This window comes from Xenorhabdus sp. KK7.4, from assembly GCF_963876465.1.
GTDB lineage: Bacteria > Pseudomonadota > Gammaproteobacteria > Enterobacterales > Enterobacteriaceae > Xenorhabdus > Xenorhabdus stockiae.
This window is the reverse complement of record NZ_CAWNQF010000068.1, coordinates 1-57,671: the sequence shown is the minus strand read 5'-3', so window position 1 is coordinate 57,671 and position 57,671 is coordinate 1. Positions and strand designations below refer to the sequence as shown.

The following is a 57,671-nucleotide window of genomic DNA, read 5'->3' as shown; positions in this document are numbered from 1 at the left end:
CCACCGCCCATCTCAGTTTTTTGTTCTAAAGAGCCCCAAATCAGAAACCCGAACAGGATAATGTGCAAAATAACTGAAATAATAATGGCGCGATTTAGCCTGCTGTTTTGCTTGTTTGTCTTTCCCACGCTCGACATCCAGAAACTTTAAGTGTAAGCCGCCATTCAGGCGCCAATAGGCTGAGTCATTAAACCCACTGATTTCACTCCCGCCTGACGAAGCATATTCAGAGCCTTGATGACTTCATCATAAGGAACTTCTTTTGAACCCCCAATCAAGAAAATTGTTTTAGGGTTAGCTTTTATCAGAGTTTGAGCTTCAGCAATAATTTGTTGCTCTGGTAACAATTCCAGACGCTCCTGATTAACAACCATGTTGTACCGCCCTACCCCAGAAACCTCTACTATAACGGGAGGATTATCAGTGCTGGAAACCGTTTTTGAATCCACTGAGTCAGGTAAATCAACTTCTACGCTTTGCGTAATAATTGGTGCGGTTGCCATAAAAATCAGCAGTAAAACCAGTAACACGTCCAGCAAGGGAACGATATTAATTTCGGATTTTAGCTCACGTCTGCGACTGCGAGTGCGCGCCATTCGCTTTTCCCCTTACTCTTTATTACGACTTGTTAGTATTAGAAACAAAAGCCTGACGGTGTAATATCGCCAGAAATTCTTCCATAAAATTGTCGTAAGTTTGTTCCAGTTTATTGACACGCTGATTCAGACGGTTATAAGCCATAACGGCAGGAATGGCTGCAAACAGACCGATTGCTGTTGCAATCAAAGCTTCTGCGATACCGGGCGCAACCATCTGTAACGTTGCCTGTTTCACTGATCCCAGCGCAATGAAAGCATGCATAATTCCCCAGACAGTCCCGAACAGGCCGATATAAGGGCTGATAGAACCGACGGTACCCAGGAATGGAATATGATTTTCCAGTGTTTCCAATTCACGGTTCATGGAAATACGCATAGCACGGGAGGCCCCGGTCAGAATAGCTTCAGGCGCATGGCTGTTTGCCTGATGTAAACGAGAAAATTCTTTAAAGCCAGAATAGAAAATTTGTTCAGTACCGCTTAATGAATCACGATGTGACTGACTCTCTTTATAAAGGCGAGACAATTCAATCCCAGACCAGAATTTATCTTCAAATGCTTCCACTTCCCGAGTAGCGGAATTCAGAATTCTTGTTCTTTGAATAATAATCGCCCAAGAGACGACAGAAAAACCAATCAGAATTAACATGATCAGCTGTACTAAAAAGCCTGCCTTCAGGAATAAATCTAGGATGTTCATGTCAGTCACTGCTTAAACTCCGCGACAATAGACTTTGGAAGCGCAATAGGCTTCATTTGAGATGAATTTACGCAGACAACCAGACATTCTGCGTTACTGATAACTACATCATTGCAATCAATTATCCGTTGAGTAAATGTCAGCGAAGCACCGCGGATACTCGTCACTTCGCACTCCACAACCAGCTGATCATCTAATCTGGCTGGCTTCCGGTAGTCAACGGTCATGCGACTGACAACAAAACCAATTTGTTCATCCAACATATACTTCTGGTGAAAGCCCTTATCACGCAACATTTCTGTGCGGGCTCTTTCATAAAAAGCCAGATATTGAGCGTGATAGACCACACCACTAGCATCTGTGTCTTCGTAATAAACACGGATAGGCCAACGGAACAACATATTACTCACACATAATCCTAATCAGACTAATTGACGCTGCCACTATACTTAAGACAATAGCGCTTTGGAATGGGTTGTTATTAAACTAGTCAAAAAAAATTTATGGACCAGTATCCTATAAAATTACAAATAGTTTACTTAAAGAAATGATATAAGCCAAAAATAAGGATTAAAAGTGCGGGTAATGGATGAAAGAAGAGACGCCAGACAAAATGTTTAGGATTAAATCCAACGCCGAAAATAACCCCGGAACAAATTGCCCAAATCAGTAAAATACCCTGCCATATCATCAACGAACTGGTGTTCGATGCAAATCGGGTCGGATCCCACAAAATACATAAAGCAAGCCCTAAAGCCATAATGAGGATAAGGGCCCTCAACAGGCCCTTATTCATTATTAGCTGATAAAGTCTATCAACCAACATTATTTTTTGTCACTCTCAGTTACTTTTTTTGACTCACTGTGCTCAAGAGCTAAAGCCGCAATAATGGCAAAACTACAAGCTAAGAGCGTTCCGAGAATCCAGGCAAAATACCACATGTGCTATGCTCCTTTAGTACAGTGAATGTTTGTTGTTTTCAATGTAACCCTTATCCAGACGCCCGAAGGTTTTGTAGTAACACCAGATGGTGTATGACAAAACAATAGGAACGAAGATAAGTGCAACAACGAACATAATTTGTAGTGTCCACTGACTGGATGTTGCATCCCACATGGTCAGACTGACATTCGGATCAAGGCTTGATGGCATCACAAACGGGAACATAGATATCCCTGCGGTTAAAATAATGCAGGCAACCGTCAATGATGAGAACAGGAAAGCCCAGGCACCTTTATCCAGTTTGGTGGCTAACATAGTCAACAGAGGGAAAACCACACCCAGTGCAGGTATCGCCCACAATATCGGCTGGTTATTAAAGTTGATCAGCCATGCACCTGCCTGTTGAACCACTTCTTTATGTAATGGGTTAGATACGCCGTTTACATCCAGACCGCCAGTCACAACATAACCATCGATACCGTAAATCAGCCACACACCCGCCAGTAAGAAAGCCACCGCTGTGATTAACGCACAAACCTGTGTCGCAGTACGGGAGCGTAAGTGTAATTCACCTGTAGTACGCATTTGCAGGTAAGTTGCTCCCTGCGTAATGATCATCATCAAGCTGACAACACCGGCGAGAAGACCATAAGGGTTCAGTAGCCCGAAGAAAGATCCTTCATAAGATACGCGTAAATAAGAATCTACCGCCAGTGGCACACCCTGTAACAGGTTGCCGAATGCCACACCAATTACCAACGGTGGCACGAAACTGCCGACAACAATTCCCCAGTCCCACATATTACGCCATTTTCTGTCTTCCAGTTTTGAACGATAGTCAAAACCAACCGGACGGAAGAACAGAGCCGCCAGTACCAGAATCATCGCGACGTAGAAACCGGAGAAAGCAGCAGCATATACCATTGGCCAGGCAGCAAATAATGCTCCCCCAGCGGTGATTAACCACACCTGATTGCCATCCCAGTGAGGGGCTACAGAGTTAATCATGATACGGCGTTCAGTGTCATTTTTGCCAATAACCCGCAACAGGACACCAACACCCATGTCAAAACCATCGGTCACTGCAAACCCGATTAGCAACACACCAATCAGCAGCCACCATATAAATCGTAATACTTCATAATCAAGCATAAGTGGACTCCCGCTTACTCAATACTGTTCACTGAAGAATTCTTCGTTGAAGAAACGGCTTTTTGTTCAAAATGATAGCGCCCTGTTTTGAGGCTGCTTGGGCCAAGACGGGCAAATTTGAACATCAGGAACATTTCAGCAATCAAGAATAAGGTATACAGACCACAAATCAGTGCCATTGAGAAAATCAGATCCCCGACACTGCGTGTCGAAGCGGCAACCGCGGTTGGTAATACTTCACCAATTGCCCACGGCTGACGGCCATACTCTGCAACAAACCAGCCTGCTTCAACAGCAATCCACGGCAATGGAATACTGAACAGTGCTGCGCGTAACAACCATTTCTGCTGACCGATACGGTTACGGATAACACTGAAGAATGCCAGGCCAATAACCAACAGCATGATAAAACCACAGGCAACCATGATACGGAATGCAAAATAGAGTGGAGCTACACGTGGAATAGAGTCTTTCGCAGCTGCTTTGATCTGTTCTTCTGTCGCGTTTGTTACCTCTGGAGTGTAACGTTTGACCAGCATACCGTAGCCAAGATCTTTCTTACTTTCGTTGAATGCGCTACGTACTGCCGGGTCAGTATTGCCTGCACGCAATTCTTCCAGTAACTCATAGGCTTTAAGTCCGTTACGGATACGTTGCTCGTGCTGACTCATCAAGTCACGCAGACCAATCACAGGAGTATCAGTTGAGCGAGTCGCTATAAGACCTAAGACGTAAGGAATATGGATGGAGTATTTATTTTCCATCTTATCCTGATCAGGAATACCTATCAGTGTGAATGCAGCCGGAGGTGCCTGTGTTTCCCATTCTGCTTCAATCGCAGCCAGCTTGGTTTTTTGTACGTCCCCCATTTCGTATCCGGATTCATCACCCAGTACAATGACAGACAATACTGCCGCAATACCAAAACTTGATGCAATTGCAAAAGAACGCTTAGCAAATGGAATATCTCGCCCTTTAAGCAGATAGTAGGAGCTTATTCCCAAGACGAAAACCGCGCCTGTCACATAACCAGCAGCAACAGTATGAACGAATTTCACCTGAGCAACAGGGTTCAGCACAAGCTCGCTAAAGCTCACCATTTCCATACGCATGGTTTCAAAATTGAAATCAGATGCAATCGGGTTTTGCATCCAGCCATTCGCAATCAGAATCCATAAAGCAGAGAAGTTAGAACCTAATGCAACCAGCCATGTTACCGCCAGATGCTGTTTCTTGCTCAGACGATCCCAACCGAAAAAGAATAAGCCAACAAATGTGGATTCGAGGAAGAAAGCCATCAGGCCTTCAATGGCTAATGGTGCACCAAAAATATCACCAACATAATGTGAGAAATATGACCAATTTGTTCCGAACTGGAACTCCATAGTCAAACCTGTTGCAACACCCAGAGCAAAGTTAATACCAAATAACTTACCCCAGAATTTCGTCATATCTTTATAGATTTGCTTGCCAGACAGGACATATACCGTTTCCATTATCGCAAGCAAGAACGCCATGCCGAGCGTCAATGGTACGAATAGGAAATGGTACATAGCAGTTAAGGCAAACTGTAATCGTGACAGTTCGACAATATCAAACATCTTGACTCCTTGCTCCTAGCAGGAAGACACCGACTTGCGGCAACCCGACTTCATTAAATGAAAGTCTCGTAACTACCAGCAATAAATGCCTCAAACACAACAACAAATTATTAAGTAAATCAAATCCAGTATAAATCTCAATAATATTACGCCTATATTCACACACAATAAATAGCTTTTACGTGACTCAGACTAGAATTCTGAATACAGACTAATAGTGCCGTTCATTTATGAGGTAATATCTCTTTATTCTAGATCAATTAAATCAATTTAAGCGAACAGAATTTATAGTAATAAATTGATTTTAGTCATTTTTTTCATTTTCTTGTTAAGTATTTCAGCTATTATTTCATTACAGTTGATTTAGTGTTAATTATTTGTTGCCAATAATGCCTGTTAATATATTTTTTGCTGTGGAAAGCATTATAAAATTAACTTTTCATTTTCATTATTAGAAAAATATATTTTTTTAGAATTTATAATTAAATTAATCGATTAAATAGGGCTTTCTAAAAACAAGTTAAATTTAATTTAAAAATATCACTCTGTATAAAAAGACTAACTTACTGTTTATATTATAAATAAAAATAAAAAGGCTGCTTAAAAGCAGCCTTTTTCTATAAAAATAGCTTATTTTGGGACTATTTTCCTGTCAATAAACCTTTTACTGCATCTCCGATGTCAGCAAGGCTACGAACAGTCGTCACACCAGCGGCTTCCAGCGCTGCGAATTTCTCATCCGCAGTACCTTTACCACCCGCGATAATCGCACCAGCATGCCCCATGCGCTTACCTTTAGGTGCTGTCACACCAGCAATGTAAGCAACGACAGGTTTCGTGACATGCTCTTTGATGTACGCAGCAGCTTCTTCTTCTGCTGTTCCACCAATCTCGCCGATCATGACGATAGCTTCAGTTTGTGGATCCTGCTGGAATAGTTTCAGGATATCGATGAAGTTTGAACCCGGAATTGGGTCACCACCGATACCAACACAGGTAGATTGACCTAATCCTGCATCAGTTGTCTGTTTCACCGCTTCATATGTCAAAGTACCTGAACGGGATACAATACCCACTTTACCTGCTTGATGAATATGACCAGGCATAATGCCGATCTTACATTCACCCGGAGTAATCACACCCGGGCAGTTAGGGCCGATCATGCGAACACCGGCTTCATCCAGTTTTACCTTAACAGTCAGCATATCCAGAGTTGGAATGCCTTCAGTAATGGTAATAATCAGTTTAATGCCAGCTTCAATAGCTTCCAGAATGGAGTCTTTACAAAATGGTGCCGGTACATAAATAACAGAGGCTGTTGCACCTGTTGCTTCAACCGCTTCACGAACGGTATTAAACACAGGCAGGCCAAGGTGTTCAGTGCCACCTTTACCCGGTGTAACACCACCAACCATCTGAGTACCGTAAGCAATCGCCTGTTCTGAGTGGAAAGTACCCTGACTACCAGTAAAACCCTGACAAATCACTTTGGTGTTTTTATCAATTAAAATAGACATTATTTATTCCCCGCTGCTGCGACTGCCTGTTTAGCTGCGTCTGTCAAACTGGTTGCTGCTATAATATTCAAGCCACTGTCAGCCAGTTTTTTCGCACCCAGTTCAGCATTGTTTCCTTCCAGACGAACAACTACCGGTACGTGTACACCAACTTCTTCCACAGCACCAATAATACCGTCGGCAATCAGATCACAACGGACGATCCCACCAAAGATATTTACCAAGACAGCTTTCACATTTTCATCTGACAGGATGATTTTAAATGCCTCAGTAACACGCTCTTTTGTTGCGCCACCACCAACATCAAGGAAGTTAGCAGGTGCACCACCGTGCAATTTGACAATGTCCATCGTTCCCATTGCCAGACCAGCACCATTTACCATACAGCCAATGTTGCCATCCAATGCAACATAATTCAGTTCCCATTGTGCAGCCTGAGCTTCACGTGGATCTTCCTGTGAAGGATCGTGCATTTCACGCAGTTCGGCCTGACGGAACATCGCGTTACCATCTGCACCCAACTTTCCATCCAAACAGATAAGATCACCTTCAGTTGTAATAACCAACGGGTTAATTTCAACCAGAGCCAGATCACGCTCAAGGAAAAGGTTTGCCAATCCCATGAAAATCTTGGTGAATTGACCGACTTGTTTACCAGTCAAACCTAACTTGAACGCCAGTTCACGGCCTTGATAGGGCATAGGGCCAGCCAGTGGGTCGATGATTGCTTTATGAATCAGTTCGGGCGTTTCTTCCGCCACTTTTTCTATTTCGACGCCACCTTCGGTAGAGGCCATGAACACTACACGACGTGTACCACGGTCAACAACAGCCCCGAGATACAGCTCCTTAGCAATATCAGTCGCTCCTTCTACCAGAATCTGGTGAACAGGCTGCCCCTGTACGTCAGTCTGATAGGTTACCAGCCGTTTACCCAGCCATTGTTCAGCAAAAGCACGAATATCTTCCTTGCTATTGACGACTTTCACACCACCAGCCTTACCGCGACCGCCTGCATGAACCTGACATTTAACGACCCAAGGACCTGAACCAATCTTGGATGCTGCTTCTTCTGCTTCGCGCGGCGTTGTGCAGGCATAACCAGCTGGTGCTGGTAAACCATACCGTGCAAAAAGTTGTTTTGCCTGATACTCGTGTAAATTCATGATGTTCTATCCATAATTTAATCTAAGAAAGGTAATTAACCTTCTATACCTGCGCATTACAATCTACAGCTTTATTTACTGCATTTCGAAATTCACAGGGTATATTTTGTTGCTCGGATATGGCCAGCCCGAAAGCTGGCCGCATGGTTTGTTACATCAACACTTTTTACATCAACATCGTTGTACTTCAGACTGGGCGGAATTTAACACCCTCCGCCCTGATGGTGATGCTATACATCCAGCAACAAACGTGTTGGATCTTCCAGCATTTCTTTGATGGTCACCAGGAAGCCTACAGACTCACGTCCATCAATCAGACGATGGTCATAAGACAGTGCCAGATACATCATTGGAAGGATCTCAACCTGACCATTTACTGCCATTGGGCGATCTTTAATGGCATGCATGCCCAGAATCGCACTTTGTGGTGGGTTAATGATCGGAGTGGACATCAGAGAGCCGAAAACACCACCATTAGTAATGGTGAAATTACCGCCGGTGAGTTCATCAACAGTCAATTTACCGTCACGGCCTTTAATAGCCAGCTCTTTGATGGTTTTTTCGAGATCAGCCATGCTCAGGGCATCTGCATCACGTAATACTGGCGTTACCAGACCACGTGGAGTCGATACCGCAATGCTGATATCAAAATAGTTGTGGTAAACCACGTCAGTGCCATCAATTGAAGCGTTAACTTCTGGATAACGTTTCAGTGCTTCAACAACCGCTTTCACATAGAAGGACATGAAGCCCAGACGAACGCCATGACGTTTTTCAAACGCATCGCCGTATTGCTTACGCAGTTCCTGAATTGGTTTCATGTTGACTTCATTGAAAGTCGTCAACATTGCCGTATTGTTCTTCGCTTCAAGCAGACGCTCTGCAACACGCTTACGTAAACGTGTCATTGGTACGCGTTTTTCACTGCGGTGAGGCAGTTCAGACTGCTGAGCAGCTGGTGCAGATGCAGCAGGTTTAGCGCTCTCTTTTTTGTTCGCAGCGATATGTTTTTCTACGTCTTCACGCACAATACGACCACCTACACCACTGCCTTTAATCGCAGCAGGATCTAAATCGTGCTCTGCAATCAGACGGCGAACTGCCGGGCTAAGAGCATCGTTACTCTCATCTTCCAAAGAGGCAGTCTGGCGCTGTGCCGGAGTTGCCTCAGTGGTTTCTTTCACCGCAGCAGGCATGCCAGCACTGTTACTCAGGCTAATACGACCAAGCAATTGCTTAGACAATACAGTGGCGCCTTCTTCTTCCAAAATAGCTTCCAGAACACCTGCTTCACTTGCTGGTACTTCTAAAATCACTTTGTCAGTTTCAATTTCAACCAGGATGTCATCACGCTCTACAGCATCACCCGGTTTTTTGTGCCATGTTGCAACAGTCGCATCCGCAACAGATTCAGGAAGGTCTGGAACCAGAATTTCTACGCTACTCATTTTCTATCCTTAATTTATTCAACGTTCAGTGCGTCATTTACCAGAGCTTGCTGTTGCTTCTGGTGAACGGACGTATAGCCCACAGCCGGGGAAGCAGAAGCCGGACGCCCTGCATAACGTAAAGAAGCCCCAAATGGGATCGCTTCACGGAAATTATGTTGACTGCAATACCAAGCCCCTTGGTTCAGGGGTTCTTCCTGACACCAAACGAAATCATGAACATGAGCATACTGCTCAAACAGATTCTGCAAGTCTTGACGAGGGAATGGATATAGCTGCTCAATACGAACAATAGCAACATCACTCTGTTCATTCTTACGACGCTGCTCCAGCAGATCGTAATAGACTTTACCGGAGCAAAGTACAACGCGTTTCACACCTTTCGGATCTAAAGCGTCAACTTCACCAATCACTGTCTCAAACTTACCGTCAGCCAGTTCATCCAGACTGGATACTGCCAATGGATGGCGCAGCAGTGACTTAGGTGACATAACGATCAGAGGACGACGCATACCACGCAGAGCCTGACGGCGCAGCATGTGATAAACCTGAGCCGGAGTTGATGGCACGCAGACCTGCATGTTCTGTTCTGCACATAATTGCAGATAACGTTCCAGACGTGCTGATGAGTGCTCTGGGCCTTGCCCTTCATATCCATGCGGCAGCAACATAACCAGACCACACATACGGCCCCATTTCTGCTCGCCAGAGCTGATGAACTGGTCAATAACGACCTGTGCTACGTTAGCAAAATCACCAAACTGAGCTTCCCAGATGGTCAGCGTGCGTGGCTCTGTTGTTGCATAACCGTATTCAAACGCCAGTACTGCTTCTTCAGACAGCACGGAATCCCATACGTTAAATTCACCCTGACCATTGTGAACATTTGCCAGAGGCACATAAACAGAGGCATCAGTCTGATTATGGATAACCGCATGACGGTGGAAGAATGTACCACGGCCAGCATCTTCACCGGACAGACGTACCGGAACACCTTCATCAACCAGAGTTGCATACGCCAGAGTTTCTGCCGCGCCCCAGTCAAATAATTTGTTTCCATTAGCCATTTCTGCACGGTCAGCGTAGATTTTTGCAACGCGGGAATGCATTGCGACTTCAGCTGGAATGGAACTGATACGTTTGCCAAGATCTTGCAAGCGCTTCATATCCACCTGATGTGGATACTCTGCATCCCATTCATGGTTCAGGTAAGGTTCCCATGTGAAAGAATGCAGGCCCATTGGACGCCACTCATCCACGACACAATCACCGTGATCTAATGCATCACGATATAAGTTGGCCATTTCAGTGACATCATTAGGTGACAGCAGATTTTCTGCGATAAGTTTATCTGCGTAGATCTTGCGTGGTGTTGGGTGTTTCTTGATTTTCTGATACATCAAAGGCTGAGTTGCGCTTGGCTCATCAGCTTCGTTATGCCCGTGACGACGGTAACAAACCAAATCAATCATCACGTCACGTTTAAACGTATTACGGAAATCCAGAGCAAGACGGGTGACGAAAGTAACGGCTTCCGGATCATCTGCATTAACGTGGAAGATAGGTGCCTGAACCATCTTCGCAATATCAGTACAATATTCTGTTGAACGGGTATCTTTAGGATTAGAGGTTGTGAAACCAATCTGGTTGTTAACCACAATTCGAATTGTACCACCAACTTCATAGCCGCGCGCCTGAGACATGTTCAGTGTTTCCTGAACAATCCCCTGACCTGTTACTGCTGAGTCACCATGGATGGTCACTGGCAGAACCATGTTACTGCGGCCTTCATCGAGGCGGTCACGGCGAGCACGGACAGAACCAATAACAACAGGGCTGACAATTTCAAGGTGAGATGGGTTAAATGCCAGCGCCAGATGCACTGGTCCACCATCAGTTTCGAAATCAGAAGAAAAACCCTGATGGTATTTCACGTCACCCGTGCCAAGATGTTCTTTATGCTTACCAGCAAACTCGTCAAACAGATCCGCTGGTTTTTTACCGAATAAGTTGACCAGAACGTTGAGGCGCCCACGGTGAGCCATTCCCAGTACAACTTCACGAGTATCTTGTTTACCTGCATGACGGATAAGTTCTTTTAGCATTGGAATCAGCGCATCACCGCCTTCAAGGGAGAAACGTTTCGCCCCCGGGAACTTAGCACCTAAATAGCGTTCCAAACCTTCTGCTGCCGTCAGCTCTGCCAGAAAACGACGTTTTTCTTCCGTATTGAACTGTGAACCCACTGCTACAGATTCCAGACGCTGTTGTAGCCAGCGCTTTTCTTCTGTATTGGTGATATGCATATATTCCGCACCAATAGAACCACAATAAATGCGCTTCAGGGCGTCATATAAATCAGCCAGTTTCATCGTCTCTTTGCCGATAGCAAATGAGCCTACGTTAAACGTTTCTTCAAAATCTGCTTTGGTTAAATTATGGAAAGCAGGATCGAGATCTGGTACAGGTTCCTGTTTCCATAATCCCAATGGATCAAGATTCGCATTTTGATGACCGCGGAAGCGGAATGCGTTGATTAGCTGCAAAACCTTAACTTGTTTTGCATCCATTGCTGGATCGCTGACTGAAGTGTGGTAACGAGTGGCATCCTTTGCCAGACGACGGAAGTAATCACGTGTCTGTGAGTGAAGTTGTTCCCCGTGACGTCCCGCATCCGGTAATTGTTGGAATATTTCTCTCCAACCTGCATCAACAGAATTAGGATCGGTTATATAGTCTTCATAGATTTGCTCTATGTAAGACTGGTTTGCACCAGCCAGAAAGCTTGAATCCAGCCAGTCCTTCATTGCACCGTTCTGCATTGTGATCCCTTAAGCTTCAAAAGCTTTAGTTTTCGCCGTGGTTAACAAATTCCGCTTTATTAAGCGGTGTTGATAAAAGGTTCATTTGGACGTGCTTAATGCATGTTCTTTATTTGGGTTATCCTACCCTTCAAGGAACCTTTAAAAACTGACTTCAGTTTTTAAAGGTTCCTTATTTTACTGAAACATGCGCCGTCATTAGCAGCAGGCAATTTATCATCTTTCATTCTTTATGCCCTCCACCAGATTGATATTTATTTCAAAAATGTGGAGGGCAACCTTATATGCATTATTTGCACACAATTTATGTGTTATTTATGCACTATATCTTTTGTCTTTCAAGCCACTTCTTTGTTAACCGCGATGCAACCTGAAATCCATTAGATATATATATCGACCTATCAGTAATATTTAATTAAGCACTGTGTCTTAACAACATAGACTTAATATGACCAATCGCTTTTGTTGGATTCAGACCTTTAGGACATACGCTGACGCAGTTCATAATTCCATGACAACGGAACACACTGAATGCATCATTCAGACCATCAAGTCGGGAGGAAGTTTCAGTATCCCGGCTATCAATCAGGAAACGATATGCCGCTAACAGGCCCGCTGGTCCAATAAATTTATCCGGATTCCACCAGAATGACGGACAAGACGTCGAACAGCAGGCACACAGGATACATTCATAAAGGCCATCCAGTTTTTCACGCTGCTCTGGTGATTGCAGGTGTTCACGCGCAGGAGGGTTTTTACCGTCATTAATTAAATAAGGACGGATTTTCTCATATTGCGCATAAAATTGGCCCATATCAACGACCAAATCACGGACAACCGGCAAACCCGGCAGAGGGCGGATAACAATCTTTTTGTTTCCACGGCGCAAGGCTGAAATGGATGTAATACAGGCCAGCCCATTTTTACCGTTCATGTTCAAACCGTCGGAACCACATACACCCTCACGGCATGAACGGCGGAATGACAAGGTTGGATCCTGCTCCTTCAGCTGGATGAGAGCATCCAGCAGCATCATGTCACGCCCTTCTTCCGCTTCCAGCGTGTAATCCTGCATACGGGGTGCGTTGTCTACATCCGGATTATAACGATAAATTGAGAATTCAAGTTTCATAATCTATTTCTCCGCAACTGGAACATCGGCAACGCAATTAGTAAGAACGCACTTTCGGCGGGAAGGCTTCACGCAGTTTTGGCTGCATGTTAACTTCACGACGGGTCATGCTCTCAGTCTGCGGTAAATACAAGCTATGGCACAGCCAATTTGCATCGTCACGCTCTGGATAATCGAAACGGCTGTGTGCCCCACGACTTTCTGTACGATAGTTCGCAGCAACAGCAGTCGAATAAGCTGTTTCCATCAGGTTATCCAGCTCCAGACATTCGATACGCTGAGTATTGAATTCTGATGATGTATCATCCAGACGAGCATTGTGCAGACGTTCACGGATGACTTTCAGTTCGTCCAGCCCTCTCGCCATTGCATCCCCTTCACGGAATACAGAGAAGTTGTGCTGCATACAGGCTTGTAATGCTTTACGAATCTCAACCGGATCTTCGCCTGAACGGGTATTATTCCAACGGTTCAGACGTTGCAGTGCTACGTCGACATCAGACTCACTGGCATCACGGCTGGTTCCCTGCTCCATCAGACACTCTTTCAGATGCAGACCAGCAGAACGACCAAAGACCACCAAATCAAGCAAGGAGTTACCACCCAGACGGTTTGCACCATGCACGGATACACAAGCAATTTCACCCACGGCAAACAGACCCGGAATGACAACATCTTCGCCTTTCTCATTGATAGTCAGTGCCTGACCGGTAATCTTGGTTGGAATACCACCCATCATATAGTGACAGGTTGGGATCACCGGAATCGGTTCTTTTACAGGATCTACATGAGCAAAGGTGCGGGACAGCTCAAGGATACCCGGCAGGCGGGATTCCAGAACATCTTTACCCAGATGATCCAGTTTCAGCTTCACGTGAGGTCCCCACGGGCCTTCACAACCACGACCTTCACGAATTTCGATCATCATAGATCGAGCAACGACATCACGGCCAGCCAGATCTTTAGCATTTGGTGCGTAACGCTCCATAAAGCGCTCGCCATCTTTGTTCAGCAGATAACCACCTTCACCACGGCAGCCTTCTGTTACCAACACACCCGCGCCTGCAATGCCTGTCGGGTGGAATTGCCACATTTCCATATCCTGCACCGGAACACCAGCACGCAGAGCCATACCAACACCATCACCTGTATTGATATGCGCATTTGTTGTGGATTGGAAAATACGACCAGCACCACCTGTCGCCAGAATAGTTGCCTTAGCTTTGAAATAGACAACTTCACCTGTTTCGATACAGATTGCTGTACAGCCAACAATGGCACCATCCTGATTTTTGACTAAATCCAGAGAATACCACTCAGAGAAAATAGTCGTGTGGTTCTTCAGGTTCTGCTGATACAGGGTATGAAGTAATGCATGGCCGGTACGGTCAGCCGCAGCCGCAGTACGGGCAGCCTGTTCACCACCAAAATTTCTGGATTGACCACCAAACGGGCGCTGATAAATGCGGCCATTATCCAGACGTGAGAATGGTAGCCCCATGTGTTCCAATTCGAGTATTGCTTCAGGACCGGTTTTACACATGTATTCGATGGCATCCTGGTCACCGATATAATCGGAGCCCTTTACCGTGTCATACATATGCCATTCCCAGTTATCTTCATGAGTATTACCCAGAGCAACTGTAATACCACCCTGAGCAGAAACTGTATGGGATCGGGTAGGGAAAACTTTAGAAATCAGGGCGCAGGACAGGCCCATTTGTGAAATTTGCAGTGCGGCACGCATACCTGCGCCACCAGCACCAATAACAACAGCGTCAAACTCTCTTACCGGCAGTTTCATTTATACACCCCACACCACAATTGTTCCGTAAATCAAATAAGTCAACAGTGCAACAATAATGACCAGTTGCAATACCAGACGCAGTGCCAGTGGCTTTACATAATCCGTCAGCACCTGCCACATTCCAATCCACGCGTGGACCAAAATGGAAAGCAGAGCCAGTACGGTGAACACTTTTGTGAGAGAGAAGGAGAAAAAACCGCTCCAGACTTCATAGGTGATGTCTGACGTTGTTGCTACAAAACCAACTAAATAAAGAACATATAAAACAATAACGATTGCAGATGCACGTAACAACAGCCAGTCCTGAATCCCCGTGCGCCCCAATGCGGATGCGTTGCTTACCATACTAATACCCCGGCCAGAATAGACAGAATAACTGCGATCACGATTGCCACTTTAGCAGAAGCTTTGCCAGCGGCGAGACTCTCTTCCAAGAGACCAAAGTCCATCAAAACATGGCGGATCCCACCACAAATGTGGTAACCCAACGCCGTCAGTATCCCCCACAGGATAAATTTGGCGAAAAAGCCAGTCATGATTTCAGAAGCATGCTGGAAGCCCTCTTGCGAAGACAGTGACATACCCAACAACCACAGCAGAATGCCGACTGCTATAAAGGTGATGACGCCTGAGATACGGTGCAAGATCGAAGCTATCGCGGAGACGGGTTGATTTATCGTCCGCAGATCGAGGTTGACAGGTCTTTGTTTTTTCACAATTTTGCCCACACAGCTTTTTTTATTTTCCATCCTCCGGCCCTGGGTGGGAATCAGACAGCGTTAAGAGGACACAAAGACACAACATAATTAAATTAACAATCCTTACTGTTTTCAACAAACGTTGTGATTTGATTACGCTGGGTGCTCCTACATCAGGTAATCCGGAGACCTTGATGCAGTATAAGTACTTCACATTGTTATTACAATTCCCACACAATATGATTATTAACATTTAGCTTGAACAGTGAGTAAGATCACGCTTCAAACATTTATCATAAAAACCATTATCTTGTTTGACAAAGATTAAACATTTATCTTACATATATGACGGTGCATAATATTTACCGTCATTTTCCGATGAAAAAGTAAACTTCACGAAAAATGTGGGCTTTGTAAAAGTATCGTTACGACACAAAATGGTAACATTTTATGTTAGAAATACTTTAGATTGACATCCGGAAACTTTTTAACAACCTGAACACTATTGTCGTCCGTAAAATGAGATTTCAGCATTAAATCGATACCCGACAGAAACAAAGGGTATATACAGCCTGATTTTCAATTCTCTCCGGTAGCACAATGCCGTCGGCGCAGTAAGGATTACGCCTATTTAGGTTGTTAGGGGTTATAAGAAATAAGCGCTAAGGAGATGTAAATGGCTGATAAAAAGGCTACGTTGACCATAAATGGTTCAGCTGCTATCGAACTAGACGTACTAACGCCAACCCTAGGCTCTGAAGTAATTGACGTTCGTACCCTCGGCTCAAAAGGCTTCTATACCTACGATCCCGGTTTCACTTCCACTGCATCCTGCGAGTCGAAAATCACCTATATTGATGGCAATGAAGGCATTTTGTTGCACCGTGGTTTTCCCATCGATCAGCTTGCAATGAAATCAACCTATCTGGAAGTTTGTTATATTCTGCTTAATGGCGAGCCACCAACTCCTGAAGAGTATGAAAAATTCAAAACAACGGTGACTCGTCATACTATGATTCACGAACAGATTACCCGCCTGTTCCATGGTTTCCGTCGTGATTCCCACCCTATGGCTATACTCTGCGGTGTCACAGGCGCTCTCGCTGCCTTCTACCATGATGCGCTGGATGTTAATAATCCCCGCCACCGAGAAATCACCGCATACCGTCTCATGTCTAAAATGCCAACTGTAGCGGCGATGTGTTACAAATATTCTGTTGGTCAGCCTTTTGTTTATCCGCGTAATGATCTCTCTTACGCCGGTAATTTCCTGTACATGATGTTCTCAACTCCCTGTGAGGAATATAAGGTCAATCCGGTACTGGAACGCGCAATGGATCGCATTTTTATCCTTCATGCAGACCATGAGCAGAATGCTTCAACTTCGACAGTCCGTACAGCAGGTTCTTCTGGTGCTAACCCATTTGCCTGTATTGCTGCGGGGATTGCATCATTATGGGGGCCAGCACATGGAGGAGCAAATGAAGCTTGCCTGCGCATGCTGGAAGAGATTCAGACTGTTGATCACATTCCTGAGTTTATCGCCCGGGCCAAAGATAAAAACGACGCTTTCCGCCTGATGGGCTTTGGTCATCGCGTCTATAAAAACTATGACCCACGCGCAACCGTAATGCGTGAAACCTGCCATGAAGTACTGGATGAACTTGGTCTGAATGACAGCCTGCTGGAAGTTGCCATGGAGCTGGAACGCATTGCCCTGAATGACCCGTACTTCATTGAGAAGAAACTGTACCCGAATGTCGATTTCTACTCAGGTATTATTTTGAAAGCGATGGGAATTCCGTCATCCATGTTTACAGTGATCTTCGCTATTGCCCGCACTATCGGCTGGATTGCACACTGGAATGAAATGCATGATGAAGGTATGAGGATCGCTCGTCCTCGCCAACTGTATACTGGTCATGCAGAGCGGGATTTTAACAGTCAGTTAAAAAAATAATCTGACAAGTTCGCTGGCACACTTCACACTGAAGTGTGCATTTTGCTGTACCTTAATGTCGGCTCTGCCATTACGATTGGCCTCCTGTCTGGCGGTTAAGGTACAGTATTCGTTGTGTGGTACCCATTATTTTTCGAATAAAAGGTAGCGCCATGATCCTTCCTAAAAAATTATCCATTGGTGAAACTATCGGTTTTTTCTCCTCTTCATCTCCTGCTACTGCTTTTGCACCGACTCGTTTTGCCAGAAGTGTCCGTTATTTAGAAAGTAAAGGTTATAAAACAAAAGCCGGAATACTCACCGGTAAAAGCGACTTTTATCGTTCAGGAACCATTATGCAACGAGTGGAAGAGTTTAATGCCCTGCTTCGTGACCCAGAAGTAAGGTGTGTTATGTCTACTATGGGAGGTAACAATTCAAACTCAATGCTGCCATATATTGATTATGATGCCATCAGAAAAGATCCTAAAATCATTATTGGTTATTCTGACATAACAGCACTTTTACTTGGAATATATCAGAAAACCAATGTAGTCACTTTTTATGGCCCTGCATTAATTGCTTCATTTGGTGAATTTCCACCTTTAGTTGATGAGACATTCAATAATTTTTCTCAAATAGTCAATAATAATCATTCTCTCCCTTTTATATATAAACAGCCTGAACATTGGGCTGATGAATATATCGAATGGGAAACGCAGATAACCCCTAAAAATACATATCCTAATAAGTGGATTTTTGATGGAAAAGGAAAGTTCCGAGGCAGATTAATTGGTGGAAATTTAAATACTCTTTGTGGGGTTTGGGGAAGTGAATATATGCCTGAAATTAAAATAGGTGATATTTTACTTATTGAAGACTGTTTCAAAGGAATAGAGCTGGTTGAACGCGCTTTCTCCCATCTGCTGTTATGTGGGATCTTTGATAAAGTTTCAGCAATTATTCTTGGAAAACACGAACAATTTGATGATAAAGGAACAGGAAGAAACTCTCTGGATGTGCTGAAAGAAGTTCTGAATGGGAAAGAAGTTCCTGTTCTGGCTGATTTCGATTGTTGCCATACACACCCAATGTTTACCATGCCACTTGGCGTTGACATTGTTGTCGATTTTGATTCAGAGTCCGTTTATTTGCCTGAACCATATTGTGTAAATTAACTATTTTTAAATAATTCAGAGTACAAATTAATTGTTAATCTCTCTCTGCCTTCCTTTCTGAACCCGCCATATACTCCCGTGGCGGTCTTCCCATAATTTTACGGAAAAAAGTCACAAAAGCACTATCACTGATAAATCCCAGTTCCTGAGCAACATAAGATAACGTTTTGCCCTGGGCCAATAATTCTATTGCTTTAACCAATCGCCATTGCTGACGCCATTGTTGATAATTCATTCCCGTTTCACGCTTAAATATACGAGTAATAGTTTTTTCACTGGCTCCAATATAGGTTGAAAGCACCTGTAATGAAGGTGGTAATTGTTCAAAGGATAAACTCGCAAAACGACGATCAGAAGGTAATGGTAATAGCGTTGGCTCCCCCTGTGCTTCACAAATTTCATCAAGAAATACTGCCAGCAAATGTGAGTTTTTTCCCTGCTCCCAGTCAGTATCAAACGGAGATATTGCGATACGCTCCAGAACAGCCTGTAGCAACGGAGTGGCTTCCAGTATTGCACTCTGATCGGGCAAACATTGTACTTCAGAAACATTGAGATAAATTGATCGATATCCGATGGAACCACGCATTTCTGCCCGATGTCGTGTCTTTGGTGGGATCCATGCCACTCGGGTTGGCGGCAAAATAGAGATCTGGCTGGCCAATGTGATTTTGATACAGCCACGCTGAGTAAACAACAATTGCCCCATACCATGTTGATGAAATCCGGAATCATGCTGCCCCATCTCTGCCGCAATACCCGCAACGAGTACATTCAGATTATCCGGATCAAACTGATCACTCTGCCGCAACCATGCCATATCTAGTCCTCAAGTGTGAATGTCTGATTATATAAATATATTGTCTTTATTATCATAAATAGACAACCACTAAAATGTTAGCCTTCTGCTCACAAATCATTCACTGTCAGAAGAAAAATACTATGAAAATCAAACCACCACTTTGGTTAGCCATTGCTCTGATGATGTTTCCTCAGATTGTAGAAACCATCTATAGCCCGGCATTAACCAACATTTCCCGTGGATTTTCCGTCAGCGTGGAGCAAGCTTCTCAAACCTTGTCACTCTACTTTTTCGCTTTTGCAATTGGCATAGTCGTATGGGGCCGCTTATGTGATGTTATTGGCAGACGCCCCACCATTATTACCGGGTTATTATTGTATGGTGGTGCCTGTTTGCTGGCTCTATTAACTACACATTTCTGGTTACTACTTATTGCCAGAATGTTATCTGCTTTTGGTGCGGCAGTGGGGTCAATCGGAACACAGACTATGATGCGCGATAGTTATCGTGGTGAAGAGCTGCCCCGTGTTTTCTCTATTATGGGCATTGCTCTGGCTGCCAGCCCAGCCATCGGTATGATCAGCGGTTCCACGTTGAATCATTTTGGTAATTATCAGGCGGTATTTGCAGGTCTGGCGATTTTAGCCATTATCCTCACAATGTGGTCTATGGCACGTTTACCTGAAACACGCCCTACCACTGTTACCAAAGTCGTTTTATCAGAAACAGCCCGTATGATGCTGAAAGATATTTCAATCTGGCGAAGTGCTTTTCTAATCGCTTTATTTAATATTTGTCTATTTAGCTACTATCAACTGGCACCTTTCCGTTTTGATCAACTCGGAATATCACCAACCCTGTTCGGCTACACCGGCCTGCTTCTTGCCTTGGGTGTCATGTTAGGCTCTGTATTGAATAAGCTGTTATTGAAAAAGAAATGGAAAACCGAAAAACTCACTTTTCTCGCGGCATGTCTTACCCTGTTCAGTGGAATTTTTGTTTATCTACTCGAAAATAGCTGGCTGTTTATTTTTCCCATGCTGGGAATAGTTATCGCCTACGGCGTCGCTATTCCAAACCTTCTCGCATCTGCGTTAACTCACTATACAGACAGACTGGGCACAGCAGGCGCTTTACTGGGGTTATTTTACTACATGCTCTTGGCGGGAGGTTTGACAATTGCCGGTTGGAGTCAGGCTTTGGGCAATACACTGGCTTATTGTGGATTAGCCACTGTTCTTTTATCCCTGCCAGGCCTTATTATACCAAGCAGGGATAGTAAGTTTTGAAGTTAATAGCACCAAGAGAAATATTCCATCAGCGGCTATATATGAAAAATTTTTCCATTACCTGTCGGCAATTCTACAGTTAAGCTCAATTTTCCTCCCATAGCTTCAACGTAGCGTTTCAGGGTGACTAACTTTATATCATTACCCCGTTGTTCTATTTGAGTAATAGCTGGCTGGCTGATACCTAAACTATCAGCCAGCTTTTGTTGAGAAATATTTAACTCTTCTCTTAATAGCTGTAAGCCGGTTTCTAAAATCTGCTCATCAGCCATTTGTTCTATATCTTCACGATCTTCTACTGAAAATTCCTGAATTTTTTCTTTGAGAGTTTTCACTGTTTGTCCTCCAAATTCGCCAAATGTGCTTCATATTCAGCATCAGCAATTGGGATCATTTCTTTGTAAAAACGCTTATCATTTAAAGCCTTATTACCCGCACATAAGACAATTGCCTGTCTTAGCGGATCAAATGCAAAAAGCGCTCTGAATGGCCTTCCTTTACATTGAATCCTTAGTTCTTTCATGTTATTGAATTTTGAACCATATAAAGAATCAACTGCGGGACGGCCCAGTTGAGGACCAAAGACTTCTAACACACTCAGGTCTGCTAATATCTTCTTTTGTATACTGATATCTTGTTCATCAAGCCACTCTTCAAAGCGAGGAGTCAAAATTACAATCCACACGATAACCTCATAAGCTATGACTTATAATAGCATTATATAAGCTATAACTTATATATCAATTGTGTTTCATTGTAATACATCAAGCCGGATTAGGAATATCAACAAAAGTGACATCCAGCCCATGATGATTAGCCAGCCATTCACCTAGTGTTTTAATGCCATAGCGCTCAGTCGCATGGTGCCCTGCTGAGTAAAAATGCATCCCCATTTCACGGGCAACATGGATAGTCTTCTCTGATACTTCACCCGTCACAAAAGCATCAACACCAAATTCAGCAGCCTGCTCAATAAAACTCTGCCCTCCTCCGGTACACCATGCAATAGTACGGATCTCTTCCCGTGCATTATCGCCGCAATGCAGCACTTTACGTTCCAGTCTTTGCTCAAGACGTTCAGTTAATTCTGCCGGGGTAATCGGTTGATCAAATACGCCATGAGGTAATAAAGCGTCAATGTTTCCTATGATCTTCACTCCCATCTGGCGGGCCAGCTGAACATTGTTTCCCAAAGTGGGGTGTGCATCCAGCGGAAGATGGTAGCCATACAAGTTAATATCGTTACAGAGTAAAGTCTGCAAACGGCGACGTTTCATGCCACGGATGACAGGTGATTCATTTTTCCAGAAGTACCCATGATGTACGATGATGGCATCCGCCTCCAGACGCACTGCTTCATCCAGCAAAGCCTGACAGGCTGTCACTCCCGTTATAACACGCTGAATATGGGGGCGTCCTTCTACCTGTAATCCATTAGGGGCATAATCCTGAAACTCCCGAACATTCAATTCCGTATTAATTACATGTTCTAATTCAACATTATTCATTACACACTCCCCATTATTTAGCATTTTCACAATAGAATCCGCACCAATTTACTTGCCTATAGTGATATTGTCTGTTAGTAGTAATAACACATCTGCAGCAATAAGCGATAAAAGTAAAACACCCTGCCAGCTTAAGCAGGCAGGGTGCAAGAATACTATATCCGGAAAACTATATCAGGCAGAAAAACGAAGAACAGGGTTCTGCCATAGTGGGGGAATTTAGGGGTTTAGCGTATCTGAAGCAACTTCTGTGCGTTCCAGCCAGACTGGTTTATCACTGGTTTTTACCCATACTTTATGTAAGTAGCTGTAGAAACGGGCACGCTCACGACTAAACAGCATAAAAGGAAGTGCAATAACGCCTAATGCGACGGCACCAATACGCCGCAAGAGAACCTGATGCCGGGAATATTCACGATACATAGAGACCTCCTCAAATGGGCAATAACTCAATAACTGTAAGACCTGATAAATTTTACTCGATAAAATGAAAATTTACTACTGATCCGACCACTTTTTTACTGCTCAAAATCACTGTTTTTTTATCTTAGCGTAATTTTATTACAAATAAATGATCTAAACAGAAACAAAACCAACATATTAAAAACATAAAATTAACCTGTCAGGTTTTGCTAAACTTACTTTTCACCGAGTCCAATTAATCAGTATTACTTATATTTACTTTGTGCTTTCAGGTTCTCTTTTTATCACTTCTTGATTGGTCATTTTATTCTAAACCGGTTTGTTATTAAGAAGTAACAAGGAGATAAATAGTGAATAACTTACTTATTATTGGTGCTATTCTGGTAGTGTTATTATTTTTCTATCTGATTTATGCATTATTGAATGCGGAGGATTTCTAGATGGAAACCTCTGCTTTTTTACTTGTCGCTACTTTCTTATTATTACTATTTATATTAAGTAAGCCTCTTGGGCATTTAATCGCAAATCTCATTGAGGGCGATTTACCTCATCGGCTCACCAATGCCGAAATGATTTTATGGCGTTGTTGTGGCTTAAAAAAACCGGGTGACAATGTTAAAGAAATGAACTGGTGGCAATATTCATTTGCTATTATTGCCTTTAACATTGCAGGGTTATTATTACTATTTATCCTATTGATAAGCCAAAAATACCTGCCTCTCAATCCCCAGCATTTTGCTGGTATGAAATGGGATTTAGCTCTCAATACAGCAATCAGCTTTGTCACCAACACGAACTGGCAGGCCTACAGTGGCGAAAATACCCTCAGTTACCTGAGCCAGATGGTTGGGTTAACCGTTCAAAATTTCCTGTCTGCTGCAACGGGTATTGCTATCGCTTTTGCACTGATACGGGCATTTTCCCGACAAGGTGTGAAAACACTGGGAAATGCCTGGATTGATATCACCCGCATTACACTCTATCTGCTGCTTCCTCTGGCGATCATTATCGCGTTGATCCTTGCCAGTCAGGGGGTGATCCAAAACTTCTCTCCATATATTTCTGTTCATACCCTTGAAGGCCATCAGCAATTACTTCCGATGGGACCAGTCGCCTCTCAAGAAGCCATCAAAGTATTAGGAACAAATGGAGGTGGTGTATTTGGCGCGAACTCAGCTCATCCTTTTGAAAATCCTAATACGATTAGTAATTTCGTACAGATGATTTCCATCTTTTTGATCCCCAGTGCATTGTGTTTCGCCTTTGGTCTGGTTGTTGGAGACAATCGGCAAGGGTACTCCCTGTTATGGGCAATGGGGATTATCTTTGTGATTTCTGTTGCCATCGTGATGTGCGCTGAAACTATGGGAAATCCCCATTTCATGCCATCAGGCATTAACAGCAATATCAATATGGAAGGAAAGGAATCCCGCTTTGGTATCCTTGCCTCTTCCCTCTATGGCGTAGTCACCACTTCAGCCTCCTGCGGAGCGGTTAATTCAATGCATGATTCCTTTACAGCATTGGGAGGCATGATACCGCTCTGGCTCATGCAAATCGGCGAAGTCGTCTTTGGCGGTGTAGGTGCCGGGATTTATGGCATATTGTTATTTGTCCTGCTGGCTGTCTTTATTGCCGGCCTGATGATTGGCCGTGCTCCCGAATATCTGGGCAAAAAAATTGATGTTCATGAGATGAAAATGGTCGCGTTGGCGATTCTGGTCACTCCTTCCCTTATTCTACTGGGAACCGCGCTGTCAGTTTCATTCGAGGCAGGAAGAAATGCCGTAGCAAACCCAGGGGCACATGGTTTCACCGAAATACTCTATGCTGTTACATCTGCGGCTAATAATAATGGCAGTGCTTTTGCCGGTCTGGCAGCCAACAGCGTATTTTACAATCTGCTTTTAGGCACCATCATGCTCCTCGGTCGATTTGGCATCATTCTGCCTGTGCTGTCTATCGCCGGCTCGATGAGCAGTAAAAAACGGCAGCCTATCAGCAACGGTACCCTGCCCACTCATACCACATTATTCATTGGCTTATTGATTTTAGTCATCTTATTGATTGGAGCACTCACTTTCATACCCGCACTGGCTCTTGGCCCTATTGCAGAGCATTTACAGCTTTGGCAACTATCACAATAAGTGAAGTTGTGAAATAAATTGTGAGATAAGTGATGAGAAATAAAAAGCAGGCATTATTTGAATCCGGATTAGTTCGTCAGGCAATTATCGATTCAGTAAAAAAATGTCATCCTGCCGTCCAATGGCATAATCCGGTTATGTTTGTCGTTTACCTCGGTAGCTGTCTGGCCACTTTATTATGGCTCAGTATCCTGACCGGCCAAACGACTGGTGATGCCCTCTTTACCGGTTCCATTGCTTTATGGTTATGGTTCACTGTGCTGTTTGCCAATTTTGCAGAAGCGCTGGCAGAAGGACGCAGTCAGGCTCAGGCCTCCAGTCTGAAAGGTGTCAAAAAAACAACGTGGGCAATCAGGCTTTCATCCCCCAGCCGCGATGCGACAAAAGAAAAAGTCACTTCCGATTGTTTACGCAAAGGCGATATTGTACTGATAGAAGCGGGTGAAATTATCCCCTGCGATGGCGAAGTCCTTGAAGGTGGTGCATCAGTTAACGAAAGCGCCATTACCGGCGAATCAGCACCAGTGATACGGGAATCCGGCGGTGATTTTTCTTCCGTGACAGGAGGCACTCAAGTACTGTCAGACTGGTTAATCGTGGAGTGTTCCGTCAATCCGGGAGAAACCTTCCTCGACCGGATGATCTCAATGGTTGAAGGCGCCAAGCGACGGAAAACCCCGAATGAAATAGCTCTGACCATTTTACTTACCGCGCTCACCATCATTTTCCTGCTAACCTGTGCCAGCTTACTCCCCTTTTCCCTATTCAGTATTGAAGCCAACCACACTGGTGCACCTATCACAGTTACCGTTCTGATTGCACTTTTAGTGTGTTTAATCCCCACTACTATTGGCGGGCTGCTTTCTGCTATTGGTGTTGCAGGAATGAGCCGCATGCTGGAAGCCAATGTCATTGCCACCAGCGGACGTGCCATTGAAGCCGCAGGTGATGTCGATGTGCTATTACTGGATAAAACCGGGACAATTACTTTGGGAAATCGTCAGGCCTCTCAGTTTTTGCCCGCTCCCGGCGTTACAGAACGGCAGTTAGCTGATGCTGCACAGCTTTCCTCTCTGGCAGATGAAACACCTGAAGGTCGCAGTATCGTCATTCTGGCAAAACAGCGCTTCAATATGCGTGAACGTGATCTGCGTACATTAAATGCTACATTTGTTCCTTTTTCTGCCATGACCCGCATGAGCGGAGTCAACATCAACGATCGCCTGATCCGCAAAGGTGCTGTTGATGCCATCCGACGCCATATTGAAGCCAACCGCAGCCAGTTCCCTGAAGCCATTAATCTGTTGGTGCAACAGGTTGCAAGCAAAGGGGGAACACCGCTGGTTGTCGCTGAAAATCAGCGGGTTTTGGGTGTCGTTGCCCTGAAAGATATTATTAAGGGCGGTATTAAGGAGCGTTTCAGTGAAATGCGCAGAATGGGGATCAAAACGGTGATGATCACCGGTGATAACCACCTGACAGCCGCGGCCATTGCTGCTGAAGCCGGTGTCGATGATTTTCTGGCGGAAGCGACACCGGAAGCAAAACTGACTTTGATCCGCCAGTATCAATCTGAAGGGCGTCTGGTTGCCATGACCGGCGATGGAACAAACGATGCTCCCGCGCTGGCTCAGGCTGATGTGGCCGTTGCCATGAATTCAGGAACTCAGGCTGCAAAAGAGGCTGGTAATATGGTGGATCTGGATTCCAATCCCACGAAATTAATTGAAGTGGTGCGTATTGGTAAACAAATGCTGATGACCAGAGGCTCTTTAACCACATTTAGCATTGCCAATGATATTGCTAAGTATTTCGCCATTATTCCAGCCGCATTCGCTGTCACTTATCCGCAACTTAATGCGCTGAATATCATGCATCTCCATTCACCGCAATCAGCAGTGCTGTCCGCGGTTATTTTCAATGCGCTTATCATTATTTTTTTACTACCACTCGCTCTGAAAGGTATCACCTATCGTCCGATGAATGCTCTGTCGCTTCTGAGACGTAATTTATGGATATATGGCCTGGGTGGTTTGCTGATGCCTTTTGCTGCGATCAAACTGATCGATATGTTACTCACTGTATTAGGCTTTAAATAGACCATCATCCTCTCAGGATTTGACTATCAGGTAAGGTGAAAAAAATGACTTGGTTACGTTCTTCCATTGTTCTGTTGATATTTCTCACCCTGATCACCGGGATCGCATATCCGCTGCTGATCACTGGCCTGTCCACAACCTTGTTTCACCATCAGGCGACAGGTTCACTCATCGAACAGGATGGTGAGTTGCTCGGTTCAGAATTAATCGGTCAGGAATTTACTAAAGCGAACTATTTTCATGGACGCCCTTCAATGACTGCTGAACAGCCTTATAATGCACAGTCATCCGGGGGAAGTAATCTCGCACCAACTAACCCGCTTTTATTCCAGAAAATACAACAACGCATTATTAAAATACGCCTATTTAATCACCCGGAAAATCATCCTATTCCTGTCGATTTAGTCACCGCATCCGGTAGTGGTCTTGATCCCCATATTTCACCTGAAGCTGCTGCATTTCAGGCTCATCGTATTGCTACCGCCCGGCACCTGCCGGTAGATCTAGTTAATAAGCTGATTGAGGAGAACATCGAGTTTCCGCCAATACATTACTTAGGTCAGCCAGTTGTCAACGTACTGAAACTCAATCTGGCGTTAGATAACCAGCGAGCACAAGGCAAGTAACGATGACTGAGACAGAACCACAGCGTCCTGATCCAGACAATTTGCTGACACTGGCAAATGAAAAACCACGGGGCAAACTGAAAATTTTCTTCGGGGCCTGTGCCGGAGTAGGAAAAACCTACGCCATGTTACAGGAAGCTCAACGCTTACTGGCTCAGGGGCTGGATATTATTGTCGGCGTCGTTGAAACACACGGACGGCAGGAAACCGCGGCACTATTAAAAGGTCTGCCACAGTTGCCGCCAAAATATATCTACTCAGCTCAACGCAGAGTCCCGGTATTTGATATTGATGCAGCTATTGCCCGTCATCCTGCCATCATCCTGATGGATGAATTAGCCTACAGTAATCCGAAGGGTTGTCGGCATCCCAAACGCTGGCAGGATGTGGAAGAACTGCTGGAAGCGGGTATTGATGTCCTGACTACCATTAACGTACAGCATCTGGAAAGCCTGAATGATATTGTCGGCGGTATTACCGGTATCCGGGTGAGGGAAACTATTCCCGATCATATCTTTGATAATGCCGACGATGTTGTCTTAGTGGATCTTCCACCCGATGATCTGCGCCAGCGCCTTCACGAAGGTAAAGTTTATATTCCGGCGCAGGCTGAACGGGCTATTGAACATTTTTTCCGTAAAGGAAACCTGATCGCTCTGCGTGAACTGGCCTTGCGCCGTACCGCAGATCGTGTGGATGATCAGATGCGCGCTTTCCGCGATACGCGGGGGAAAGAACCTGTCTGGCATACACGGGATAACCTACTGTTATGCATCGGCGATAATCACGGCAATGAGAAATTGATCCGCAAGGCAGCCCGGCTTGCCGCGAAACTGGACTGTACCTGGCATGCTGTTTATGTTGAAACGCCTAAATTACACCGGTTGCCAGAACTCAAACGTCGAACTATTTTAAAAACATTGATGCTGGCACAGGAACTAGGAGCAGAAACAGCCACACTTTCAGAGCCTCATAAAGAAAAAGCTATTCTTCGCTACGCCAGAGAACACAACCTAGGAAAAATCATTGTCGGGCGTTACCATAGTTTATATTCCACCCTCTTTAGCCATCGATGGCGTTCTGATTTTGTCGGGCGTTTAGGTAAACTTGGCCCCGATCTGGATATCATTATTATTGCCCTTGAAGATAAAAAACAGCACTGGATCAAAGAGCCGGCTGAGCAACGATTATCCAGTGACAAGTGGATAAACCAGCTTCAGGGGTTCCTGATCGCAATTATACTGTGTACCTTTATTACCTTATTTTCCCGCACAGTTTTATTCCCTCTCGATAAAGCCAACCTGATCACCCTTTATCTACTGGGCGTTGTTGTTATTGCGTTATTTTACGGGCGCTGGCCTTCAGTATTTTCTGCTTTTATCAACGTTGCCAGTTTCGATATCTTTTTTGTCAAACCCCACCTGTCACTGGCCGTTAATGATATGCAATATCTGCTTACCTTTACGGTTATGTTGATCGTGGGAGTGGTCGTCGGAAATCTGACCGCAGGAATACGTTATCAAGCCAGAATTGCGCGCTATAGGGAACAGAGAACACGACATTTATATGAAATCACCCGTGAACTCGGCCGGGCACTGAATGAAGAGGACGTTGCCCGTATCAGTTACCATTTTTTATCCAATAGCTTTCAGGCAAAAACAGGGTTATTACTGCCGGATGGCAATAATCATCTTTATCAGGTGAAATCCTATAATGGTGGGCAGATGTTAGTTGATGAAGCCATCGCCAAATGGTGTTTTGATAAAAAACAACCCGCGGGAGCAGGCACAGATACTCTGCCGGGTGTGCCTTATCAGTTAATTCCCATCACCACGCCGTCACAAATTTTTGCTGTCCTTGCGATTGAATCATCGAATCCCCGACAGCTATTGGTGCCTGAGCAACAACGGTTACTACAGATTTTTACCGGAATTATTGCTAACGCACTGGAGCGCTTGCATCTGGCCCGTGGTGCAGAATCCGCCAAGCTGGAAAGTGAATGGGAACAATTACGTAATTCATTTATGATTGCGCTGTCACATGATTTACTGACGCCATTGACCCGTCTGTCTGAACAAACCGAAGTACTCAGACAAAATTTGTCCGTTACAAACTCTCAACATGCTAAACAATTTCAGCATATTCATCAGCAGATCCTTAATATTTCACATCTGGTGAATAACATGCTGGATATCGTGCGTATCCAATCAGGTAGCCTTCAGCCCAATTTTGGCTGTTATTCACTGAAAGAAATCATTGATAGCGCTTTACGCTCACTCGATTATGCCTTAAGCCGCTATAAGATAGATCTTTCCTTGCCTGCTGATTTGTCCCTACAATGCGATGCCTCTTTATTAGAGCGTGTATTTGTCAACCTACTGGAAAATACCATCAAATATACAGATAAAGGTTCGGCAGTGGGCATCAGGGCAACAATTGAAAAAGAAAAGGTCAATATCGAAGTCTGGGATACCGGCTCAGGATTACCGGGTGGAAAGGAAAAATCCATTTTTGATAAATTCTCACATATCCCCCGCAAACATCGCAAACCGACGGCCACTAACTCCGGGTTAGGGCTAACGATTTGTTATCACATTATTGAAATTCACAATGGAAGAATATGGGCGACAAATAATGAGAAAGGTGGAGCCAGTTTCCATTTTTCCCTGCCGATTTGTTCCACCAATGATAATCGAGAAAAATGACATACAGATCTAATTAAATGATAAGGAAATAACCATATGAAGCAGCTAATAACCCTATCGCTATCCACCATTCTGGCATTAATCTCATGGAGTACACATGCAACACCATCAGGATTATCTAATACACCGGAACAATGTCAGGACCGAGCATACACTATATGTAAAAAACATATCGATCATCCTAAAAAATACCAATTTTGTCTTGAAGAAATCTATAACACATGCATACGTCAATAATGTTTGTTTTAACAAAAAGCCGCCGGTTTTCCAGCGGCTTTTTTCATCAGTATTCAGCGCTAATTAACCCGCAGCAAATACTTGATTAACAATCTCCTGAGCTTCCTGCTCGATTTTTTCACGGTGTTCTGCACCAAGGAAACTCTCGCAATAAATTTTATATGCTTCTTCTGTACCAGAAGGGCGCGCTGCAAACCAGCCGTTATCACTCATCACCTTCAGGCCGCCAATGGAAGCACCATTGCCGGAAGCCGTTGTCAGACGAGCCGTAATCGGATCACCTGCCAGCGTATTCGCTTTTACCATTTCCGGTGACAACTTAGATAACTGTGCTTTCTGCTGATGACTTGCCGGAGCCTGAAGACGGCTATAACTCGGTGTACCAAAACGAGCCGCCAATTTGTCATAACGCTGCTGTGGATTTTCACCGGTTACTGCCATCATTTCCGCGGCAAGCAGGCAAAGAATGATGCCGTCTTTATCTGTTGACCACGGAGTACCATCAAAACGCAGGAAAGATGCGCCCGCACTTTCTTCTCCACCGAAGCCCAGTTCACCTTTATATAGCCCGTCAACAAACCATTTAAACCCGACCGGAACTTCCACCAGTTCACGCCCCAGATCAGCCACAACCCGATCAATCATGGCACTGGAAACCAGCGTCTTACCCACAGCCACTTTCTCAGACCATTGCGGACGATGACGGAACAGATAATCCACTGCTGTCGCCAGATAATGGTTAGGGTTCATCAGGCCGGTTGGGGTAATGATGCCATGGCGGTCATAATCAGGATCATTGGCGAATGCCAAATCGAATTTATCCCGCAACTCCAGCAACCCGGCCATCGCCCAGCGGGATGAACAATCCATCCGGATCACACCGTCACGATCCAGTGTCATAAAGCGGAAAGTCTGATCAATGTTATCATTCACCAGCGTCAGATCGAGATTATAGTACTCACCAATACGCTGCCAGTAAGCAATACCTGAGCCACCCAAGGGATCAATCCCGATTTTCAGACCCGCTTTCTGAATCGCGGACATATCGACAACTTCACCCAACGCGGTGACATAAGGATCAACTAAATCCTGAGGGTGCAGATATTCGCTTTTTAATGCCTGTTCGTAAGGCTGACGTTTAACGCCTTTCAGATTACCAGCCAACAATTCATTCGCCCGATTTTCAATAACGGAAGTCAGATCCGTATCGGCCGGACCACCATTAGGCGGATTATATTTAATACCACCGTCTTCCGGTGGATTATGGGAAGGGGTAATCACAATGCCATCCGCCAGATTTTTTCCCTGACGGTTATAAGACAAAATAGCATGCGAAATAGCAGGCGTCGGCGTAAAACCATTATTTTCCTGCACGACCACATCAACACCATTCGCTGTCAGTACTTCCAGCACGGAAATAAAAGCGGCTTCAGAAAGTGCATGTGTATCTTTTCCGATATAACACGGGCCAGTAATATCATATTGCTTACGTACTTCTACAATCGCCTGAGAAATTGCCAGAATATGCGCTTCGTTAAAGCTATTACGCCCGGCACTGCCACGATGGCCGGAAGTGCCAAACTTGACTTTATGGGCCGGATTTTCGGGATTGGGTTGTAAGGTGTAATACTGTGATGTGAGGAGTGCAACATTGATCAAATCATGCTGCTGGGCCAGTTGCCCTGCCCTAGGATGAATCGCCACTTTATTTCTCCTGAAAGGCTGCACCGGACAGTCGCCAGTGCAGTATAAAACAGATATGCTGAACGGTTTAGAGAGTTAATTAATTAACCGCTGACTGCTGATTAAACCTAAACGCCGAACTTAAATCGTGCCACACACTTTTTCAATCAAATTTACCGGTAAACTCATATCCTGCATAACTTGTTCAATCATGCTGCGTTTACGGTCAGTATTGGTGTTGGTGATCACCCAAAAAGGTGTGCCGGGGATATGGCGAGGTTTGGTTTGCTTACCGCTGGCCAGCAGCGTATGTTCATCACCGGCAAAATACGTGCGGGTGCGACCATGCATTGCTTCTGTTGTTCTGGCGAAACTTTCGCTATCCAGACTATACAACGTAGACAACACTAACATGAAACGCTCAACGGATTTTTTCTTTTCAGCATATTCATCGGAAAGCAGTAACTCACGTATAACGCGGACAGTATCTCGGGGACGTACAGCTGGTATTTTGTTGACGGGTACAGGTTCACTGGCAGGCTGTGTAGTTTGTACTGGCTGCCCGGCGTCCAACTTCAGTATGCGCCGTAAAATATCAGATGCACTTTCACCGATATGCAGGGTTTGGCTTGCAATAAAGCGGTAAAGGTCTTCATCAACTTCTATCGTTTTCATTTCTATCCAGTACTGTTCTTAATGAAAAAATTATCCTCAGATTATAAGATATAATGCAACAAAACAAAACAATTAAACTTTCAATAACTTAAAGTGATTCTTTCTTAAATTGAGAATTGAAAAGAAAGAAACTTTTCCCCTAAAATAAATCAATCAGTTACAGCCACTATACCCTCATTTTGTTTGTCTCTGCTGATGTGTCATGATATTAAACTATACAATATTAAACATTGTATGAACGTCATTAAACTCAGGCAAATTATGAAGTCAAACAATCAATTAAATTATCATTTACACAAACCCGAAAATCCGTTGTCTTCCACTCCCATTATCCTTATCCATGGACTTTTTGGTGATTTAAACAACTTAGGAATATTAGGGCGTGATTTACAGCAATATTATCCGGTGATTCAGATTGATGTACGAAATCACGGTATTTCTCCCCGCATGGAAAATATGGATTATCGTGACATGGCACAAGATGTGCTGGCCCTTCTTGACGAACTCGATATAGCAAAAGCCATCATTATAGGTCATTCCATGGGGGGAAAAATCGCCATGAGCATGACAGCAATTGCCCCGGATCGCATTGAGAAAATCGTAGTGATTGATATGGCTCCGGTTGCTTATCAGGCAAGGCGTCATGACAGTATTTTTGCGGCACTGCACAAAGTAACGAAAGCGGGTGTACAAACCCGGCAGGCAGCTACAGACATCATGCTTGAAGATATTAAAGAAGATGGAGTGATCCCATTTCTACTAAAATCATTCCGTCAGGGGGAATGGAGATTTAACCTACCCGTTCTGCAAAAAGAATACGAAAAAATTATCGGCTGGGAAACAATTCCGGCATGGCATAAACCAGCCTTATTTATTCGTGGTGGAAATTCCGATTACATTACGGAAGAATACCGGCAGGATATTATTAATCAATTCCCACAAGCCACCGCCTGGGTTGTCGCGGGAGCCGGTCATTGGGTTCATGCAGAGAAACCTGAAGCAGTACTCCGGGCAATTCATCGGTTTTTAGGTACTGAATAAAAAAATAGGATATCAGCCTAACTTAATATATGGGTTGATATCCTTAATAAACATACCCGATATTATTATAGAACAACAATATACTTAAAATAAAATATCCAATTTATTTATCATGTTCCATTAAAATAACAGACCTAATATAAAAATAATCATATTAAACCGGATATTTATATATTAAGGTAATCCCCAGAAAAAAACATCAAATGTTATATCGCTGACAAATTTAATTCTTATACAACAGCAAAAAATTCCGCTTATTTTTTACCTTAGTTTTGTTTCTCTTATCTTAGTTAAGGACAGAAAGTAATGAATGAAAAAAACGTATATAACGCTATCGCTGATGTTTATGAAAGATTTTCAGATTCTGCTCCGCAGATAGAGGTAGAAATCAGGACGGTTTTTGGGCTGGCAGGTGAGATACAGGGGAAATCAGTATTAGATTTAGCCTGTGGCTATGGCCTGTTTAGCCGGCTTTACAAAAGCCGTGGGGCATCAAAAGTTGTTGGTGCCGATATCTCAACTAACATGATTGAAATTGCAAGAAACAAGTCTCGGCAATATGGTGATGGTATCGAATTTCATGTCAGAGATGTCTGCAACATGGAATCACTGGGTAAATTTGACATCATTAACGCATCCTGGCTATTTTGTAATGCTATCTCACTTGAAGAGCTTGAAATGATGTTCCGCACAGTTGCTAATAATCTGGCACCTTCCGGTAAATTAATTGCTTACACTATTGAGCCTGACTACCGGTTAACAAAAGGCAATTGTTCCAATTATCTCTGCGATATTCTTAGCGAAGAGCACTGTAGAGGCGGTCTTCTCTTTAAAGCCGAATTTACCTTTCCATCACGTAACCCCCCTCTTCCTCCTGCACCTTTTACAATGTATAGCTGGAGCCGTGAACAACACGCAGAGGCAAGTAATAAAGCGGGTTTACAGATTGAATGGCATAAGCCCATGCTGTCACAAAGTGATATTGATAACCAGCCAGCTGGTTTTTGGGATACTTACCAGAATAACTGCCATGAAGCCGCGTTTGTTTGTAAATTCCTATAAGATCAATCGACCAATCTCTTCATTTTTCAACATTGACTAAAATATATATCAACCCAAATATTAAAAGGGTTGATATTTCCCCTAAAAGAGGGAGGAATATCATTAATAGAAAATAAACCCTAATTTAAAACACTTGTTTTATTTTTACATTAACCAAAAAAAAACACAAATAACATATACCCTATGGATTTCGAGTTGCATCGCGGCGGCGAGGGAACACATCCCCGGGAGCATAGAAAACTATGTGACCGGGGTGCGTGAACGTAGCCAACAAAGAGGCAGCTTGAAAGACGACAGGTATAAAAATAATTATATAAAATTTAGTTCTTATACATTAATGTAAATCACATAAAAGAAAACTACCAAATATTATAACAATAATAAATTTTTTTAGAAAACAGCAAAAAAATTCTGTTTATTCCTTTTATCTTAGTTTAGGACTGAAAATAATGAATGATAAAAAATTATATGACCCTATTGCCAGTGTTTACGAAAGTTTTTCAGATGCAGCCCCTCAGATTGAAATAGGGATCAGGACAGTCCTTGAACTGGCAGGTAATATACAAGGAAAATCAGTATTAGATTTAGCCTGTGGTCAAGGTCTTTTTAGCCGACTTTACAAAAGCCATGGGGCATCAAGAGTTATCGGTGTCGATATCTCAGCTAATATGCTTGAGATTGCAAAAAACATCTCTCAACAACACGGTGATGGAATCGAATATCATGTCAGAGATGTCTGCAAAATGGAATCATTGGGTAAATTTGACATCATTAACGCATCCTGGCTATTTTGCCATGCAGTATCACTTGAAGAACTTGAAAGCATGTTCCGGGTAATTGCTGATAACCTGGCACCTTCCGGGAAACTGGTTGCTTATACATTTTCACCTGACTATCGGTTAGCACAAGGTAACTGTACCAATTATCTCTGCGATATTCTTAGCGAAGAACCCCACGGAGAAGGCCTGTTCTATACAGCTAAATTTATGGCTCCCCCACATAATTCCTCTTTTCCTTTTACAATGTATAGCTGGAGCCGTGAGCATTTTGCAAAAGCCAGTAAAAAAGCCGGTTTACAGCTTGAATGGCATAAGCCCATGTTGTTGCAAAGCGACATTGATAATCAACCAGCCGGTTTTTGGGATACTTACCAGAATAACTGTCATGAAATAGCCCTTGTTTGTAAGTTACGATAATATACACTTCGTCTTTCAAGTTGCCCCTTTGTTGGCTGCGCTCGTTCACCCCAGTCACATAGTTATCTATGCTCCTGGGGATTTACTCCCTTGCCGCCGCGATGCATCTTGAAATCCATTGTGTATACCAATTAATTATTTTCTTCATCTTTCAACTTGTCCCAATAAAATGGAAAATTGAAGGATGAAGAATATAAAACTATGACCATACTTCTAATAATGAGATATTTCGATAAACTTTCCCATTTTTGTTAAATAAGAAACCATTTTATCTCAATAAATATCATCCAAAAGCGCTCCCTTGTGCGGAAAAACCAAAGTAAACTCCGTGAGATTATTTCTATCTGATTAATTTCATCATATATCCAATGGGTTTGTCATAATATTTAGCAAAATCATGTGCCCACTTAAACGAATACATGGCCTATACTCAATGGGATTTCAATATGTATCGCGTGGACATCAGAAAAAAATTTCTTCTTTTTGTCATACCATATTATATTTTTGAAATTCAGTTCACAATTTGAGCGCATGACTATGACAAACATCGATCTCAACTCAGACATTGGCGAAGGCTTCGGCCCATGGACTATCGGCGATAATGTGGATGAATCAATTATGGCATTAATCAGCTCAGCCAATATTGCCACCGGTTTTCATGCGGGCGATCCCTGCATTATGCGTAAAACCGTGGAGCTGGCACACCAAAAAGGCGTATCCATTGGTGCCCATCCCGGATTCCGCGATCTTGTCGGATTCGGCCGCCGCCATATCAATACCACCCCACAAGAATTAACCAACGATGTGTTATATCAACTCGGTGCATTACGCGAATTTGCTGCTCTGTATAACCTTCCGCTAAGGCATATAAAACCACATGGTGCCTTATATATGCATCTGGCCCGTGACAACGATGCCGCGCATTATTTCGTCTCCACACTGCATAAACATGCTCCTGAACTGGCCATATTCTGCATGCATGGTTCGGCTATCTGGCGTGAGGCAGCCAAACTCGGTCATCCCGTGGTTTGTGAGTTCTACGCTGACCGCGATTACGATCTCAGTGGCTCTATTGTATTTACCCGTCGGGTTACGCCGCTCGATCCTGAAATAGTCGCTGATAAAGTATTACGAGCCTGTCAGGAGGGTAAAGTTCGTACCGTAGAAGGAGCCGATATTGACGTTGAATTTTCCTCGGTCTGCCTGCACAGCGATACCCCCGGCGCACTCCCACTACTTCAGGCAATAGTCACCCGTTTACAGCTCGCAGGCATCACGATTACACCTCCACAGCCGCATAAATGATTGTATAAAAAGAAGGAGTGCTGATATGTCTGACCCGAATTTACGCTACACCTTCGGCGGCGACGAACATCTTTTTATTGAAATCAGCGAAGCAATGTCTCTGAAGGCATTCTTTCGTAGTATGTCGTTAACAAAAGCGATTAAAAACCTTGCATTACCGGGCATATTCGATATTTGTCTGGCCAATGCATCATGCCAGATACGCTTCAATCCGGATATTCTGCCACCCCTAACATTACTGGAGAAAGTTCAGTCCGTAGCGGAACAAGAAAACACCGGGGAAAAACTCTCTACGCGCATTATCGAAATTCCGGTGCTTTACAATGATCCCTGGACGCATGAAACCCTGATGCGTTTTCGGGAACGCCACCAGGATCCACACTCCACCGATCTGGAATACGCAGCGCGAATCAACGGCCTGGCTGATATTGATGCATTTATCGCCCAGCACAGCGGCGCTCCCTGGTTTGTTTCTATGGTCGGCTTTGTTGCCGGATTACCCTTTATGTACCAGATGGTAGAACAGGAACAACAAATTCAGGTACCTAAATATCTGATCCCCCGTACGGATACCCCACAGCTTTCACTGGGACACGGCGGGTGCTTCGGCTGCATTTACTCTGTACGGGGTGCTGGGGGTTATCAGCTCTTTGGCGTGACTCCAGCCCCTATTTACGATACCCAACAGCGTCTGCCATATCTTAAAGATTCTATGGTCTTTTTCCGCACAGGCGATATCGTTCAGTTCAAGCCTATCAATCGCGATGAGTATGACCAGGCTATTTCACAAGTTGAACGAGAAGAGTTTGCATTGCGTATTCGTCCTGTTGAGTTTGACCTTGCGGCCTTTGAAGCAGATCCACAATCTTGCACTGCAAATTTGCAGGAGGTGCTATATGGCGATTGAGGTGTTATATGTCAATTGAAGTGTTATATGGCATTAAGGTGCTGAAACCGGGGCTGTCAAGCTCAGTACAGGACGCTGGCCGGGAAGGCTACTATCACGTAGGTATTCCGCCTTCCGGTACGCTGGATCGTTTTGGGCTGGCAGTCGCAAATCTACTGGTAGGGAACACGCCGGATACAGCGGGCTTGGAGTGTACTCTGATGGGACCGGAACTGCTCTTTGAGCAGGACACCGTTTTTGCTGTCAGCGGGGCACCAATGGGCATACAACTGGATGGGCAGCCCGTTTCCCTTAATACCTGCCTGCTGGCGCAAAAAGGGCAGCAGCTGAAAATAACCGGCTCATCTTTAGGTGCCCGTAGTTATCTTGCCATCGCAGGTGGTATCGATGTACCTCTGGTACTGGGAAGCCGCTCCACATACAGCCTCGGCTCGCTGGGTGGATATCAGGGCCGCCGGTTACAGGCCGGAGATACGCTTCCTGTAACGGCGCATTGTGGGCAAGGCCCTGTTGGTCATCACCTGCCGGAAGAGTTTAAACCGGAATTTCATAAACATGCCGAACTTCGGGTGGTTCCCGGTATGTATATCCATCGCCTGACGGCAGAATCCGTTGACAGTTTTTTCAGTGATGAATGGAGGATCAGCTCTGAATCTGATCGCATCGGTTACCGCTTTCTGGATGGGCGTCCACTAAATTTTGTGGAGCGCACACCGCCGTTTGGCGCAGGCTCTGATCCCTCCAATATTGTGGATGCCTGCTACCCTATTGGCTCTATCCAAATTCCCTCGGGGCGTACTCCCATTGTCTTACATCGGGATGCTGTCTCCGGAGGTGGCTACATGACACTGGGCACCGTCGTCAGCAGCGATCTGGATATTCTCGGGCAGTTACCTCCCGGTGCCAAAGTAAAATTTACCCAAGTGACATTACAACAAGCGCTGGCTATCCGGCATACGTTTCAGGAAAAACTGCAACGGCTGGTCACCGCACTATCCTAGTAACCCTACAAATTTATGCCATTTTCAGGAGAATAATTGATGAAAAATACAGAGTTGAATCAACGTCGTCTGAATGCTACTCCGCGCGGAGTGGGTGTGCTGAGTGACTACTTCGCGCAAAAGGCGGAAAATGCTACTCTGTGGGATGTAGAAGGTAACGAAATCATCGATTTTGCGGCTGGCATTGCTGTACTGAATACAGGTCATCGTCACCCTGAAATCGTATCCGCAATTGAACAACAACTAAAAGCATTCACCCATACCGCATATCAAATTGTGCCTTATGAAAGCTATGTGACACTGGCAGAACGTATTAATGCACTGGCACCGATCAACGGCCCGACAAAAACCGCGTTCTTCACTACCGGAGCGGAAGCCGTCGAAAATGCCGTGAAAATCGCCCGCGCTTATACCCGTCGGCCGGGAGTGATTACTTTCAGTGGTGGCTTTCATGGTCGTACTTTTATGGCGATGGCGCTCACAGGCAAAGTCGCACCGTATAAAATCGGCTTTGGCCCATTCCCCGGTTCCGTTTACCACGCCCAATATCCGAACGGGCTTCACGGAGTATCAGTCGATAATGCTCTGGCAAGTCTGGAACATATTTTCAAAGCCGATATCGCACCGGATCAGGTAGCCGCCATTATTATTGAGCCAGTACAGGGTGAAGGCGGATTCAACATGGCGCCCACCGAGTTTATGCAGGCGCTACGCACATTGTGCGATGAGCATGGCATTCTGTTAATCGCCGACGAAGTACAAACTGGCTTCGCCCGCACGGGAAAACTGTTTGCGATGGAACACCACAATGTAAAAGCAGACCTGATCACGATGGCGAAAAGTCTCGCGGGAGGGATGCCGCTTTCCGGCGTAGCGGGACGTGCAGAAGTGATGGATGCACCGGCACCCGGAGGGCTTGGCGGCACCTATGCGGGCAATCCACTGGCGGTGGCAGCCGCCCATGCAGTACTTAACATCATCGAAAAAGAGCAGTTGTGCGAACGAGCGAATCAGCTTGGTCAGCATCTGGTGGAAATACTGGCACAAGCGCGCACTCAGTGCCCGGCAATCGCCGAAATTCGCGCTCTGGGTTCCATGGTTGCAGTGGAATTTAACGATCCACAAACTGGTCAACCATCGCCAGAATTTACCCGCGAAATACAAACCCGAGCTAAACGCGAAGGGCTGCTATTATTGAGCTGCGGTACTCACGGTAACGTGATCCGTTTCCTCTATCCGCTGACGATACCGGAGGCTCAATTCGGTAAGGCACTGCAAATTCTGTCACATATTCTGAAAAATTAAACCACATAGCCCCGGATGTAGTACCACATCCGGGATTTTCTATTTAGATTTCATATATTATACACAATGTATTTCAAGATGCGTCGCGGCGGCAAGGGAACTCATCTCCGGGAGCATAGATAACCGTATGTTTATAAAAACGGTGACCGGGGTGAGTGAGCGCAGCCAACAAAGAGGCAACTTGAAAGACGAAGTGTATATTTAATTTTCAGCAGGAGAGTTCATAACCTCTACCACCTGATCAAGCAATGCTGAATTACAGGCCGAAACCAGACTGCCACCAAACATAGCTCTTTTCCGGCTGCCATTCAGTGCACAAAAATCACCACCCGCTTCTTTAATACAGGGCAAAATTGCCGCACTGTCCCACGGTTTCATGATGGTATCAATAGCACAGTGCAACCTGCCGGCTGCAACCATCGTGTGCTGGTAGCAGTCATTAACAAAGACAAAATCACGGGCAGATTTCACTAACCCATCCAGATTATAAGCTACGGTGCCATTTTCCAGATGATAACCGGAACTGTGTATACCGGAAGCTGCAATCACAGCATTGTTAACAAATGTTGGTGAGTTATCCATCACTTTAAGCTGGCGTAACGGCTTGCCTTCCACACTCATCCAGCACCCTTCCCCTTGTGAAGCATAAACAACGGTGGAAATTGCCGGAAAACTGATTACCCCAAGTTTTGGCTCGCCATTTTCGACAAAAGCCAGTAACGTACTAAACAAGGGTACGCCATACAAAAATGCCCTTGTTCCGTCAATGGGATCAATGATCCAGCCTGATTCGAATTTTTCGCTGCCATCCAGCCCAAACTCTTCTCCCAGAATGGGAACACCCGGGCTACGTTTTTCCAGTATGTTACGAATCTCTGTTTCCAACATTAAATCAGTTTGAGTGACAACAGAACGATCCGGTTTGTAGTCAAACTGTCCGGCTCCGTCAAACGCATCCTGAGCCCGTTTTCTGATTGTATTTACTGCTTCAAGGGCAATTTCTAGCATTTTTTGTCGCTCCTCAAGGTATCGTTTAACGTCATTTCAACGTGGCAATTCTATGATGAAAGCCATAATTATGGCTTGTTAAAAACATATTTAACAGAAAAATAAAAACATATTAAGAAAATAAAAAATAGAAAAAAGAAAGTAAAATTTTTTTCAAATCATATTTATTTAAATAATTTATTATTTAATAATCATTAAATTAAATAAAAAACAAATAATCACACTTTCCTTGTTTTTTTTAAAAAAAGAAACAAATAAAATGTAAATATATAATAAATTACAAAACAATTTCTCAGTAACATTGACATATTGGTATAAGTGCTATAATTAAAAACACACACAACCAAGTTGTTTTTTTAAAATCAAGCAAGGAAAATATTATGAGGCCTAATAATATATTTAAAATTATTGTATTTTTATTAATATGCCAAACTGGCTCTGTCTATGCTTATTATTCTTGTCCACCTGGTCATTATGCAATGCAGGGATACGTAGGCAATATTTTATATTTTGATGATTATCAAACTATTCTTTTTACTCTAACCAATCAGCCCGGTTTTTATATAAAATTAAACAGATCAGATGGAAAAATCACTGACGAACAAAAAAAAATAGCGCTTAATCTATTAATAGATGCCAGAGACAATGATCACATAGTTAATGTGACCTGTAAGAATGGAGTCGCCGAATATATATATACATATCAATAAAATAACACACAGTTATTATTTATAAGTTTATTTAAAAAAACCAATAACATTATTAAAATTGATGATTTGATATGGCTATAATAGTAACAAATAATTTACCCTAAACCTTTTAATATCATACCGTATTTCTCTATTCATTATGATATAAAAATGGCCCACCAATGTGAGCCATTTTTATTACTTAAATAAAACTATCAAACCAGTCTGGATTTGCCCGTTGTCGTATCCGACCAGGCCATCATAATGGAAGATTGTGTTTGTCCATCCAGTGCATCAATAAAGCCACTGTCACCGATTGTTGGTGCAAAGCCGCTCATTGCCTGAATCAGTGAATCCACTGCATTGGCAGAAAGCGCGATATATTCACGCTCACCGTGAGTATTTTGATCGCCCATTCGGGTAACAATATCCGCACGGTTGCCATTGAAGTAATCTGTAAAGGTCACAGAGCCGATTGCTTCAAACTGCCCCTGTTCAGAACTGTCTTCCACATGGCGGTTAGTGAGCATCACCAAATCGTAACCGCTGCGCTGGAACCATAGATCCTGCCAGTTGAGTTCATTGAAGACTATCTTGTCACCGCGTTTGAGATCTTCAACCACGTTATCGATCACATCTCCGCTGATAACATAACTATTCACGCCAGCACCGCCTTTAAAGCGGTTCTGGTATCCTCCCAGCACCAGCAAGTCATCACCGTCACCGCCGTCAAACTGGCTGAACTTGGAGATAACATCCGCAATCAGGTGATCATCTCCCGCTCCGCCGTTAATCAGTGCATGGTAACCCATCAGTTTTATGGCATCGTTACCTGCCCCGCCATCGATCCGGTTATAGTTGCCGAAAACCGTGGCAAAATCATGATCATCACCCAAGTCAGCCTGATTATTGTTACCGATAGCAACGACATAATCCTGACCTTCTCCGCCTTCAATACGGTTGAAGTTACCGGAAGCCACAATGTAATCACGCCCTTTACCGGTTTCGATGACTCCGCCTTCACCAAAGGCAAAGACCTGATCATCACCCTCTCCCATGTAAGCGTAGTTTATGCGACCTGCAACTACGGCAACATCATTGCCCTGACCACCAAACATAATGTTTTCGCGCCCCATCAGAACACCGGTGTCGTCACCTTCACCGCCAGTGAAAATATTGGAGGTTCCCAGAGCATAATAAACATCATTACCACGACCGCCCCAGAAGTTGTTGTTATCGCCCAGATAAGCGCCCAGATCTTTGCCGTCTCCGCCCCAGTTAAAGTTATAGTTACCGAGGGAAACATGGATGTCGCCATCCCCTTGCAAATGACCACTATTACGCAAGAAATCAAAGGTTTTTTCCTGCATATGCAGCAGATCATCAGTCAGGTTCTGTTTCAGATTAGAAACCAGATCTTTCATCTCTTCCTGCTTATCCTGCTTCAGCAGGGTTGCAAACAGATTTGGCAAATTGAGGGAATTAAAGCCGAAAATGCGCTCTGATTGTGTATTCTCTTCACTGATATTTTCAGCTGACGCAATCTGTTCTGTCGGGGTTTTTTCTTTGATGCCATGACTTTCAAGGAACGAACTCACTCCTTCTGCACCGGCGGCCAGACTGGTTTTCAGGCCATTAAGCAGTGTTTCCGGATCAACAAATGCCGACAACTGGTTGCCACTGAATTCACTGATTACCTCCAGCATTTCCCGCAAAATGGCAACGCCGTCTACTGACTGATTTGTTCGGGAGATGATAGTCCCATCTGCGGTGTAGTCCACACCAAAGATATCACCCAGTGTGGTATCAGCATTCACGCTGGCAAGGTTTCTCAACAGCTTATTCTTAAGCTGACGAGGCAGATCCGCCGGATTAAAGGTGAATGTGGTTTTTGCTATCCCTGTTGAGGTGTATTGCTGAGTCATCAGGCCAAACAATGAACCGAGGTTAATATCCAGAATCGAATGAATATTGTCGCCGAACATCAGGTTCCAGTTACCGGTTGTTACCTGAATATCCGCACCCTGCCCGCCAACAGCAAAATTGAAGGCCAGTTTTTCATTCATCTGGCGGAGTTTATTGGCTCTGCTGAGGTTACCCATTTCTGGTTTATTCCCTGCACCACTCAGCCATTGGTTATATTTCTTGTTCAGTGTGCTTTCAATATCGCTCTTCAGGCCGCGACCACTGCGTTTATACTGAGAATCGAGATCCATCAGCGATGTGTAATCCACGCTGCTGGTCATATCCAGCCCTGACATATCCTGTAGATATTTTTTCACGCTTTCGGTTGTCCACTGTGCTTCCTGCCCAGACAACCAGTCAGGAGTGGAATATGAGCCAGCTATGTTTTGCAGAATACCCGATACGCGGGAAACATTATCAAACGGGTTAAGCATCGGCGGTGTCGGGATCGATTTATCCATCATCACCAGCAAATCATTACTACGCCCCTGATTAAAGCTGATATTCCGGTTGCCGACAAACAGTTGTGCGCCTTCCAGTGCCTGATAACCGGCAATGTTGACGCTATGTTTGCTGTCACCATCTCCCAGATGAACCATGACATTGTTATCGCCAAACGCCAGAGACTTAAAGCCCCCCGTGCCGACTTTAACACTCACGTTGGTGGTTCCCCAGTTAATGGAGGTAAATTCGCCATCACCCGCCTGTACCTGCACATTACCGGAATAGCTCAAGCGGTTATCGGAAGACGTTCCGACCGGATAATCCTCAGGCTGATGCTGATGTTTTTTCGGCGCATGGAAAGTTTCGGTATTGTCTGCAATCGCGTTCTTCTCAGTTATCACCTCATGCGGGCGATGCTTCCGGCTATTGGTACTGCTACGCAGGCTGCCTACACGGACAAGTGAAACATTGTTTTCAGAAACATGATTACGTATACGTTCGGCATTGCCTTCGACTTCTCCTTTATCGTTCCAGCTCAGAACGATTTTGTTTTCCGTGATCTTATTTTCCGCTCTATTGTGCTCAGATCGCGTATATTTACGGCCTGATTTACCGATCACAACTTCGGTTCGACGGGCAGAGACTGTGGTGCGGATCCCATTTTCATCAAGGGCTGAAATCAGGTGATACGCAAAACCATCGCGCTTGTCATCACTGAGCAGAGAACAGCCGACCAGACTGATATAATCCAGCTTTCCACCATACTGGAAACTATTCTGGAACTGCTTTAATCGCATTGCCAGTTCAGATGCCGTGTAATCACTCATTGTCGTGCTGTTATAGCCATCAATCTCATCGCCGCCGTGACCAACAACCTGCCAGCGTATTGTGCCACTCAACTGATTCGGATCGCCGTATACCACTTTATACTGACCATTGCGATCAAGCTGGACAAGCACACTCTCTTTCGGATGTTTACCAGTCAGATAAGAGACTGAATCAGCCACATGGGGATCATCTTCGAGCTGAATAATAACCTGACCATCAAAACGCATTTTCTTGCGTTCTAATCTCGGTAACACCTCAATCTCTTCCCATTCACTCAGATCGTGGTTATTCAGCGGATGAAGCCTGTTCAGCGCATTTCTCATCGGTGAGCCATCAAAGATTTCCATTGCCAGAATATCTTTCATGGTTGTTCTGTCACCGAAGACCGGGCGATAAGCTGACAGCGCCTCTCCATCCAGAACGATAACACGCCCGAACATTCTTTCCCGCTGGCTGTTTTTAGCCATGTTGTAGTTTTTTGCCATATTCAGGCCGGACTGACCGAAGAAACGCGTGACATAATCGCTGAATTTCTCTGCCGAGGAGAATTCTACAATGCCGACATTAGGATCATAGAAACCGTATGTCCGGTTCTCGCCGCTGCCTTTTGACCACGCTGCCATCGCGTGTCCCAGAGTATTCAGCTCCAGCAGAACCGGTTTTTGCCCTGTATTGGCAGCCGTGATTTTTTCAATCACACCTTGTACACTCAGCGCTTGTTCCCCACTCAGCTTCTCTTTCCATATTTTAGTGGTGCTATCCAGCATCGGATCTCTGGTATAGAGCGCAGAGAGTGTCCCCAGTAACTTACTGGCGTTGGCCTGTTCACCTGCGGAATATAATTCAGGATTGTTGAGCACTGAAGCTGCGGAGTACATTTTATTCAGCAGGTTACGTCCTACGTTTTTCTGACCATCATTTTCCAGCTGTTTTGCCAGCAGAACCAGTTTTGACAGTGGCACACAGCGCCCGCCAAAACCATCATTAGACAAGTTGAGTAACATCAGTTGTGGCGCCAGATGTTCGCTTGCTTTTGCATCTACCATTCCCATAGAAGTGACATCACGGAAAAGGCGGCTATATTTCTCTACTTTTGGTCGCAGAGTCATTTTCAGTGCCCGGTGTTCAATTTCCCACGCCAGTGCACCTTTCTGTTCCGCCGTCCAGTTTCCTTTAACCAGCATATCCACCAGCTGCCTGATATCCATATCCGAATGGAAGCCATCCACAATTTGGTTAGCGTGATTATGCCGATAACCTGACAGGAAGGCTTTTGTCGCACGCAAATCCTGCTCCCGGCCCTGATTATCCACCTGAGGTTTCAGCGCCTGCGTGTAGCGCCCCAAATCATTTTTGATGCCTTTGAGAATAGGGCTTTCCTGCTCGTGCACCTGAGAAGCAGCTTCAGATAGATTGGCAACAATTTGTCCGGCATATTTCACCATGACCTGATAACTAGATGCATGGCTATAATACGTGTGTTCACCAGAGACGTTATAATCAGAGGCCACCAGTCTGGTTCGGAGTTTTTCGCCTTCATTGCCCAGACCTTCATTATCTGTCAGCAACATAATCGGCATTTGCTTCGAGACTCCGCGCAGATTCTGCTCCACGGAGAATTTACCATTAACGGCTTTTGCCAGTATTCCGGTCAGGCCGGACGGATTCGATATTCCATGAGCCGTGATCGCTTTGGTCATACTTGGCATCGGTCTGTCCAGCAGTAAGCCGGAAACCGACATTCCTTTACTGTCCACATAACGGGCCAGATCAGCCGCAACCGGTGCCCCCATCGAATAGCCATGAATAATGATATTTTCCGGGCTGATATCACGTTCATTAACCAGATAATGGAACATGGTACGTACATCCTGATACATTCCCTGTTCATTCGGATACCCATCGCTGGTGCCATAACCCCGCATATTAACCGACAACACATCAATACCCTGCTGTCGGTAATGCGGCTGAATTTTACCCGCCTGCTCTTCAGCCGATGAACCGGAACCGTGGATAAACAAGACGACTTTTTTATCCGAAGTATCCCCCTGCGATACGTTTTGCCCCTTATGGTAATAGCCTGTCAAACGTCCGGCTTCCCCTTTCAGGGTAACTTTTTCGGTCACACCGTGATTGATTGCTAAGTTAATCCTGTTCTGCATCTCCTGACTGATTTGGCGACGCTCTTCTTTTGTGCCATACAGTTCACTGTTCATGAAGCGGGTTACAGGATTCTTTGGCGTTCGTTCATGCAGTGCTGAGCCATCATTAGGAATAGCTAATTTCTCTGCCCTTTCCGGTTGCTCTCCGGTTCCGCCATGATTTAACGCAGTATCAAGACGGTGATGTTTTTGTTTAACCCGCTCACTCTGAGTGACTTCCTGCAATGACTGACCGAAATCAAACAGCTCGCTTGGTGTCCAGACACCAAAGGCTGGCCGCCATGCTTTGCCAAGCACTTTATCCGCCCCACCAGCCTTAAGAATACGGGCAACAACACTTGAACAGTTTTGCGTCATAAGCTGATAGCGGGCATCCGGATCACTGCTGATTTTGCCCCATTCAGCCTGCATTGCCGCTACATCAAGACCTTCCAGATTGATGCGATAGACCCGATCAGGGTCAACGGTGCTGTTTTTGAAATTAGCGATCTCTGCCAGCTCTCTTTCAGCAAACTGGCTCATAACACTGGCAATGGCTTTCTCCATGCGTCTGGAATTCTGTAGTCTCGCTGCCAGACGCAAGGCTTCCGCAAAATTACGGCCGACTTCATGCATATCCATGCCGGGATCAGCCCATTGAGCAAGGTACGGGCGATAAATGTATTGCGGTATTTCAGCGGATTTGAGCAGCTCCGGATTGGCAAGCGCCGCCATCGCAAATCCTTCACTGACATCGCTGAATTTAACATCCACGCCTTTGGCGATTTTCAGTTTTTCAAGGAATTCTTTCAGCTCAGCTGAACCATCCGCCAGACCGAAGCCATCATCTTCCTCAGCCTCAACATCAAATGTCAGGGTGGGTGCCTGAAAAGCAGGCTGACTCAGATCATGCCAGCGAAGTCGCAGATCAGGCTGATCCGGGGTGGCGATATTCAGGAGTTCTCGTATATCCGTCGATTTATTCCCTGCCGGCCACCAGCTCACATAGTTGATTTGATTGAGATGAGTCGCATCTTCTGCATTAACCAGAACACGCCCCTGACCAATCTGCATTGCAACATGGCCCAGCGTACTGTTTTCACTCGGTCGCCAGACATACAGTGTGGCACTGACAGGGGACAAGTGTTGTTCAATCGCCAGATGAACTTTTTTCAGACCAGCAATATCAATACCTTTGCCATCTTTCGCGAGATCATGGGCAGCCAGACCGGCGAAAACAGCATTCGTGACATCCTGACCATACTCTTTGGTTACAGCGGCCATTACCTGTTTCAGCCCGGCATCTGCGGTATTTTTACCAATATGCAAACTGAACTGACCGTGAGTAACAAAATCGCCCTGAGGATCTAAATAAAGATGTTTACTCTCTTTGAGGTTAGCGTTATCAAGCCTATTGTATAGCTCGCTGAAAGTCCCTTTCCCTGAGCTTTTCAAGGTCGGATCTGCCAGAACCAGTGACTCTTTCAGACGGATATCAATCTGGGAAAGCAACCGATTCATTGCAGGTGCCCGCCCTGATTCAGAATGCCCAAGCAAATATCCCGCTACCTGTTGTTGCAGGTGAGTTAATTGTTCAATGGCATCCAGTGAATAATCCGGTTTTTCCCGTAAGAGCTGTTCATAAGCACGCAGTGATTCAATGACATTACGATAGCTTTCACCCAGTGGCTTGCCTTTGATATAAGCCATTTTCTGTAATTCATCACCGGACATCAGTTCGGTATTCGGCGAGTAATACCAGGAGCCACTCACTTTTTCGGCAAGAATGCGGGTATGACCATCTTCAAGGGAAATAATGTGACTTCCCACCAGACGTAATTCATCCGGGATCTGTTCATAATTCTGATAATTGGCAAATATAAACCGCTCGATGGTATTAATCTGCGCCTTATCCTGCGGGTTATCGACTTTAATCACTTTCAGCCCGGAAGAACGAAGCCCCGGCCATGGCATAACTTCAAAGCTATTATTTAAGCCTTCACGTATCAAAATATTGCGATCAGTGCGCAGGCGATAGAATGGGATAGCCTGATTTAACATGCTATCAATAGCACTGACTTTAATATCCAGATCAATCAGTGTATTCGCGTGGTAACCATCAGGATCCTGCTCAAGATATCTCATCTGCTCAGCCGGACTTAGTGAATCAAAGCGCATTTTCACTCGGACTCCCGGATCGGTCAGTCTGTGCCCTATAGATTCCAGCGGTTTTCCCCGGTAATGATAGGCGTGTTTATCCAGCAGGCGAATTTCATTGACCAGACCTTCACGCTGTAATTGGCGCAATACCGGCAGCTCAACATTCCAGAAGAAATTGCCTAAACGTACCCCGCTCGGTGCGATGACATAAACATCATCACGCGCACCCGTCGCATAAACAGAACACCAGAAACCAATATTACTCCGTGTCGCTTCGCTGATGGCGGTGTGCAGTTTCTCCTGTTGGAAATCATCAGGATCAAGGGACGTATTGCACCAGTCCATCAGCTTCTTATTGAGTTCAAGGGCAAGTACGTTTCCTTTCACATCAATATCGTAAACCACTTTTTTATCATCTGGCTGCACGGCATCCAGTACAGAGCGGTAGATGCTGAACTCCTGACCTGACCAGAATGAAACAATACTTTTTTCACCATGATTAGGTTCAAAGCTATAACCAAAACGCTCCAGCTTAGTGATAAACTGAACGCGCTTATCCCAGTCAAAATCAAGGGTTGAATCAACAAACAACTTCGCCAGCGGCGCAATTTGATCTTTAGGAATGGTATGCCGGATGATACTGAAGAAATTCTCAATGAAATCAGTCAGCCTATCCCTGATGTTGTCATTAATCTCAACATTAGGCCGCACACCACCCGGGACAGGAATATAGTTACTTTTTGCATGATCATTTAACTGATCGCGTCCACTATCCAGCCAACGGTATATTTCCGCGACTTTCTCTGCTCTTTCTCCGATGAACGGATAAGTTGAACTGCTCTTTTGCGACAAATTACTCCGCACGGAGCTACCGCGGGAATCAGTACGGGAATCTGACCTTCCCAGAGGTTTCAGTCCACTCAGATCCAGACCAGAAACAGACAGTAATTTTCTGTTCCCCGGCACAGAGATACTTGGCACTGATTCAGGTGAAATAACGCTATGCGGTAATTGCTGCGTGCGCGATGAGCGTGGTATATGAGTAGAATTTGCCTGTGTAGCACGAAGGCCTGCATTGATCTGTAAACGTTCCACAGCCTGTTTAGCATCGGCAAGGGCAGATAAATCACTCTCAGATTCCTGTAGCTTTTTACTGAAAGCCCCGACTTCCTGTATCAACGTCGTGGAATTAATGTGGCTGGTTGTTTCACCAATCCTTTCTGCTTCATAGGCTTTACCTGATCGATTACTGCCAACATTACTAAAACGTGGGGTATAGCCATTATTTTTTGCTACTTCACTGGCTTCAGCCTCAATATCCTGAAGCGTCCTGCTGGCACTAAGTTTGGCCTGCTCCGCCTGATTTTGCTGTGCTTCCGCTTCTTCTTTCCGGTATTCAGCCTTCATCCGGGCATCCGCAACATCTTTCCCGACATTTAGCTGATCTTGTTTAGCTTTGGCAACATTGATTTCTGACTTATCCAGTGAATTTTCGATCTTCTGCTGTTGCTGTAAAGCCGTAGATAATGCGTTATCCAGTTGCTGTCCGGCTGTTGCTTTTGACGTGTCCACCTGTGTCTGAAGCTTATCCAGTAATTCACAGGCAAAGTCATGACGCCAGTGTGCTCCGGATTCTCCCTGATAGTGTGCGTGGGTCTGTTCATCCAAAAGTTCCAGCGCTTTGGCCTTCGCCAGCAGTTCATCCGTCACAGCCTGCTGTTCTTCCCGGATGACATCGCGCTGTGCCAGTCCATTCGCATTCAGGGCATCAAAATCCGTGGATTCCAGCTGATTCTGAGTGCCTGCAATCGCTGCCAGTTGCTGCTCTTTTTCCTGCGCCAGACGTTCATGATCAGCTTCGGCGCTACTTTTATCGGCTAACACGCTTTCAGCCACGACATTTTTTGACGGAAGTTCACCATCATTACTGTTATCTGAGCGATCCGACGTCGCCACGATGTTATCCAGTATATAGCCCCTGCCATCGTCTTTACCGATACCTTTAAACGCCAGTCGGTTACTGCCGGCCTGTGCAACCAGTACCAGCTGTTTATGCTGCCAGACGATCCTATCGTCCGCAGATGAGAAGACAACCTGACCATTCCAGAGCACTTCCATACCATTATCATCGGTACTGGCTGCCCGGCGGGCAAAATCAAAATCAAGGGTAATGGCCTCTCCCGCTTTAAGCTGGCTCAAATCCTGATAAATAGTGGTGTTAACCTGTGCATCCAGTTCAGATACATATCTGCCGTGGCCTGCGTCATCCAGACCATAAGATGCCGCCGGATGCTGGGCTTCAATCCCGTTGGTAGCTTGCCAGCCCAGAGTACCGTTCTCAAAATCCCCGTTGGTAATCAGATTAGGCTTCTGATTTTCTCCGGACTGACCCTCTTCATTCATGATGGTTTCCAGTCTGCCGACATCCGGTGTTTCCAGCTGGCTCACCGAAGCATGCAAATCAGCGGAAAGCGTGGAGCTGACTTCACTGATTTCTTTCAGCTTAAAGCCTTTCAGACCATCCACTTCCGGCAAATTGATGGCACCCCGCCCACGGTTACTACCCGATGTATTGGCTTCATCACCATGCACCAGAAAACTAATTCCCTGACTGCCCATGACACCCAATAACGTCTGTTTGATATTACCGAACAGCGTTGCCAGTTTATGGCTTTCCGTGTTGCTGGAGGCCAGCGCCAGATTGTAAAAATCCCCGTTACCGATCTGAATAGCGACGTTATTGCGGGCGTAGGAAGCGTGAATGTTCAGCCCGTCACCAACATGAACACTGGCATTGCCGGTGCCTTTCATTACCGAGACATTCAGTCCGTCACCCACTTTGGTGCTGACATTGAGCTTACCCCAGGCCACATTGACCGAGATACCATCACCCACTTTGGTATTTACGTTCAAATTACCGTGGGCAGCAACCACGCTCAGGCCATTTCCCACGCTGGTTGTGATATTACTTTTACCCTTTGCTGCGGTAACCTGCATACCATCACCCACTTTGGTGACAACGTTACTCTGGCTCCACAGCGCATTAAAGCTGTCGCCCTGCCCCACGTGCGTGACAATATTCGCATCGCCTTTCGCCAGTGTGACCTGACGGCCATTCCCTACTTTGGTGATCACATTCGCCTTACCCCACGCGCCGGTGTAATCATCACCACGGCCTACATGAGTCAAAATGTTAGCCGAGCCTTGTACAACACTAACCGCACGTCCATCGCCGATCTTGGTCACCAGATTGGCTTTCCCTTTGGCAAAGTTATAGTGATCCCCGGCTCCGACATGGGTCATGATATTGGCATCACCCCAGGCTGCATTGACCGCCAGACCGTCTCCCATTTTGGTCATCAGATTCAGCGTGCCTTTGGCAAAACCCACGGTATTGCCATCCCCGACATGAGTCATAATATTGCCGAACTTGGAAACAAGCAGGCCGACCGTTGTCCCGTTACCGACTTTCGTCAGGATATTCCCCTTACCCAACAAGACGCCGGCGGTAATGCCATGACCAACATGGGTGATCACGTTGGCTTTAGCTGCGGCTAAAACCCCCATAAATTCATGTCCGACTTTCGTCACCACATTAGCTTCACCTAATGCCAGTACGCCGGTCAGCCCGCTGCCAGCATGCGTCATCACATTAGCCTGACCAAACATTGCTGCCAGCGTCGTACCATCGCCGACTTTGGTCATGATATTGGCATTTCCGGCAAACAACCCGAGGCTGGTGCCCTGACCCACATGGGTATAAATGTTAGCCTTGCCAATCATCACGGCCGCTGTCAGGTCATCACCCGCTTTGGTGAAAATATTGGCTTCTCCCACCATCGCGGCAAAGGTATTACCATTGCCAATATGGGTCATTACATTGCCCACACCAATCATGGCGGCGAGACTATCACCATTCCCCACCTTGGTGGCAAGGTTACCTTTCGCCACCATCAGGGCAACACTCAGGCCATCCCCCACATGGGTGAACACATTACCCAGTGCCACCATCAGCGCCAGCGCATTGCCGTTACCCACTTTGGTAAAGACATTGCCACCGCCAGCCATCATTGCGTATGCATTTCCCTGCCCGGTATGGGTAAAAATATTACCAACAGCGAGCATCGCGGCAATGGTTTCGCCGTCTCCCACTTTGGTAAAGACGTTACCGACAGCCCCCATCGCGCCCAGTGTTCTGCCGTTACCCACATGGGTCAGGACATTACCCAGACCAAACATGATGCCGGTGGTTTCTCCGTTACCCACTTTGGTCAGAACATTGGCACCGCCCATCATGACACCTGTGGTTCTGTCATTTCCGCTATGAGTCAGCACATTGGCACCACCCCCCATCACGGCAAAAACCCGGCCATTACCTTTGCGGGTCAGGACATTAGCGCCTCCGAGTGCGATAACTCTGGTATCACCATTGTAAGATCCCACTGATGAATCAAGTGCCGGATGAGTACTGTTGACATGAGTAATGACATTAGCAATACCAGCACCATTAAAAATCAGGTTTCCCTTTCTGTTCTTCTTGAAAATAACATTTGCCGCGCCAGCACCGCTAAATTCGGTATCACCGATTTCCGAGTTATGCAGAATGACATTCGCAACACCCGCTCCCTTAAAATAAACATTGCCACGGGCCACATTGGATTTAATAACATTGCCGCCCCCTGCACCTTCGAACCGGACATTACCATTGCTGTCATCCTGTTTTTGGTCTAACAGCTCCCGCTCACTGAACTCATGCATAGAGCTAATCCGTTCAGACGTCACACGGACAGTATTTACACTGTAATTAACATGACTCAGTGTATAACTGCCCTTACCGATAACTTTATAGCCAGAACGGGTACCGATAGTTTGATCTGCCATGACCGCCGTTTGATCACCGGCTTTGTACCACGGTGTGGCAATATATTTCAGTTCACCCGTTGCAGGATCATTCGCCAGTTGAACGACGACAACTTTGGTAATTCCCCCCACGAATTTGGCGTATAAATAGGTATTCGCCATTTGGTTGGATTTCACGGGTTTTACATCAAAGGTACTGCCATCCATTGAAACAGCGTGCCCCCCCATCTGGGCATCTGACAGCGTAATATTTTCTGCTGCAATCTGAACACCGCCGGCATAAGTCACCCATTCATCTTCAGGTAATTCACTTTCCAGTGCATGTATCGTAAATGACTGATGATGCTCAACTGTCAGATCTGATAATTTATATACCCCGTCAACATTAACCAGCTGGTAACCGCCAGCATCAGAAATATCCTGAGATGCCAGATTATTGAGATGATTACCTGCTTTATGCCAAGAGGTCGTATAATATTTCAGCCGGCCAGTTTTGGGGTCATTATGAATACGAACTTTATTGATTTTGGTGTATTTATCATCAATAGCAGCAAATAAAAAAGTATTTATTTCACGTGTGGATTTAATACCAACAATCTGCTGTGTTTTTTGGATCCAGCTTCCGCCCAGTGTTGCCGTCGTCAATACAATTTCTTCAGCTTTCGCATAGGTAATCCCTTCACCATTAAAGCTGTCATTTAAACCTTTACGGGTGATTTGGTTATAACCTCCGGCACCCATAAAATGGATATTACCGTTGACCACATCTGAATAGAGATGGTTATAACCACCCGCCCCCTTAAAGGTGATATCGCCACTGTACCCGCGACGATATAAATTGTTATAAGCCGCAACACCTGAATAATGTATATTACCGGAACGGCCATCATGCTGAATAACAGCACCACCTGCTGCACCCGCGAAAGAAATAGAGCCTTCTTCTTCTTTATTAATTTCAGCGTACCCTACAGCACCTTTTACGTTTAAGTTACCACTGGTATCATTGATTTTCAGGTATGCTGAACCACCGACTACAGTATCGTTACCTGCTCCGGTATAAATAGAAGCGCCAATCGAACCCAGAGTGATGTAATCATCACCACCATAAGCATGGATTTGCCCACCAAACCCAATAGCCACAATATTATTATCACCATCATCAGCGGAATAATTACCTGTAAAGAAGTATTCAACACTTCTCCAAAATGGTTTTCCCATAAATAAATCCCGGTATAAATTTGAAAATTGAAGATCAAAAAAGCCCAGTTAAAGGAAATAACTGGGCATCAACACATAAATAGATAAAAAATGAGTATCCCATGAATAAATTGAAATTTATGATATTTAATCGAGTCAATTTATTGAATTGAGACATAGAAAAATAAATTCAAGAGTCAGACAGAAATTGTCAATTGAAGAGTATCCTGTTTTTATTTTTAATAATCAATAAAGTAAAATAACAAAGTCTGTTTAACCACTATGTTTAGTCCCAATCCCCTCACTAAAATACAAAGCGATCGGGTCTAATTTATACAGGTTAAAATTCCATCTGAGATTAAGTGAGTAGAGTTAAAATTTAAATTATCTGAATAAGTGATGTTCCGATATTCAGAAACATCACTTATTCAACCATATAAAATTCTTTACTATTTAAATATTTATTAATCTACCAACCTATTAGAATAGAGATTCATTATAAAATATAAACATATCAGCACCATTTAAACTATCAGACCATAATGAAGAATGATTTATCTGTATATTAGCACGTAGTAAGTCATGAGCTGTTCCAGAAAGTTTAGAGTTTCTCCATATTTCTGTTATGTCATAAGCATTTTGTCCAGTAAATCTAGTATAGGCATTTACCTGATTAGGCCATAGATTGACATATGTCCTTATGGTTTCTATATCATAGAGGATCTTATGAATATGCCGCACACCATTTTTACTGCTTTCATTTATGAACGGTAAATATAATTCACGAAATTTCTTTATTGTAATATCGAACTGAGTACTCCGATCCTCGGCGATTAGAATCCTGTTTTCTATTCGGCTGCTTTCCTTTTTTATATCAAATCCCAGTTTATTAAAAAGTCCATAATCCATATCACTAATATTGTGAACTTTGGGTATTGTAAGCTGTAAAGTATGAACCGCTGTAGAACTTTCAACCTCTCGGATCCATCCTGCATTTACCGCTTTGTTGAAAGTCTCTTGTACATTTTTTGTTTCTCTGACAATTGTGGCGTATGCTGCACTGCTGCTTGCTGGATCACCACTCAACCCCTTACCAAAACTGGCTTCTAGTCGTATGCCTATTTTCCACATCCCTTGCGCAAGACCCGCAACGCCCCCGACCACACTCACGATACCTAATCCCATCGATACCCACCCCAAAACAGCAGACATCTGCGGATCACTGTCCGCCATCGCGGCACTGGCAATCCCGGTGGCATCCGCCGCCAGCCCTGCCCCGGCGATCGCCGCCCCGATGGCGGTCAGTGAGGCCCCGCCCGTGGGAATAGCCAGGAGGATCCCCGCCAGTAACCCAATCGAGCCCAAAACCAACCCCACAATACTGCCCGTGCTCATATGTCCGCTGGGGTCCGTGCGGTTAATCGGATCGCCCAGGCAGTACGCATAGGGGTTCACCCCCCCCGCCCCGAACGGGCTGAGGCTGTCCGGCGCCGTAAACCGCATCAGGACCGGGTTATACGTCCGGTAGCCGTTGCCCAGATGGTACCCACCCCCGGCCGGATCCTGTCGCTCCCCGTTATAGCCCGGTAAAGCCGGGTCACTGTCCGCCACCGCCTGCTGCCCGTACGGGGTATAGCGAAAACGCGAGGTCCGGTCATTGTGACGG

General features: G+C 45.0%; 42 protein-coding genes (1 of these 42 running past the window's edge). 16 read left to right on the top strand and 26 right to left on the bottom strand.

What is annotated here, in order from left to right; translation table 11 throughout:
• From tolA to sdhC, 16 genes are all read right to left on the bottom strand, one after another.
• On the bottom strand, positions 1-128 hold the 5' end (the start) of the coding sequence (tolA, locus tag AACS90_RS09750) for a cell envelope integrity protein TolA (protein WP_193757227.1). 949 nt of this gene lie to the left of the window's left edge; 128 of the gene's 1,077 nt are visible here — the first part of the coding sequence; the start codon lies at positions 126-128; its stop codon lies off the left edge, out of view.
• A gap of 36 nt (positions 129-164) precedes the next feature.
• The gene (gene tolR, locus AACS90_RS09745; protein ID WP_086953752.1) at positions 165-596 is read right to left on the bottom strand and encodes a colicin uptake protein TolR; all 432 of its coding nucleotides are present in this window, start codon (positions 594-596) and stop codon (positions 165-167) included.
• Positions 597-618: 22 nt separating this feature from the next.
• Positions 619-1,308 (bottom strand): Tol-Pal system protein TolQ, encoded by a 690-nt coding sequence (tolQ, locus tag AACS90_RS09740; protein ID WP_099109113.1) that lies wholly within the window; start codon positions 1,306-1,308, stop codon positions 619-621.
• Entirely contained in the window at positions 1,305-1,709 is a 405-nt protein-coding gene (gene ybgC / locus AACS90_RS09735) for a tol-pal system-associated acyl-CoA thioesterase (protein ID WP_193757226.1), read from the bottom strand. Before ybgC ends, tolQ begins: the two co-directional genes overlap by 4 nt.
• Positions 1,710-1,834: 125 nt before the next feature.
• Complete coding sequence (ybgE, locus tag AACS90_RS09730; protein WP_099122490.1) at positions 1,835-2,125, bottom strand: cyd operon protein YbgE; 291 nt, start codon at positions 2,123-2,125, stop codon at positions 1,835-1,837.
• Complete coding sequence (cydX, locus tag AACS90_RS09725; protein ID WP_099109110.1) at positions 2,125-2,241, bottom strand: cytochrome bd-I oxidase subunit CydX; 117 nt, start codon at positions 2,239-2,241, stop codon at positions 2,125-2,127. Before cydX ends, ybgE begins: the two co-directional genes overlap by 1 nt.
• Before the next feature lie 13 nt (positions 2,242-2,254).
• The gene (cydB, locus tag AACS90_RS09720) at positions 2,255-3,394 is read right to left on the bottom strand and encodes a cytochrome d ubiquinol oxidase subunit II (RefSeq protein ID WP_099122489.1); all 1,140 of its coding nucleotides are present in this window, start codon (positions 3,392-3,394) and stop codon (positions 2,255-2,257) included.
• Positions 3,395-3,408: 14 nt separating this feature from the next.
• Positions 3,409-4,995: a cytochrome ubiquinol oxidase subunit I gene (cydA, locus tag AACS90_RS09715; RefSeq protein WP_099122488.1), complete on the bottom strand. Its 1,587-nt coding sequence runs from the start codon at positions 4,993-4,995 to the stop codon at positions 3,409-3,411.
• Between the two features lie 641 nt (positions 4,996-5,636).
• Positions 5,637-6,512 carry a succinate--CoA ligase subunit alpha gene (sucD, locus tag AACS90_RS09710; protein WP_099122487.1) on the bottom strand — a complete coding sequence of 292 codons (876 nt, stop codon included), beginning with the start codon at positions 6,510-6,512 and terminating at the stop codon, positions 5,637-5,639.
• Positions 6,512-7,678, bottom strand: coding sequence for an ADP-forming succinate--CoA ligase subunit beta (sucC, locus tag AACS90_RS09705; RefSeq protein WP_099122486.1), 1,167 nt, complete (start codon positions 7,676-7,678; stop codon positions 6,512-6,514). Before sucC ends, sucD begins: the two co-directional genes overlap by 1 nt.
• Positions 7,679-7,908: 230 nt before the next feature.
• Positions 7,909-9,126, bottom strand: a complete 1,218-nt coding sequence (gene odhB, locus AACS90_RS09700) for a 2-oxoglutarate dehydrogenase complex dihydrolipoyllysine-residue succinyltransferase (RefSeq protein WP_099122485.1) — start codon at positions 9,124-9,126, stop codon at positions 7,909-7,911.
• Between the two features lie 14 nt (positions 9,127-9,140).
• Positions 9,141-11,948, bottom strand: coding sequence for a 2-oxoglutarate dehydrogenase E1 component (sucA, locus tag AACS90_RS09695; RefSeq protein ID WP_099122484.1), 2,808 nt, complete (start codon positions 11,946-11,948; stop codon positions 9,141-9,143).
• Between the two features lie 415 nt (positions 11,949-12,363).
• Positions 12,364-13,080, bottom strand: a complete 717-nt coding sequence (locus AACS90_RS09690) for a succinate dehydrogenase iron-sulfur subunit (protein ID WP_099122483.1) — start codon at positions 13,078-13,080, stop codon at positions 12,364-12,366.
• Positions 13,081-13,117: 37 nt separating this feature from the next.
• Positions 13,118-14,884 carry a succinate dehydrogenase flavoprotein subunit gene (gene sdhA, locus AACS90_RS09685; RefSeq protein WP_099122482.1) on the bottom strand — a complete coding sequence of 589 codons (1,767 nt, stop codon included), beginning with the start codon at positions 14,882-14,884 and terminating at the stop codon, positions 13,118-13,120.
• Positions 14,885-15,232: a succinate dehydrogenase membrane anchor subunit gene (sdhD, locus tag AACS90_RS09680; RefSeq protein ID WP_099122481.1), complete on the bottom strand. Its 348-nt coding sequence runs from the start codon at positions 15,230-15,232 to the stop codon at positions 14,885-14,887. It lies immediately after the preceding gene.
• Positions 15,226-15,615 carry a succinate dehydrogenase cytochrome b556 subunit gene (sdhC, locus tag AACS90_RS09675; protein WP_099109188.1) on the bottom strand — a complete coding sequence of 130 codons (390 nt, stop codon included), beginning with the start codon at positions 15,613-15,615 and terminating at the stop codon, positions 15,226-15,228. The genes sdhD and sdhC overlap by 7 nt, the downstream gene beginning before the upstream one ends.
• A 646-nt stretch (positions 15,616-16,261) precedes the next feature.
• Here sdhC and AACS90_RS09670 point away from each other — a divergent pair.
• Both AACS90_RS09670 and AACS90_RS09665 read left to right on the top strand, forming a co-directional pair.
• On the top strand, positions 16,262-17,545 hold the full coding sequence (locus AACS90_RS09670) for a citrate synthase (RefSeq protein WP_099109099.1): 1,284 nt from the start codon (positions 16,262-16,264) through the stop codon (positions 17,543-17,545).
• Positions 17,546-17,697: 152 nt separating this feature from the next.
• Positions 17,698-18,702 (top strand): S66 family peptidase, encoded by a 1,005-nt coding sequence (locus AACS90_RS09665; protein WP_099122480.1) that lies wholly within the window; start codon positions 17,698-17,700, stop codon positions 18,700-18,702.
• A gap of 34 nt (positions 18,703-18,736) precedes the next feature.
• Here the strand turns inward: AACS90_RS09665 and AACS90_RS09660 are convergent, their stop codons facing one another.
• On the bottom strand, positions 18,737-19,522 hold the full coding sequence (locus AACS90_RS09660; RefSeq protein WP_099122479.1) for an AraC family transcriptional regulator: 786 nt from the start codon (positions 19,520-19,522) through the stop codon (positions 18,737-18,739).
• Positions 19,523-19,644: 122 nt separating this feature from the next.
• Between AACS90_RS09660 and AACS90_RS09655 the strand changes: the two genes are divergently transcribed.
• A complete protein-coding gene (locus AACS90_RS09655) occupies positions 19,645-20,793 on the top strand; it encodes a multidrug effflux MFS transporter (protein WP_099122478.1) in 1,149 nt (382 codons plus the stop codon).
• A 35-nt stretch (positions 20,794-20,828) separates the two neighbouring features.
• On the opposite strand, the gene AACS90_RS09650 is transcribed toward AACS90_RS09655, so the two are convergent.
• The 4 genes from AACS90_RS09650 to AACS90_RS09635 form a co-directional block, all read right to left on the bottom strand.
• Positions 20,829-21,128, bottom strand: coding sequence for a helix-turn-helix domain-containing protein (locus AACS90_RS09650; RefSeq protein WP_099122477.1), 300 nt, complete (start codon positions 21,126-21,128; stop codon positions 20,829-20,831).
• Entirely contained in the window at positions 21,125-21,472 is a 348-nt protein-coding gene (locus AACS90_RS09645) for a type II toxin-antitoxin system RelE/ParE family toxin (RefSeq protein ID WP_425303992.1), read from the bottom strand. The genes AACS90_RS09650 and AACS90_RS09645 overlap by 4 nt, the downstream gene beginning before the upstream one ends.
• A gap of 85 nt (positions 21,473-21,557) precedes the next feature.
• On the bottom strand, positions 21,558-22,301 hold the full coding sequence (locus tag AACS90_RS09640; protein ID WP_099122475.1) for a type 2 GTP cyclohydrolase I: 744 nt from the start codon (positions 22,299-22,301) through the stop codon (positions 21,558-21,560).
• A 219-nt stretch (positions 22,302-22,520) separates the two neighbouring features.
• The gene (locus tag AACS90_RS09635) at positions 22,521-22,724 is read right to left on the bottom strand and encodes a YbfA family protein (protein ID WP_099109094.1); all 204 of its coding nucleotides are present in this window, start codon (positions 22,722-22,724) and stop codon (positions 22,521-22,523) included.
• A 350-nt stretch (positions 22,725-23,074) separates the two neighbouring features.
• Between AACS90_RS09635 and kdpF the strand changes: the two genes are divergently transcribed.
• Genes kdpF through kdpD form a run of 5 tightly spaced genes read left to right on the top strand, consistent with a single transcriptional unit; the run spans position 23,075 to position 30,301 of the window.
• Complete coding sequence (kdpF, locus tag AACS90_RS09630; protein ID WP_099122474.1) at positions 23,075-23,164, top strand: K(+)-transporting ATPase subunit F; 90 nt, start codon at positions 23,075-23,077, stop codon at positions 23,162-23,164.
• On the top strand, positions 23,165-24,871 hold the full coding sequence (gene kdpA, locus AACS90_RS09625) for a potassium-transporting ATPase subunit KdpA (protein WP_099122473.1): 1,707 nt from the start codon (positions 23,165-23,167) through the stop codon (positions 24,869-24,871).
• A gap of 32 nt (positions 24,872-24,903) precedes the next feature.
• Positions 24,904-26,970 carry a potassium-transporting ATPase subunit KdpB gene (kdpB, locus tag AACS90_RS09620; protein ID WP_099122472.1) on the top strand — a complete coding sequence of 689 codons (2,067 nt, stop codon included), beginning with the start codon at positions 24,904-24,906 and terminating at the stop codon, positions 26,968-26,970.
• Positions 26,971-27,014: 44 nt separating this feature from the next.
• Positions 27,015-27,596: a potassium-transporting ATPase subunit KdpC gene (gene kdpC / locus AACS90_RS09615; protein WP_099122471.1), complete on the top strand. Its 582-nt coding sequence runs from the start codon at positions 27,015-27,017 to the stop codon at positions 27,594-27,596.
• 2 nt (positions 27,597-27,598) lie between these two features.
• A complete protein-coding gene (gene kdpD, locus AACS90_RS09610) occupies positions 27,599-30,301 on the top strand; it encodes a two-component system sensor histidine kinase KdpD (protein WP_099122470.1) in 2,703 nt (900 codons plus the stop codon).
• A 300-nt stretch (positions 30,302-30,601) separates the two neighbouring features.
• Here the strand turns inward: kdpD and pgm are convergent, their stop codons facing one another.
• The gene (gene pgm / locus AACS90_RS09605; protein ID WP_099122468.1) at positions 30,602-32,242 is read right to left on the bottom strand and encodes a phosphoglucomutase (alpha-D-glucose-1,6-bisphosphate-dependent); all 1,641 of its coding nucleotides are present in this window, start codon (positions 32,240-32,242) and stop codon (positions 30,602-30,604) included.
• Between the two features lie 120 nt (positions 32,243-32,362).
• Complete coding sequence (gene seqA / locus AACS90_RS09600; RefSeq protein WP_099109086.1) at positions 32,363-32,896, bottom strand: replication initiation negative regulator SeqA; 534 nt, start codon at positions 32,894-32,896, stop codon at positions 32,363-32,365.
• Positions 32,897-33,157: 261 nt separating this feature from the next.
• On the opposite strand from seqA, the gene ybfF reads away from it, so the two are divergent.
• The 7 genes from ybfF to AACS90_RS09565 all read left to right on the top strand — a co-directional run bounded on the left by ybfF (position 33,158) and on the right by AACS90_RS09565 (position 40,713).
• Complete coding sequence (gene ybfF, locus AACS90_RS09595) at positions 33,158-33,937, top strand: esterase (protein ID WP_099122467.1); 780 nt, start codon at positions 33,158-33,160, stop codon at positions 33,935-33,937.
• Positions 33,938-34,243: 306 nt separating this feature from the next.
• Positions 34,244-34,999: a class I SAM-dependent DNA methyltransferase gene (locus tag AACS90_RS09590; protein ID WP_099122466.1), complete on the top strand. Its 756-nt coding sequence runs from the start codon at positions 34,244-34,246 to the stop codon at positions 34,997-34,999.
• A gap of 449 nt (positions 35,000-35,448) precedes the next feature.
• Positions 35,449-36,195: a class I SAM-dependent DNA methyltransferase gene (locus AACS90_RS09585; protein ID WP_099122465.1), complete on the top strand. Its 747-nt coding sequence runs from the start codon at positions 35,449-35,451 to the stop codon at positions 36,193-36,195.
• A 537-nt stretch (positions 36,196-36,732) separates the two neighbouring features.
• Positions 36,733-37,500 carry a 5-oxoprolinase subunit PxpA gene (locus AACS90_RS09580; RefSeq protein WP_099122464.1) on the top strand — a complete coding sequence of 256 codons (768 nt, stop codon included), beginning with the start codon at positions 36,733-36,735 and terminating at the stop codon, positions 37,498-37,500.
• Between the two features lie 25 nt (positions 37,501-37,525).
• Positions 37,526-38,407, top strand: a complete 882-nt coding sequence (locus AACS90_RS09575; protein WP_099122463.1) for a 5-oxoprolinase subunit B family protein — start codon at positions 37,526-37,528, stop codon at positions 38,405-38,407.
• 8 nt (positions 38,408-38,415) lie between these two features.
• Entirely contained in the window at positions 38,416-39,408 is a 993-nt protein-coding gene (locus AACS90_RS09570; protein WP_099122462.1) for a 5-oxoprolinase subunit C family protein, read from the top strand.
• A 39-nt stretch (positions 39,409-39,447) separates the two neighbouring features.
• Positions 39,448-40,713 carry a 4-aminobutyrate--2-oxoglutarate transaminase gene (locus AACS90_RS09565; protein WP_099122461.1) on the top strand — a complete coding sequence of 422 codons (1,266 nt, stop codon included), beginning with the start codon at positions 39,448-39,450 and terminating at the stop codon, positions 40,711-40,713.
• A 201-nt stretch (positions 40,714-40,914) separates the two neighbouring features.
• Here AACS90_RS09565 and AACS90_RS09560 read toward each other — a convergent pair whose 3' ends face one another.
• Positions 40,915-41,721: an inositol monophosphatase family protein gene (locus AACS90_RS09560; protein ID WP_153043674.1), complete on the bottom strand. Its 807-nt coding sequence runs from the start codon at positions 41,719-41,721 to the stop codon at positions 40,915-40,917.
• A 380-nt stretch (positions 41,722-42,101) separates the two neighbouring features.
• Between AACS90_RS09560 and AACS90_RS09555 the strand changes: the two genes are divergently transcribed.
• Complete coding sequence (locus AACS90_RS09555; protein WP_099122460.1) at positions 42,102-42,431, top strand: hypothetical protein; 330 nt, start codon at positions 42,102-42,104, stop codon at positions 42,429-42,431.
• 194 nt (positions 42,432-42,625) lie between these two features.
• Here the strand turns inward: AACS90_RS09555 and rtxA are convergent, their stop codons facing one another.
• Both rtxA and AACS90_RS09545 read right to left on the bottom strand, forming a co-directional pair.
• Entirely contained in the window at positions 42,626-56,026 is a 13,401-nt protein-coding gene (rtxA, locus tag AACS90_RS09550; RefSeq protein WP_099122459.1) for an MARTX multifunctional-autoprocessing repeats-in-toxin holotoxin RtxA, read from the bottom strand.
• Positions 56,027-56,485: 459 nt separating this feature from the next.
• A partial coding sequence (locus tag AACS90_RS09545; RefSeq protein ID WP_193757225.1) for an RHS repeat-associated core domain-containing protein occupies positions 56,486-57,671 on the bottom strand: 1,186 nt, incomplete at its 5' end.

Coding starts and splice junctions, on each gene's coding strand:
- AACS90_RS09635 (WP_099109094.1), bottom strand. CDS start 22,724: ATGTATCGTGAATATTCCCGGCATCAGGTTCTCTTGCGGCGTATTGGT.
- odhB (WP_099122485.1), bottom strand. CDS start 9,126: ATGAGTAGCGTAGAAATTCTGGTTCCAGACCTTCCTGAATCTGTTGCG.
- AACS90_RS09560 (WP_153043674.1), bottom strand. CDS start 41,721: ATGCTAGAAATTGCCCTTGAAGCAGTAAATACAATCAGAAAACGGGCT.
- ybgE (WP_099122490.1), bottom strand. CDS start 2,125: ATGTTGGTTGATAGACTTTATCAGCTAATAATGAATAAGGGCCTGTTG.
- AACS90_RS09640 (WP_099122475.1), bottom strand. CDS start 22,301: ATGAATAATGTTGAATTAGAACATGTAATTAATACGGAATTGAATGTT.
- rtxA (WP_099122459.1), bottom strand. CDS start 56,026: ATGGGAAAACCATTTTGGAGAAGTGTTGAATACTTCTTTACAGGTAAT.
- cydA (WP_099122488.1), bottom strand. CDS start 4,995: ATGTTTGATATTGTCGAACTGTCACGATTACAGTTTGCCTTAACTGCT.
- AACS90_RS09575 (WP_099122463.1), top strand. CDS start 37,526: ATGTCTGACCCGAATTTACGCTACACCTTCGGCGGCGACGAACATCTT.
- kdpB (WP_099122472.1), top strand. CDS start 24,904: ATGAGAAATAAAAAGCAGGCATTATTTGAATCCGGATTAGTTCGTCAG.
- cydX (WP_099109110.1), bottom strand. CDS start 2,241: ATGTGGTATTTTGCCTGGATTCTCGGAACGCTCTTAGCTTGTAGTTTT.
- kdpA (WP_099122473.1), top strand. CDS start 23,165: ATGGAAACCTCTGCTTTTTTACTTGTCGCTACTTTCTTATTATTACTA.
- ybfF (WP_099122467.1), top strand. CDS start 33,158: ATGAAGTCAAACAATCAATTAAATTATCATTTACACAAACCCGAAAAT.
- AACS90_RS09580 (WP_099122464.1), top strand. CDS start 36,733: ATGACAAACATCGATCTCAACTCAGACATTGGCGAAGGCTTCGGCCCA.
- kdpC (WP_099122471.1), top strand. CDS start 27,015: ATGACTTGGTTACGTTCTTCCATTGTTCTGTTGATATTTCTCACCCTG.
- AACS90_RS09660 (WP_099122479.1), bottom strand. CDS start 19,522: ATGGCATGGTTGCGGCAGAGTGATCAGTTTGATCCGGATAATCTGAAT.
- AACS90_RS09670 (WP_099109099.1), top strand. CDS start 16,262: ATGGCTGATAAAAAGGCTACGTTGACCATAAATGGTTCAGCTGCTATC.
- kdpD (WP_099122470.1), top strand. CDS start 27,599: ATGACTGAGACAGAACCACAGCGTCCTGATCCAGACAATTTGCTGACA.
- AACS90_RS09565 (WP_099122461.1), top strand. CDS start 39,448: ATGAAAAATACAGAGTTGAATCAACGTCGTCTGAATGCTACTCCGCGC.
- tolR (WP_086953752.1), bottom strand. CDS start 596: ATGGCGCGCACTCGCAGTCGCAGACGTGAGCTAAAATCCGAAATTAAT.
- AACS90_RS09665 (WP_099122480.1), top strand. CDS start 17,698: ATGATCCTTCCTAAAAAATTATCCATTGGTGAAACTATCGGTTTTTTC.
- seqA (WP_099109086.1), bottom strand. CDS start 32,896: ATGAAAACGATAGAAGTTGATGAAGACCTTTACCGCTTTATTGCAAGC.
- cydB (WP_099122489.1), bottom strand. CDS start 3,394: ATGCTTGATTATGAAGTATTACGATTTATATGGTGGCTGCTGATTGGT.
- sdhA (WP_099122482.1), bottom strand. CDS start 14,884: ATGAAACTGCCGGTAAGAGAGTTTGACGCTGTTGTTATTGGTGCTGGT.
- AACS90_RS09570 (WP_099122462.1), top strand. CDS start 38,416: ATGTCAATTGAAGTGTTATATGGCATTAAGGTGCTGAAACCGGGGCTG.
- AACS90_RS09655 (WP_099122478.1), top strand. CDS start 19,645: ATGAAAATCAAACCACCACTTTGGTTAGCCATTGCTCTGATGATGTTT.
- sdhD (WP_099122481.1), bottom strand. CDS start 15,232: ATGGTAAGCAACGCATCCGCATTGGGGCGCACGGGGATTCAGGACTGG.
- AACS90_RS09590 (WP_099122466.1), top strand. CDS start 34,244: ATGAATGAAAAAAACGTATATAACGCTATCGCTGATGTTTATGAAAGA.
- AACS90_RS09555 (WP_099122460.1), top strand. CDS start 42,102: ATGAGGCCTAATAATATATTTAAAATTATTGTATTTTTATTAATATGC.
- sucA (WP_099122484.1), bottom strand. CDS start 11,948: ATGCAGAACGGTGCAATGAAGGACTGGCTGGATTCAAGCTTTCTGGCT.
- sucD (WP_099122487.1), bottom strand. CDS start 6,512: ATGTCTATTTTAATTGATAAAAACACCAAAGTGATTTGTCAGGGTTTT.
- AACS90_RS09690 (WP_099122483.1), bottom strand. CDS start 13,080: ATGAAACTTGAATTCTCAATTTATCGTTATAATCCGGATGTAGACAAC.
- AACS90_RS09585 (WP_099122465.1), top strand. CDS start 35,449: ATGAATGATAAAAAATTATATGACCCTATTGCCAGTGTTTACGAAAGT.
- sucC (WP_099122486.1), bottom strand. CDS start 7,678: ATGAATTTACACGAGTATCAGGCAAAACAACTTTTTGCACGGTATGGT.